This is a genomic window from Eggerthella sp. BIOML-A4 (assembly GCF_009875575.1).
GTDB classification, from domain to species: domain Bacteria; phylum Actinomycetota; class Coriobacteriia; order Coriobacteriales; family Eggerthellaceae; genus Eggerthella; species Eggerthella lenta.
Window position 1 is genome coordinate 170,380 of sequence record NZ_WWRX01000002.1, and the last position, 57,671, is coordinate 228,050.

The following is a 57,671-nucleotide window of genomic DNA, read 5'->3' on the forward strand; positions in this document are numbered from 1 at the left end:
CGCAAAGGAAACAAGGGCTGCTATGCGGTCAGCTGGCTGTTCTTGCTGGCGCTCGTAGCCCTTGCTCTTTTCAGCCTCAAATCATGCGGCGCGTTCTAGTCTTTCTTCAAGAGTGGAATGTTTCACGTGAAACATTCCACTCTCCCGTTTATTAGCTGAGGGCATAACCGATAAGCCGCGTACAGAGTTCCGGAAAAGAAATGCCCGCCGCACGCGCGGCATCGGGAAGCAGCGATGTTCCCGTCATGCCGGGAATGGTATTCGTCTCCAGCGTCCAGCACGAACCGTCTTCTTCCAAAATGAAATCAGAGCGCGAAACCCCTTCGCACGACAACGCGCGGTGGGCACGAACCGCAAGCTCTTGCACCATCCGCGTCGTTTCGTCCGACAGCGGCGCGGGACACAAGTGCTGCGAACCACCGGGAGCATATTTCGACTCGAAATCGTAGAAATCGCTTTTAGGAACGATTTCGATTATAGGCAACGCTTCGACTTCTGCGTCGCCAATGACCGCAACCGTCAACTCCTTACCTTTTATATAGCGTTCAACAAGAACCTCTGAATCGATGTCGAACGCCTTCTCGATTGCTTCGCCGATTGCCGCAGCACCTTCGACGATGAACACCCCCAGTGCGCTTCCTTCCGTGCCGGGTTTCACCACACAATGCGTGCCAAGCTTCTCGACGATAGAATCCACGTCGTAAGAACCTCCCTTCTGCAGCGGCACAGAGGGGGGAGTAGGGATGCCGGCTTGTTCGTAGTACAGCTTCGACTTCACTTTATCCATTGCCAAAGCGCTCGACCACACCCCGCTACCGATATAAGGGAGCCCAATCGTTTCCAAAAGACCCTGCACGGTGCCGTCTTCCCCATATTTCCCATGCAAACAGAGAAAAGCAACGTCGAAAGGACCGTCGATCAAACGTTTCAGATCCTCCTTGTCGGCAGGATCGAGCTGCGTAACGGTATATCCGGCTTCTTCAAGGGCCTCTCGCGCGCCTTCGGCCGATGCGAGAGACACCTCGCGTTCCCCGCTCTTTCCTCCGGCGAGCAACGCCACGCGGCATTCAGACATGCATCCTTCTTTCATCATCCTTGATACGTTCGTTGCAGTATAGCAAAGGGATGTTTCACGTGAAACAATGTATAATGGCGGCTATGGATAAATCAATCAAAACCTATTCGCTGCCCGAACTCGCTTCAGTAATGAAAGAACTAGGGCAGCCCGCTTTTCGCACGCAGCAGCTGCAGGAATGGCTCTACCAACGACATGCGTCCAGCTACGACGAGATGACGAATCTCCCTGGTTCTCTGCGAGCAACCCTTGCTGAACGTTTTCCACTCACGATGCCGACTGTCGTCGATCGTCAGATTTCGAAAGACGGGACGCGGAAATACCTTGTTGAGTTCGACGACGGTATCCGCGTAGAGACCGTAGGCATCCCTTCGCGCAACGGCGATCGCTTGACCGTATGCTTCTCCACGCAGGCAGGGTGTCCCATCGCATGCGCGTTCTGCGCGACAGGCCAGGAAGGTTTCGCGCGCAATCTCACACCGGGAGAAATAGTCGACCAAGTACTTATCGTCCAAGAAGACATGGGGAAGCGTGTCACGAACGCCGTAGGAATGGGTCAAGGAGAACCGTTTCTCAATTACGACAACACCATGGCCGCATTGCGCATCCTTAACCACAAGAAAGGTCTTGAGATCGGAGCACGCCATATCAGCGTCTCAACCTGCGGGATTTTGCCTGGTTTGGAACGCTTCTCTGAGGAACCCGAGCAATTTACCCTCGCGGTTTCACTCCATGCAGCGCGTCAACCGATTCGCGACCTCATTATGCCTAATGTTGCTCGCTACGAATTGCCTTCGTTGAAAGAAGCGCTTCAGAACTACGTGGCGAAGACAAACCGCCGGGTTACGCTCGAATACATCATGATCGAAGGCGTGAACGACGCACCTGCCGACCTTAAGGCTCTTCAAAAGTTCTGCTCGAATCTTCTATGCCACGTCAATCTCATCCCTATCAATGCAATAGAAGGTTCGGAATTCCAACCGAGCTCGCCTGAAACGATTAATCTATGGCTTTCCGAAATTTCTAAGAAAGGAACGGAAGCTACGCTGCGCGACTCCCGCGGTTCTGATATCTCCGGCGCCTGTGGCCAACTGAAAAACACCTTCAAGCCTTGCAACTGAAGTGTTTCACGTGAAACACTTCAGTTGCCTACCGTTGCAACGGATATACAAGAGAATACGTATACAAAAATAAGAAAGCCCGGAATGTTTCACGTGAAACATTCCGGGCTTTCTTTTGGGAACCTTTCGACCTTTAGGACGCTGCAGCTATGAGCTCCTCGAACAACCTCTCGAGATCTTCCTCATCTTGGAATTCAATCTCAATCTTGTTCTTTCCGTTAGAAGACTTCACCTTTACGGGTGTGTGCAACACATCTTTCAAAGCTTTCGCCACCGTTTTAAACGTCTTAGGCAACGGCTCCTTCTTCGTCGGGGCGTCATTGCGCTTACCCGAGAACAGACGCGCTATAGCCTCTGCTTCTCGAACCGTAAGTTTTTCCGCAACAAGCTTGTCCGTCAGCTTCTGACGCCCTTCTTTCGTGGGAATGGACAGGATTGCGCGTGCATGACCCGCCGATATCTTCTCCTCGAACAATAATTGCTGCGCCTCTTCGGGAAGCTCGAGCAAACGCAACGCATTAGCCACAGTAGAACGGCCTTTTGACATAGCCTGTGCTACTTCGGACTGCGTGAGGTTACGACGCTCCATCATGCGGCGATAACCGTATGCCTCTTCTATAGGGTTAAGGTCGGAACGCTGAATATTCTCCACAAGAGCAAGCTCGAGCGCTTGATCGTCGTCCGCATCCTTAATGCGTACCGGCACGGTTTTCAATCCTACGATTTTACATGCCTGCCAACGACGTTCGCCCGCGATGATCTGATATTCATTGGTTCCAACGGGACGAACGAGAATCGGCTGCAGCAGACCATCCTTCTCGATTGATGCTGCAAGCTCCTCAAGCGCCTCTCTTTTGAAGTTCGTGCGCGGCTGATCGGGGTTCGGGCTGACGGACTCTATCGGAACCTCGTCGGTTCGGCGCTGAACAACGCTTTTGATGGTTACCTGGCTTTCACCATCGACGATCGATTCCTCTTTCATTGGCGTGATTGTTTCACGTGAAACATTCTGACGTTCAACCACGGGTTCGGTATGCATAGGGATCGGCACGACAGTCTCTTCGCGTTGTTGCTCCACCAACACCCGTTTAGGCGTAGATTCGAGAGGGGCTGCTTCCTCAAACGCTCCACCAAGAAGCGAGTTCAAGCCACGACCTAATCCGCTTTTGTTCGCTTTAGCCACGTTGTACCACTTCCTTTGCGAGGTTTACATACGATTGCGCTCCCTTGCCCGATGGATCGTATTGGGTGATAGGCTGGCCGAAGCTCGGTGCTTCAGACAATTTAACCGTACGGGGAATAAGCGTCGTAAAAACCGTTTTACCGAAATAGCTGCGCACCTCTTCAACGACTTGTCGAGAAAGAGTAGTACGACCATCGTACATAGTAAGAAGAACACCGAAGATATCAAGGGTAGGATTCAGACGAGTTTTGACACGTTTCATTGAATCAAGGAGTTTTGTCACACCTTCCAGTGCGTAAAACTCGCATTGAATTGGTATCAACAGCTTGTCCGCAGCAACAAGCGCGTTGACCGTCAATAAGCCGAGAGAAGGAGGGCAATCGATAAATACATAGTCGTACTTGCCTCGAAGGCTTCCTACGGCGTCTTTTAAGCGATTCTCACGGGCCATCTCGGATACAAGCTCTACTTCTGCCCCTGCAAGATTTATCGTGGCTGGTACGAGATCGAGCCCTTCGCCCACATCCGGGATGATGACATCCTCTATTGCAACGTCGTTCAATAAAACGTCGTACACGCAATTGTGCACTTGGCTCTTCTCGATACCTAAACCACTCGAGGAGTTGCCCTGCGGATCAAGATCGACCAACAAAACTTGCTTGCCCAACTCTCCCAATGCGGCGGAAAGGTTGATCGCAGTCGTGGATTTTCCAACGCCGCCCTTCTGATTGATGATGGCCATCACCTTTGTCTGACCGACCACATGTTTGACAGGCGCTTTATCTTTGATCGTCTTGATAGGAGTAGGAGGAACTTCTTGCTCTGCCAAAGGCTTCACAGTCTCTCGTTCAACCACTTCAATATGGTCGATGATCAACTCGTCCTCTACGATCTCTTCTTTTTTATGTTGCTTGACAGTCTCTGCTGCTTTTTTGTCTCGTTTGAGACCATCGAATAGTCCCACAGGGACCCCCTTTCTTGACCGCGAACACAGTATACCTTGTTTAGTGTTTCACGTGAAACACTCGCCCAAAATGTTTCACGTGAAACATCGGGAGCCTGCTAGAACCAAAAGTGTTTCACGTGAAACAAATATAGAAACCGCGTTGGAAAATGAGGTAAACGGCGTGAGATCCGCATAGACCGCACGCTAGAAACCTGCCATATGCACGTAAGACCACATCTGTACAATACTAGATAGGAAAAAGGAGGTTGCTGATGAATACCACGCGGCGCCAATTGCTCGCCCAGCGGGCAGAAAACATGCGTAATCAAATGACCTATCCAGAGCGAAGGCTTTGGTTCTCGTTCTTACGAGAATATCCTACACCGTTCGTAGCTCAAAAAGTGATCGGATCATACATTGTTGATTTCTATTGCAGAAAGGCGCGTCTCAGCATTGAACTGGACGGTGATAGCCATTATACCGAAAGCCAGAAGGAATACGACCGCGTTAGAACAACCTTTCTCGAAATACTCGAGATCAAAGAGCTCAGATTCACTAATAACGAAGTAATGGAAAACCTCGAAGGCGTGTGCGAAGCGATCCACGCTGAAGTCCTCAAGCGTCGTAACGACGTTCACGGAAGCCTATTCCAAAAAATGAAGGACAAACATTAGACTCCGCTGGATCCGAATTCAATTCACTATCTGCGTTGTCAATGCGAGAACGCGGCGTTTGGCGTTTACTCTGGATCCGAGCTAAATGCGCGTAGGCTGCGTGTTAGAACTGAATGGAATCCGCGTAAGGTTAGCGCTAGATTCTAATGCAGAATGTTTCACGTGAAACATTCTGCATTAGAGCGGGCGTTTTTGCGCGAAGCCTGTTTTGCGCGGAAGCTTTACATGCGGGGTACCCGTTTTTTCGAAGCAAATGATGCGGCGGTGATTCTTGCCAAGCTCAACGATACGATCGGATACAAGCTTCATCGCCAAGCGGTTTTGCAACGATAGGGCATGCTCCATCTCTTCATCGGATACATTGGCTTTATAGCAAATCAACCGCCCACCTTCCTGCAGCAACGGGCTGGCGAATTCCATGAGTATCGACAGCTGAGCAAGCGCCCGAGCGGTCACCGCAGCGAACGAGGCAGGTTCTTCACGAGCAAGGTCTTCGATTCGGCCGGTATACACATCAACGTTATCAAGACCTAACGTTTGCACCATCGAAGCGAGGATCGTGGTTTTCTTACCGACGGAATCAGCTAGAAGCGTAGAACGACCGCTCTCTATAGCTAGGGGAATACCCGGATAACCTGCCCCTGATCCAATATCGACCATTCGACCTTCCGGTGCTTCTCTCAATTCAGGCAGACCAACTAAAGAATCCTGCACGTGGAGAAGCATCCCTTCATCCCATGTCGAAATACGCGTGATGTTGGTGGTCTTATTGGCTTCGATAACCAACTCCAGATGGCGTTTCAAAAGATCCTCGCGCATGTTCACTCCTCTATAATCGAATGCCCTCAGTATAGAGGAATGTTTCACGTGAAACATTCAAATCACGACGTTTCAAATGTTTCACGTGAAGCATTTGAGCGAAACGCACCTCAGGTAAGAGTGTTTCACGTGAAACATTCATGACGCGAAACAGACTGAGGTTAGACCATTGTCTATTGTTTCACGTGAAACACTCACGACAATAAACCGAGCTCTTGACCCTTTTCTAATGTTTCACGTGAAACATTTAGCGTAAGGACAAAGGAGAATCAGGTTTAAGGCGATTCGCTTTCGAAACACGAAGGGAGACGGGGGAGCCATCATCGAAAGTCTCGATTGAAAGGAACTTCTAATGTTTCACGTGAAACATTAGAAACAAAAAACCCGCACCTTTCGATGCGGGCTTGCGGCTAAACTGAGACTTACAAGTTTAGCGAGGAAGAATCACCACATGACGGGCGCTGCCTTCGCCTTCAGATGCCGTCTCCACACGGTCGTCGTCGCGAAGGCAGATGTGCACGATACGACGCTCGTACGGCGTCATCGGACGAAGCTTGATGCTGCGGTTCTGGCTAGCTGCGCGGTTCGCGGAAGAACGGGCAATCGATTCCAGCTTCTCGCGCTGACGGCTCTTGTAACCTTCGACGTCCACGATGACCGGGTAGCGGAACCCGATGGTGCGCACGGTAATCGCCGACACGAGGAACTGCAGAGCGTCGAGCGTCTTGCCGTGACGGCCAATCAGCACCGCCAGATCGTCGCCCGTGATGTCGAGGATCAGCTCACCTTCGTCGCCTTCGTACTCGTCGATGGTCACTTCGCCCACCTCGAAGTACTTGAGAATATCTTGGAGCGCTCCAATCGCCGTATCGGCAATGCGATCTAGATCCTCGTCGGTCAGTTCAGCGGGTTCCTCATCAAGAGGCTTCTCATCAACCAATTCTTCAGCCATGACAGACTCCTCAATGTTTCACGTGAAACAATCGCGGTTACTTGCGCTTCGTCGTATCCTTCTTGGTCGGACGGGGCTTCTTCTGCTTGCGGGTCACGTCCACCTCGATAGGCTTCACCTCGATGGTTTCAGCGGCCTCGGCGTCGCGCTTCTTCATGATGCGCATGGAGATCTGCTGCTGCGCGATGCCCATGAGGGAGGACGCGCCCCAGAACAGAAGCACGCCGGCGGGCGAGCTCCAGCTGATCCAGAGCATGAACACGCTCATCACAGCGGCCATGATCATGGTCTGCTTGCGCTGCGGGTTGTCCTTGTTTCCCATCTGCATGAGAACCATGGGCAAAAACGTGGCGCCCGCGAAGATCACCATAAGGATCAAATAGGGAACAAACGTTCCAAAACCAACGGCCAGAGCCTCAGAAGGCCTCATAACCAAGCTGGGAACCAGGTTGTAGAACTCGTAGGTGGTGCCCGATGTGCGCGAACCCATCTCGCTGAGCACTTGAAACAACGCCATGAAGATAGGCATCTGCAGCAGCATGGGCAGACAGCCCGCCAGCGGGTTGAACTTCACCTCGGCGTAGAGCTTCTGCATCTCTTCCTGCAAGCGAGGCTGATCGTCAGCGTACTTGCGCTGCAGCTCCTGCATGAGCGGCTGCACCTTCTGCATCTGAAACGACGATTTCGTCTGCTTGTGCATCAAAGGCGAGATCAGAATACGGAAGATGACCGTCACGATGATGATGGCCAGGCCCCAGTCGCCGCAGAAGTCATAGAAGAAATGGATAATGTCGAATATCCAGTCCTTAAATACGTCCCACATGTTCAGTTGTTCCTTCCTCTATACCAAAGAAGCCCGCGCGACGACCTCAAGGAACAGGATCGTAGCCGTGCGAACCCCCCGGACGACAACGTAGCACACGCTTCACCGTGAGCTTGAAACCCCGGCAGAACCCGTAGCGCTGGAAGGCTATGAGCCCGTATTCGGAGCACGTCGGCGTGAAGCGGCAGCAAGAAGGGAACAGAGGGGAAATGGCAGCCCGGTAGAAGGTGATGAGAAACACCGCCACTTTGCACGGCACCTGTTTCAGAAATGCCTTCATTCCTCTCGTCCCTAACGTAATTCAGCCCGCTTCAACGTCTCGGCACATGCTGTATGCACTTTACTATAAGAACTCCTCATGATACCCGACTTCGCGAGAAATATCACATCGTAGCCCGCCCACGGACCACCCAGTTCGTGACATATGGCTCGCATGCGTCGTTTAGCGCTGTTGCGCCATACCGCATTCCCTGACTTTTTACCCGCAATAAAAGCAACACGACCTTGCTGGCCGTGCTGCTTCGTGGGTAACACTATGAACGTAAGGTACGGCGTATGCAGACGCTTACCGCATGAGAACAGATCGGAGATATCCCCGCGGGATTTAATGGTCTCCAACCTAAAGCTCTCTTTACACGCAGAGACGCTTGCGCCCCTTGGCGCGACGAGCAGCCAGCACCTTGCGGCCGCCCTTCGTCGACATACGAGCACGGAAACCGTGGCACTTAGCCCGCTTACGAGTGTTAGGTTGATACGTGCGCTTCATATTGATTCCCTTTCATGGTTTTAGAGCAACCTCGAAAGTATAGCTCACGTTACCGGGGAGTCAAGGAAAACTCACAAGAAGGGTTCATGATTTTTTCCAGGTCGCTTCGAATAGAACGAACCCCAGGGAAGGTCTCTTCGCCGTGGAAAACCTCGAAAGTTTGTTCTGAATGCCCTTGACCATGCCCGGGTGGCTATTTTTTCAACCGTTTTCCTCTTTTTCGCGCAGCTCGATTGTGGAAAATGTTGAAAACTCTCGATTCATTCGAGAGCCGTTGTGGAAATCTCTAACGTCATCGGTTTGTCAAGGGATATTTTCTCATTCTTTTACAAGCCTCTCATCAGGCATAAAAGGTGATCGTAGTTATTAACAAAGCTTTGACCTGGTGTTATATATTGCTTGCCGGGTGATTCACCCATGCGACCGGGCAATATGTTACCCAATCTTCACGTAAACGAATTCAAACGGTCACGTCCTGCCGGAGGACGCGTTTCGGCCCAGGAAGCGCCAATCCGCTTGGAGGCTATCAACATTTTTGCACGTTTTTCACCAACGTTCGTACGTTTTCCAGAATATGTTCTTCAACGTTTTCCACATTTTCTGAATAGAAAGTGGAAAACGTTGAAAAGCCCATGTGGAAAGCAATGCAGGATTTAGAAATAGATGAATACATAGTTTTGAATGCTATGAATTCCCCAGGTGGATAGATTCAGAATCGAAAAAACGCTACAATGCCTTTGAATGTTGCTGAAAAATGCTGAATATCGAATCTGAAAACGGAACACCATTGGACAACCAGATTGAAAAAGCAGATCATCAGGATGAAACCGCTGATGAAAACGTGGAGCCTTTCGACTACACGCATGTACACGCCGTAGCGCGCATCGCGCTGTACGACGATCTTCGCAGCGCCCCGCGCGTGACGGAGATACACCCGGCGCCGACGGCTGAATTCATTGAAAGCCTTGCATCGAAAATTTATGAACAGGCTAAAAACGCCGGAGGGACCATTCCGTACACCGTCATCCGCGAAGTATCGGAAAACTTCATCCACGCGCGTTTCGCCGAGGCTACCGTGTCCATCCTGGACGAGGGCAATACCATCCGTTTCGCCGACCAGGGCCCGGGCATACCTTATAAGGATCAAGCGCAGATCCCCGGGTTCACATCCGCCGTGGAGCCGATGAAACACTATATTCGCGGCGTGGGGTCGGGCTTGCCCATCGTGAAAGAGTACCTCGATTTCTCGCACGGCACCATCACCATTGAGGACAACCTGGGAACAGGCGCCGTAGTGACCATCAGCCTACGTGCGGGCGAGGCGACCGATATGCCGCCCGTCGACCAATCGAGCGCGCTTCACCCTGCATCCGCGCAACCATCGGCCATGGAACCCGCTTACCCGATGCACGAGGCGCCGCAGCAGCTGCAGCAGCAGATTCCTCCCCAGCAGCCGATGCAGCAACCCGCCTACCCGGCGCAATACGGATACGCAAACCCACCGTATCCGCAGGAAGCCGCGCCCGCACGACCGCCTTACGGTTACGAGCCCGAACCGCAGTACGCGCCCCCGCGCTATGCGCAGAATCCCTACGCGGCAGGCGCGCCCTACTATCCCCAGCACGGTGCCCCGGCTCATCGCGCTCAGGGCATGGACATGCAAGCCCAGCATGCGATGGCGCCGCTTATCCCCCCGTTGTCGCAACGCGAGCGCGACTTCCTGCCCATCTTCCTGAGCGAAGGAGCCCTGGGAGTAACGGACCTGTCGCGTTTGACCGGCGTGCCGCAATCAAGCACGTACGTGGCGCTGTCGAAATTAGAGGAAGCCGGGCTTATCGAGAAAACGGTCGGACAGAAGCGCATTCTGACCGATCTGGGATACCACGTGGCAAATTCCCTATAATCGGCCTTTACCCGGCTTCGATCTGTTAATACAATCGAAGCGGCGGCGGGTGGCGCCCGCTTGACGCACGAGAGAGATGTTTCACGTGAAACATTCGCGATGCCCCCATCAAGGAAGCAAGCTATGAACAGCGAAAAACTCGAGCAGGTCTGGTCCGAAGTATGCGGCCAGGTGAAAAGCTACAACAATATCGATCCGTCGCAGATCAACGCGTTCTTCTCACGCCTGCATCCGCAGGCTATGAGCGACGGGTTCCTCATGATCACCGCGGACAACGACTTTATAAAGACATGGATCGAGCGTCATTATGTCGAGTTCATCAAACGCGCGCTGAACGACCTGTACCACATGCCGTTCACCGTGATCATCGAAGTGGACATCACAGCCGCCGAACCTCCCGCTCCGGCGCCTGCTCCTCCCGCCGCGCAGGCAGCCCCGGCGGCAACCATGGCGACGGCGGCAGAAACGCCTGCGCCCGTCAGCTCTCCGCAGCCCGCGCCGGCTCCTGCCGCGAATGCCGCAAGTTCGCCGCAAATCGACGCAGGCCGTCCCGAAGCGCATAGAGGGGCGGTAGGGGAAGAGGTCGCCGGCGTCGGCGCGAAACGAGAAATAGCGCTCGACGGCCCCGACAGCCCCGCGTCCACGCTTACGTTCGAGAACTTCGTCATCGGCGATTCGAACCGCATGGCGTACTCCATGGCCGTGGCCGTGGCCGAGATGCCGGGCAAGGCGCACCTCAACCCGCTGTTCATCTACGGCAAGTCGGGTCTGGGGAAAACGCACCTCATGCGCGCCATCCAGAACTACATCAACGAGACGATGCCGCAGCTTTCCACCATCTACGTGGACTCGGCCGAGCTGTTGAGCGACTACATGGAGGCCAGCGCGGCGCACGACAAGCAGAAATCCAGCTACAAGAACTTCAAGACGCGCTACGAGGAAGCCGACGTGCTGCTCATCGACGACGTCCAGTACCTGCAGGGCAAGAAGCAGACGCTCGACATCGTGTTCCAGATATTCAACAAGCTGACCAGCCAGGGCCGCCAAGTGGTGCTGTCGGCCGACCGCGCGCCGAAGAACATCGACATCGACGAGCGCTACCGCAGCCGCTTCAACTCGGGCGGCACGTTCGACATCCAGCCCCCCGAGATCGAGACGAAGCTGGGCATCGTGAAAAGCTTCGTGGACGAGTACCGCGAGTCGGAAGGGTCGCACGACTTCAACATCCCCGACGACATCCAGATGTACATCGCGGAAAGCTCCAGCTCGAACATCCGCGAGCTGAAGAGCGCCGTCACGAAGGTGATCTACCAGATGACGTTCTTCAACCAGCCCGACCTCAAGCTGGACGACGTGCGCACGCTGCTGGAGAACCACTTCACCGGCGGCCCTTCGAAGCGCCTCACCATCGCCGACATTCAAAAGGAAGTGGAGAACTTCTACAAGGTGAGCCACGCCGACCTCGTGGGCAAGAAGCGCACGCGCAACATCATCTACGCGCGCCAGATAGCCATATACCTGTGCCGCCAGATGCTCGACCTGCCGTTCAACGACATCGGCAAGAAGTTCAACCGCGACCACTCCACCGTAATGTACTCGGTGACCAACGTCGAGGAGAAGATGAAGGAGAACCGCGAGCTGCGCGAGGAGCTGGAAGCGCTGCGCGGGCTCATCAACGAGATGTAGCGTACGCGCGTTCGGCGGAAAGATGACTGAAACATGACTGACAAGTTGCCGAAAAGCGGTGCAACCCTATGGAAAGATAATAAAAGCGATAATTGATGTTGAGGGAGGGTGCTCGGTCTGCACGATCGATTCAGGAAGAATTCCAAGGGTTGACATGCGATAACGTAGGTTTTCCACATTTCCACCGCCCTTATTATTACAACTATTAAAACCTTAGATATATTAGAGAAGATCAAGAGCAAAGAGCAAAACCCGAAAACCCGCATTCATACGTCATGCCGATCATGCGCAATGTTTCACGTGAAACATTCGAACCTCTATAATGACGGCAGCGCTCGCTGCTTCTAGAGAAAGGGAACGTCTTGAAATTCAGCATCAACCAATCGGAATTGCAGAACGCGTTGTCCGTGGTGCTCAAGGGCATCGCAACCCGATCGACGCTTCCCATTCTGTCGGGCATCTACCTCGACGCGCACGACGACACCCTTACGCTTCAAGCGACCGACCTCGAGCTGTCCATCCAGTACTCGGTTTCGGCGCTCATCGAGGAGACGGGCAAGGCCGTGGTTCCCGGCAAGCTGTTCTCCGAGATCGTGAAGAACCTGCCCGACGCAGCCGTGCACGTGGCAGCCGAGGACGACTCGGCGGTCATCACGTGCGACACGGCGTCGTTCTCCATCAAGACGCTCGACGCGGAGGACTTCCCCGGATTCCCTCACGTGGACGTGCAGCAGGAAGTGTCCATTCCCTTCACGCAGTTCGCTTCCATGGTGAAGCGCGTGGCGCGCGTGGTGTCGAAGGACGAGAGCCGCGCCATCCTCACGGGCGTGCTGATCACGCTGGAGGACACCACGCTCAAGATGGTGGCCACCGACTCGTATCGCCTCGCCATCACCGAAGCCGAGCTTCCCGAATCCAGCGCCGAGGAGTTCCAGGCGGTCATCGCGGGATCGTTCTTGCAGGAGATATCTTCGCTGCCGCGCTCGGAGGACGACCTCAAGCTGGCGCTGGCTGAGAACCAGATCGTCGTCACGTACCACGACACCGTATTCATCAACCGCCGCCTGGAAGGCAACTTCCCGAACTACCGCCAGCTGCTGCCCGATTCCTACGCCACGCGCGTGAGCATGGACGTGGGGCACCTCGTGGCCGGCGTGAAGCGCACGTCGCTGCTGGGACAGACCAGCTCGCCGGTGCGCTTCGACATCAATATGGCGTCGCAGACCGTGCAGCTGTCCGCCGTGGCGCAGGACGTGGGTTCGGCCCAGGAGACGCTGTCGTGCGAGGGCGAAGGCGAGGACGTGGAGATTGCGTTCAACTACGCCTACGTGCTGGACGGGCTGTCCTCCGTGAACACTGACAACGTGTTCCTCGAAGTGCAGTCATCCATGAAGCCCGGCATCTTCAAGGCGGACGAGGGCGAGAACTTCCTGTACCTCGTCATGCCCGTGCGCATCGCGTAAGGACGCGCGCGGCATATCGTGGATCTGGCCATCGCCCATATCTCGTTTCTGAACTTCCGCAGCTACGAGGCGTTCGATCTCGACGGCATCGGTCCGCTCACGGTGCTCGTGGGACCGAACGCCGCGGGGAAGACGAACGTCGTCGAGGGAATAGGCCTGCTGACGGCGCAATCGTCGTTTCGACATGCGCCCGTCGACCAATTGGTGCGCGCCGGGGCTCCCTTCGCGCGCTTGACGGCCGACGTCACCGACGGCAGCCGTCAGCTTGAGCTGGCGGTACAGATGGCCGAGGGCAAGAAGAAGCACCTGCTGAACGGGAAGCCCAAGCGCACAGCCGACCTGAAGGGCCTCGTACCGTCCGTGACGTTCACGCCCGACGACCTGGAGCTGGCGAAAGGGGCCATGTCGGTGCGCCGCGCCGCGCTGGACGCGCTGGGCTCGCAGCTGTCGGCCAACCACTACCTCATCCGGCGCGATTACGAGAAGGTGCTGCGCCACAAGAACCGCCTGCTGAAGGACGAGGCGCCGGCTGCGCTGGTGGGGGCGATGAACGAGACGCTGGTCACGTGCGGCGCGCAGCTTTCGTGCTACCGCGCCGCGCTGTTCGAGAAGCTGGCGGCTTCGATGGCGTCGTACTACGCTGAGATCACCGACGGGCATGAGCGGCTGGACGCGGGCTTCGTCCCTTCGTGGGAAGAGCACGATCCCCTTTCGTTCGCCACGCGCACGTTCGGGCGCGACGAGGCGCGCGAGGCGCTGGCGGATGCGCTTGCGCGCCGCGGCGGCGAGGAGCGCGTGCGAAAGCGGGCGCTCGTGGGCCCGCATGCCGACCGCATCGAGTTCTTCATCGACGGCAAGAACGCCGCCCTGTTCGGCAGCCAGGGGCAGCAGCGTTCGGTGGTGCTGGCGTTCAAGCTGGCCGAGGCCACGCTGATCCAGGACATTTTGCGCCAAAAGCCGGTGCTGCTGCTGGACGACGTGATGAGCGAGCTGGACGCCGCGCGCCGCCGCGCGCTGGTGGCGTTCATCTCGGGCGACATCCAGACGTTCATCACCACGACGAACCTCGCCTACTTCGACGACGACCTGCTGGGCGGCGCTCGCATCGTAGAGCTGGAGAAACCGCGCAAAACCGGCGAAATGCCTGACGAGGATCGAATGTTTCACGTGAAACATTCGCCGATCGACGCGCAACCGGCGCGCGGGGAGGCCGAAGAGCGCGACGGGCAGCCGTCCGATCCGGCCGAACAACCTTCGGCGCGAATCGAGGGGGACTCATGAGGAAGCTGGGCGAGAGCATCAACGAGCTGATGGCCGCGCTGGCCGCCGGCGACGACGCGTCGCGCAAGGCGCAGCGCGCCGCCGCCGTGAACGTGGCGTGGCGCAACGCGGTGGAGGCCGTGTACAAGGATGCCGCGCAGATGGTGCTCGACCACGTGAACGCCGTGTACATCATGGCCGCCGACGAGGTGGTGAAGGGCGCGACGACGAAGGCGTCGCATACGGGCACGGGCGCGCAGCTGGTGGTGTACGCCGACGACAGCCTCATCCGCTCGGATCTCGATGCGCGCCAAGAGTTCCTCAAGATGAAGTTGAAAGAACAAGGCGAGCACGTGGAGACGTTCAAGATCCTGCCTTCGCGCTTCGAAATGAAGGCTCACCATCCCTTCCGCCGCGCGGAAGAGGACGGTGCCGTCGAGCGCGCTGCGCGCGCGAGTCGCGAGGAAACCCCGCGCACGCCTTTGTCGCCCGAAGAGGAAGCTGCTCTCGAAGCCAGCGTGGGGGCGGTGGAAAGTCCCACGGTCCGCAGGGCGCTCGAGAGGGCGATACGTGCCGATAAAAATCGCATTTAGCGGTTCGATGCGAAAAATAATGATCGAATACGAGATCGCGGCTCGTACGGCTTCTAAAACCCTTCATACTTGATGGATTTTATTGGTATCAAGGCATGGTTATGGTAGAATTTTCAGGTTAGCGCGAATCAGCGCTGCACTCACACATCGCACTATAAAAGGAGCATGTCAGTGGCAAACAAACCTGACCATTACGACGGTTCTGACATTCAGGTCCTCGAGGGCCTGGAGGCGGTCCGCAAGCGTCCGGGCATGTACATCGGCTCGACGGGTCCTCGCGGCCTGCACCACCTGGTGTACGAGGTCGTCGACAACGCCGTCGACGAAGCGCTCGCCGGATACTGCGACGAGATCAAGGTGTGGATCCATCAGGACAACTCGATCTCGGTCGACGACAACGGGCGCGGTATCCCGATCGACAAGCACCCGAAAGAGAAGATCCCCACCGTCGAGGTGGTGCTCACCATCCTGCACGCAGGCGGCAAGTTCGGCGGCGAGGGCTACAAGGTGTCCGGCGGCCTGCACGGCGTGGGCGTCTCCGTCGTGAACGCGCTGTCTTCCCGCGTGGAAGTGCAGGTGCGCAAGGAGGGCAAGGAGTACTTCATCGGCTTCGACCACGGCAAGACGTCCGAGAAGCTGCGCGAAGTTGGCCCCACGAAGCGCGGCAACGGCACGACCGTGTCGTTCTGGCCCGACCCGGAGATCTTCACCGAGACCACCGTGTACGATTTCGACACTCTGGCGAACCGCTTCCGCGAGATGGCGTTCCTCAACAAGGGCCTCAAGATCGTGCTGTACGACGAGCGCGTCACCGATGCCGACGGCAAGCCGCGCACCGAGGTGTTCCAGTACGCCGGCGGCATCGTCGACTTCGTGAAGTTCCTGAACGAGGGCAAGGAAACGCTGAACAAGCCCATCTACTTCGAGGCCGAGAACGACGACGGCACCGTTGAAGTGGCCATGCAGTGGTCCACCTCGTACTCCACGAACTCCGTCATGGCGTTCGCGAACAACATCAACACGCACGAAGGCGGCACGCACCTCGACGGCTTCAAGCAGGCCGTCACGCGCACCATCAACGAGTACGCCCGCTCGAAGGGCATCCTCAAAGAGAAGGATTCCAACCTCTCCGGCGACGACACGCGCGAGGGCTGCGCGGCCATCGTGTCCGTGAAGCTGCACGACCCGCAGTTCGAGGGCCAGACGAAGACGAAGCTGGGCAACACCGAGATCCGTCCGCTGGTGCAGAACGCCGTGACCCAGGGCCTGGCCGAGTACCTCGAGGAGAATCCGACCCCGGCCAAGCGCATCATCGGCAAGGCCACCCAGGCGCTCAAGGCTCGCGAAGCCGCCCGCAAGGCGCGCGAGATGACGCGCCGCAAGGGCGTGCTGGACTCGTTCGCGCTGCCGGGCAAGCTGGCCGACTGCTCGTCCAAGACCCCGGAGAACTCCGAACTGTTCATCGTAGAGGGCGATTCCGCAGGCGGCTCGGCCAAGCAGGCCCGCGACCGCAAGACGCAGGCTATCCTGCCCTTGCGCGGCAAGATCCTCAACGTTGAGCGCGCGGGCTTGCACCGCTCGCTTTCCAGCGACACCATCAGCTCGCTGATCACGGCTATCGGCACGAACATCGGCGACGACTTCGACGCCGACCAGTCGCGCTACCACCGTATCATCATCATGACCGATGCCGACGTCGACGGCGCGCATATCCGCATCCTGCTGTTGACGTTCTTCTACCGCTACATGCCGGAGCTCATCAATCGCGGCTACATCTACATCGCACAGCCGCCCATCTTCGGCCTCAAGAAGAAGAACTCGCGCTCGCCGAAGATCGAGCGCTACATCTACGACGAGAGCTCGCTGGGCTCGGTGCTGGCCGAGTACGACGATCCGAACAAGTTCGACGTGCAGCGCTACAAGGGCCTGGGCGAGATGGACCCGGATCAGCTGTGGGAGACCACGATGGAGCCGGCTACCCGCACGCTTCTGCAGGTGAGCATCGACGACGCCGCCGAGGCCGAGCGCGTGGTGAGCGACCTCATGGGAGACCAGGTGGAGCCGCGCAAGGAGTTCATCCAGAAGCACGCGCGCGACGTCCGATTCCTGGACATCTAGCGTTCTGGTGGTCTGACGACCGCCGGAATACCTCGCTGACTTACTACGCCAACCTGTAAGGTAGGAGATTTATGGCAGACAACAACGATTCTTTCGACGAGTTCTTGAATCGCGCCGAAGAGGATTACGACGCGGGCGACATCGAAGCGGCCGAGGCCGGCGACGAAGACGACGTGCTGAACGACGTCGAGGGCGGTGAGGACGAGTCGCGCCCCGGCGCGTTCGTGTCCGAGGAGAACAAGGCGCGCTCGCTGATCGACATGTCGTCGATCGCGAACCCGCACGGCTCCATCGTCGAAGGCGCCAACGGCGGCGAGGGCACCATCGTGCGCTCCGCCTACCTCGGCAAGGAGATGCAGACGTCGTTCCTGGAATACGCCATGAGCGTCATCGTCTCGCGCGCCCTGCCGGACGTGCGCGACGGCTTGAAGCCGGTTCACCGCCGCATCCTGTACGCCATGAACGAGTCCGGCTACACGCCGAACCGCCCGCACATGAAATCGGCCCGTACGGTCGGCGACGTCATCGGCAAGTACCACCCGCACGGCGACTACGCCGTGTACGACACGATGGTGCGCTTGGCCCAGCCGTTCTCGATGCGCGTGCCGCTGGTGGACGGCCACGGCAACTTCGGCTCCATCGACGGCGACGGCGCGGCGGCCATGCGTTACACCGAGTCCCGTCTGGACAAGGTGGCCATGGAGCTGCTGCGCGACCTGGACAAGGAAACGGTCGACTTCCAGCCCAACTACGACGAGAGCCTCGAAGAGCCCACGGTTCTTCCCGCGCGCTTCCCCAACCTGCTGGTGAACGGCTCGCAGGGCATCGCCGTGGGCATGGCCACGAACATCCCGCCGCACAACCTGGGCGAGACCATCGACGCCACGTGCCTCATGCTGGACAACCCCGACGTCACCACCGAAGAGCTGATGAAGGCGCTGCCCGGCCCGGACTTCCCCACTGGCGGCATAATCATGGGCAAGAAGGGCATCCGCGACGCGTACGAGACGGGCCGCGGCTCGCTGACCGTGCGCGCGAAGTGCAAGGTGGAAGAGGGCAAGAACGGCCGCAGCTCCATCGTGGTCACCGAGATCCCCTACCAGGTGAACCGCCAGCGCCTGCTGGAAAAGCTGGGCGAGCTGGTGCGCGAGAAGAAGCTGCCCGAGATCAGCAACATCCACGACGGCGCCGACCGCCACGGCATCGACATCATCATCGACCTCAAGAAGGACGCCATCCCGCAGGTGGTGCTGAACAAGCTGTACAAGCACACGCAGCTGCAGGTGGGCTTCGGCGTGATCATGCTGTCGCTGGTGGACGGCGCGCCGCGCGTGCTTTCGCTGAAGGAGATGCTGCACTACTACATCGCGCACCAGGAAGAGGTCATCGTCCGCCGTACGCGCTACGAGCTGGCGAAGGCCGAGGAGCGCGCGCATATCCTCGAAGGCTTGATCATCGCGCTGGACAACATCGACGAGATCATCCACATCATCCGCTCGTCGCAGACCGACAAGGAAGCTGCCGAGCGCATGACCGAGCGCTTCGCCTTGACGGACAAGCAGACCGCCGCCATCCTCGAGATGCGCCTGCGCCGCCTCACCGGCTTGGAGCATCAGAAGATCGAGGACGAGCTGAAAGAGCTGCTGGAGAGGATCGCGTACTACAAGCGCGTGCTCTCCGACGACCAGCTGGTGCACGAGATCATCAAGGAAGAGCTGCTCGAGGTGAAGAAGAAGTTCGGCAGCCCGCGCCGCACGCTCTTGTCCGAGGCGGCGAAGGACCTCGACGTCGAGGATCTCATCGCCGAGGAGAGCATGGTCGTCACGATGACGAAGGCCGGCTACGTGAAGCGCCTGCCCGTGGCCACCTACCGCCAGCAGAAGCGCGGCGGCAAGGGCATGTCGGGCGTGAACCTCAAGGACAACGACTACGTGGAGCACCTGTTCGTGGCATCCACGCACTCCTACATGCTGTTCTTCTCCACGAAGGGCAAGGTGTACCGCCTGAAGGTGTACGAGCTTCCCGAGGCGTCGCGCCATGCGCGCGGCACGGCCATCGTGAACCTGCTGCCGCTTGAGAAGGGCGAGACCATCTCGGCCGTCATCGCGACGAAGGACTTCCCGTCCGACGAGTATCTCATGTTCGCCACCGAGCACGGCATGGTGAAGAAGACGTCGATGGACCTGTACGACCGCACGCGCCGCGACGGCCTGATCGCCATCAGCCTGAAGGACAACGACCGCCTCATCTCGGTGAAGCGCGTGGCTCCGGGCGAGAAGGTGCTCATGGTGTCCAGCGCCGGCAAGGCCATCATGTGGGACGAGGGCGAAGTGCGCGCCATGGGCCGCGACACCATGGGCGTGCGCGGCATGAACGTGCCGCCCATCGCCAAGGTGCTGGGCATGGAGATCGCGCAGCCCGACACCGACCTGTTCGTCATCACCGAGAAGGGCTACGGCAAGCGCACCCCCATCGCCGAGTACCCCGAGCACCATCGCGGCGGCCAGGGCGTGTTCACCATCACGATGACCGAGAAGAAGGGCCTGCTGGCCGTCATGAAGATCGTCGCCGAAGACGACGAGATCATGATCATGTCCGAGGAAGGCGTGTGCGTGCGCACCCCGGTGTCGGGCATCTCCGAGCTCGGCCGCTCCACGCAGGGCGTGTGCGTGATGAAGACGGCCGACAAGGACCGCGTGACCGCGGTGGCCATCTCCAGCCGAGGCAAGAAGAAGAAAGCCTCCGGCGCGCAGGTGGAAGGCGAGGAGCTGGACGAGAACGCCATCGACGAGCTTGAAGACGGCGCCGAAGGCACCGCCGAGATCGAGAGCGTCGAAGAAGCAGAGAACGCGGAAGGCGACGAAGAGTAGAAAACAGCCTCCAGCGTAACCTTGAACGCCCCGCCTCGCATCCTGCGAAGCGGGGCGTTCTCTTTTTGGCGCGCCGCGCTGCTACCCAGCGAATGTTTCACGTGAAACATTCGCTCCCGCACTGCACCTGTCACGCGCCCGAATGTTTCATGTGAAACATTCAGCCTCTTTCGCGTTATCGCTTGCGGCTCTCTTCGTTCGCGATGTTTCACGTGAAACATTTTCTTTCCCTCTGCCTCATGAATGCGAAAAACATGAAGGAACCCGCAGCCCCCTGGCGGGTTGTTGACGTGCCGTATACTGCACGCCTCATGACTGTTATCGACGGCCGCCAACGCGGCCGTTCATGCGAAAGGAGGACGGAAACCCATGTATCGAGCAGCTGCCGCGCAAGCGGCGCGCCTGTCGTCGAAAGCGCGCGGAGCCGCGAAGCGCGCGCAAACGACGCGCCGCGAACGCGCCCTGCGTTCTCCGGCGGAGAAAACCACAGCCGGCGACGTGTTCGTGCTTTCCGTCCCGCTGTTCGTGGAACTGTTCATGCAAATTATGATCGGGAACATCAACCAATTTATGCTGGCGCCGCTGGGAACCGAGCCGGCCGCCGCGGTGGGAAACGCGCTGCAGATCCTCAACATCGTGACCATCGCGCTGTCGGCCATGGGCACGGCTTCCACCGTGCTCGTGACCCGCGTGCTGGGGAAATCGTCGGCGACCAGCAAGGTGTCGGAGATCGCCACTGTGGCCCTCGTGGTGAACGTAGCGCTCGCGGCGGCCATGACCGCGGTGCTGTTCCTCTTTTGGCCGCAGTTCTTCTCCTGGCTGCACATCGACGGGTCCATCACGGGAATGGCGTCGTCGTTCCTGCTGATCGTCGGCTCCACCACGGTGGTGCAAGGCGCGTTCTTCGCGTTCACGGCTTTGCTGCGCAGCTACGCGCGCGGCGCCGACGTGATGCGCGCCAGCCTGGCGATGAACGCGGTGAACATCGCAGCCAGCGCCGTGCTCATCGGCGGCGTCGCGTTCGTCCCGGCGTTCGGGGTGGAAGGCGCGGCGGTAGCGAACGTGGTGGCGCGCGTCGCAGGCCTCGCGGTGGCATGCCGCCTCGTGCTGCGCCATACCGATGTGCGCATGCGCCTGGCGTACCTGCGCCCGTTCCCCTGGAAGACGCTTCGGCGCATGCTGGGCGTGGGCATCCCCTCGTCGGGCGAGCAGATGAACTACGACCTCGCACAGATCGTCATCCTGTCGTTCATCAACGTGCTGGGCACCACGGTGGTCACCGTGAAGGTGTACTGCTCGATGATCGCGGGCATCGCCTACCTGTATTCCATCGCGTTGTCGCAGGCGACGCAGATCGTGCTGGGGTATCTGTTCGGCGCGGGCAAGTTCGATGCGGTCGCGCGGCGCGTGTGGGTGGCCGATCTCATCGCCGTGGCGCTGACCACCTGCGTGTCCACGCTCATCTGGATCAACGCCGACGCGGTGTTCGGCCTGTTCACCGCCGATCCGATGGTGCACGAGCTGGGTCGCCAGGTGCTGCTTGTGGAGATATTCCTGGGTATCGGGCGTGCGCTCAACATCGTGATGGTAAAGGCGCTCATCGCGGTGGGCGACGTGAAGACCCCGGTGACGGTGAACGTCATCTCGTCGTGGATATTCGCGGTGGCAGGCGGCTATGCGCTGGGAATCGGCTTAGGCTGGGGCATCGTGGGCATGTGGGTGGCCATGTGCGTGGACGAGTGGCTGCGCGCCGGGTTCCTGCTGGTAACGTTCGCACGCGGAGGATGGCGGCGGCGCGCTCAGGAGCGGCGGCCCGAGCCTCGGCTCGAAACGCCTCCGGATGCCGTGGAGACTCCGGCCGTGTCGTACGCGAAGCCGTCGATGTTCGTGTTGAAGAAGCCCAGCGCAACGGGCCGTCCGAAAGAACCGGGCGCCGTCAGCCTGTCGGCGATTATGGGGCTGGCGCTGGCCGACGACGGGGGCTTGACGCATGGGATCGTTCAGGCCGTCATCGATGCCTTGACGGCACTGTGGTAGGCGGCGGAAAGCTTTCCGCCGGCTGAATCGGTCAGCCCTCGAAATCTTCCGGGGCGAGACCTTCGAGAAACTTTTTGAACTCGGACAGTTCGGCTTCGCTCGCTTCCGGTTCCGTCCGCCTCAGCACATAGGGGAACGAAGCACGCTCCAGCACATCCTCCTCGATATAGATGGGAGCTTTCTGCCGCACGGCCAGCGCCAACGCGTCGCTCGGGCGCGCGTCGAGGTCGATGAGGCGGTCGTGCTGGCGCAGCGTGAGCCGCGCGAAGAACGTCGCACCCTGCACGTCGTTGATGACCACGTGGTCGATCTGCGCGTCGAGGTTCGTCAGCGCGTCGAGGAACAGGTCGTGCGTCATCGGCCGCGAGAACCGCGCTTTTTCCAGCGCGATGCCCATTTGCGTCGCTTCGTTCACGCCCACCCAGATGGGGATGATGCGCGACTTTCCTTCTTGGACGATCTCCTCTACCGGTTGCAGCACGATGATGGACGGCGACGGCGCCGCCGAGACGATCAGCGTTTGAACGGTAACGGGAATCATCGGCACTCCTCCTCGGGTTTCTTGCGTCGCGTCGCGCGCGGCCGGCCTACCGATTATAGCGCTTCGGCAGGGTCGCCGGTCGCATCGCCGTGGCGTTTCGGTTTCAAGATACGGACGGTCGTGTTTTCACGCGAGCCTTCAGCAGCTGCTCCATGCTTCGGTACGCGGGCGATTTTGCTCCTTGAGCGTGATGAGGCAAAGAGGGATTGCCTTCGCATCTTCGCTTGCGAGGGGAACCATCCGGCTGCGGGGAAGCGTCTCGCCAAGCGGGGCGATGTTCACCATGAAGCACACCGCGTGCTTGACGTAGAACTGGCGCGGCGCGTCAAACGCGAGCGGTTCGACAATCGGCGATTTCAGCCCGTCTTCGCGGTACATGACCAAGATGGATTCGTTGAAATGGTCGAACGTGCGCGAAGATATCACGCGGTAGGGCTCCAGCTGTTCGAGGGATACGGCGTTTTGGCGGGCCAGAGGGTGATTCGCAGCCATGCAGATTCCTGCGGGAACTGTTCCCATGGGGAAGCAATCGAAGCCGGGGCGGTCGAGCGGCCCTATGGTGATGAGCGCATCGCATGACCCCGCGCGAAGGGCGTCAAGGCCGGCTTCTCCTGTTCCGATGGATGTTTCGGTTCGGGCGTTCAGGTGCTTGTCGAAGAACGCAGCCATATTAGCGCGGGCTTTCGCGTTGTTGCAGAACGCCGGTGCGACGAGGAACAGCCGGAGTTTGACGGGTTTTTCGTCACAGGACTCGCTTATCAGCTCCAACTCTCGAAACGACGAATCGACTTCGGCGGCCTTTTCCAGGAACGCCTCGCCGAGGGGCGTGAGTTCGATGCCTTGATGGCTGCGATCGAACAAGTTCTCTCCGAATTCGAATTCGAGGTCTGCCATCGACTTCGACACTGCCTGCACGGAAATGCCGTGCTCGCGAGCGGCCGAGGACAGGCTGCCGCGATTCGCGACGCTGACGAAGTACTTGATCTGTTTGATGTTCAATGAAGCGTTCCTCTTCCGATGCCAAGCTCGGTGCTTGGTCTTAGCGTACCATGCATCGGAATGCGCACCCGAGTGCACGGCTCTCGAGTTGGAAAAAACGCTGCCGTTACCGGATATTCAAAAACTGGTAAGAAATATTCAAAAAGTGCTTGACCGAACTTAGTGATTCGACGTATAGTGATCAGGCACTTTTTTTGGGCCCGTAGCTCAGTTGGTTAGAGCGCACGCCTGATAAGCGTGAGGTCGCTGGTTCAAATCCATTCGGGCCCACCATTTTTTGCAATAAACGCTCCACCGTGAGCCGAGTTAGCCGGTGGAGCGTTTATTAATTTCTAGACGCGGTTTTATGCAGTTCGCGACTAGCCAAAGAATGTGCAACTTGGGGCATTAGCTCAGCTGGGAGAGCGCGGGCTTTGCAAGCCTGAGGTCAGGGGTTCGATCCCCCTATGCTCCACCATACGTTATTCATCCGAACCCCCGCCGAGAGGCAGGGGTTCGTTGCTTCTGGTCATGATCGGTTGAGAGCCCTGCCGCGCGCGTTCAACTCTCAGATAACACTGTGCGTACCCGGTCGGAGAACTCCGTCGCCCGGTTCCGACTCGCGAACTTATGAGCTCGCTGTCGAAGGGACTTCTCTTTACCGAAGATGTTTCACGTGAAACATTTGTTCGTTTATCATGAGTCATTGTGACAAGTGTTTCACGTGAAACACAGCCTCCCGCGGTTTCGCGCTGCGCTCTTTTCCCACGTGCATTCTGTGAGCGCAAGCCGGAAACATCGCGATCGTGCAGGTGGCATGGTAGAATCCTGCTTCGGATACCAACCGCGAAACCGGCACATGGGGAGCTATGAATCGAACGGAAGCACTGCGCATTTTAGGACTGGACGATGATGCCACGCCCGAAGATGTGAAAACCGCCTACAAGGAAACGGTGCAGATCCTGCATCCCGACCGGTTCGCCAGCAACAAGAAGCTCCAAGATCGCGCGACTGAGCAGTTCAAGAACCTCCAAGAAGCATACGACTACCTGACCAGCGGAAAAGGCTCGCGCACCTCCGCTCGCGATCCGCGCGCCGCTGCCGAGCGCGCCCGCAGCTACACGTCGTCCAACCAGGTTGAGGCGCGCATGGCCGGCGTAGCCGCCGCACGCACGCAGCTGGTTAAGCAGCGCGATGTGGCGCTTGACGAGCGTCGTAACGGCATTGCCATGACCGCTATCGGCGGCATCGTGGCGCTGATAGCCGGCCGCCGGCCGTTCGGCCTGTTCGGTATCGTTGCCGCCATTGCAAGTGCCGCCGCTGTGTGGGGCATCGTGCAGGTCGTGTCGTCCCAGAGAACCATCGCCACGCTCAACGAACATATCGCCGAGCTCAACAAGGAAGAGCGCCGCCTCGCCGAGGAGTTGGACGACGTGTAGCCGCCGTACTTCGCCGGCGGTCGTCTCTCCTTATCGTCCCGATCGCCCGGCAGCGCCTGCCTTGTCGCCCGAAACGTGCGGAATTCAAGCGGAAAACGCACCTTTCGGGCGACAATCGTCCTCTGCGGGAGCGGTACCCGCCGCAGGCCCCATCGCAAGGATCATCGCCGCGCCGATTTAGGCATGGCTTGAATAGAAAGAAGAAGAAAGGCATGAAGCAAGAGAACATCCGCAACGTCGCCATTATCGCGCACGTTGACCACGGCAAGACCACCATCGTCGACCGCCTGCTGTACGCCAGCGGCGTGTTCCGCGAGAACCAGCAGGTTGACGAGCGCGTGCTGGACAGCAACGACCAGGAGCGCGAGCGCGGCATTACCATCCTGTCCAAGAACATCTCGGTCGTGTACAACGACGTGAAGATCAACGTCATCGACACGCCGGGCCACGCCGACTTCGGCGGCGAGGTGGAGCGCGTGCTGAACATGGCCGACGGCGCCCTGCTCATCGTGGACGCGTTCGAAGGCCCCATGCCGCAGACCCGTTTCGTGCTGCGCCACGCGCTTGAACAGGGCCTGCGCATCATCCTAGTGGTGAACAAGATCGACCGTCCGGGCGCGCGCCCCAACGAAGTGGTGGACGAGGTGTTCGACCTCATGGTGGAGCTCGAAGCATCCGACGCGCAGCTGGACTTCCCCGTCGTCTACGCCAGTGCCATGAACGGCTACGCCCGTTTCGCGCCCGACGACGACAACATGGACATGATCCCGCTGCTGGAAACCATCCTCAAGGAGATCCCGGCTCCCGACTGCGAGCCGAACGGCCCGGTGGCGCTGCAGATCTGCACCGTCGACCATTCCAGCTTCGTCGGCCGCATCGGCGTGGGGCGCCTGTTCTCCGGCACCATCCATAAAGGCGAGCCCTCGCTGGTCATCAAGAACGACGGCACGCGCTACAACACCAACATCAAGCAGGTGTTCACGTTCGAGGCGCTGGGCAAGAAGGAGCAGCAGGAGGTGCACGCCGGCGACATCGTGGCCGTGGTGGGCGTGGAAGACGCTGACATCGGCGACATGGTGACCAGTCGCGAGAACCCCGTGCGCTTCGATCCCATCCAAGTGGAAGAGCCCACGATGGCCATCGTGTTCGAGGCATCGTCCAGCCCGCTCGTCGGCCGCGAGGGCGACATCGTGGGAGCGCGCCAGCTCAAGGAGCGCCTGATGCGCGAGAAGGAGAGCAACATCTCCATGCGCATCGAGGAGCTTGAGGACAAGTCGGGCGTTGAGGTTGCCGGCCGCGGCCTGCTGCACCTGTCGGTTCTCATGGAGACGATGCGCCGCGAAGGATTCGAGTTCCAGGTAGGTCGCCCGCGCGTGCTCATCAAGAAGGACGAGTCCGGCCGCAAGCTGGAACCCATCGAGGAGGCCACGGTGGACGTGCCCAGCGAGTACGCAGGCAAGGCCATCGAGGTGTTCGGCAGCGCCGGCGGCGAGATGTCCGACATGTACCAGCGCGGCGACCAGACGCACCTCGTGTTCAAGATTCCGTCGCGCGGCACGATGGGATTGCGCACCCGTCTGCTGAACGTCACGCGTGGCGAAGCCACGATGTTCCATCATTTCTCCGAGTACGGCCCGTATCGCGGCGAGATGAACGGGCGCAAGAACGGCTCGATGATCTCCATGTCCACCGAGAAGAGCGTCGCGTACGCTCTGGATGCGCTGCAGGAGCGCGGCCGCCTGTTCGTGGGTCCCGGCCAGGAATGCTACGAAGGCATGATCGTGGGCGAGTCGTCGAAGGAAGGCGACATGGTGGTCAACATCGCCAAGTCGAAGCAGTTGGGCAACCAGCGTTCGTCGGGCGCCGACAAGGCTATCTCGCTCACGCCGCCCATCACGTTCACGCTGGAAGAGGCGTTGGAGTACATCGAGGATGACGAGCTGGTGGAAGTCACCCCGCAGAACATCCGCCTACGCAAGCGGATGCTGTCGGCCACCGATCGCAAGAAGGCTGCCAAGAAATAATCTATCACTATGTAAGAATGCGCCCTGATCAGGGCGCATTCTTACAAGAGGGAAATAAGGCTTCAGCTCGCGCGAACAGGCGGGTATATCCCTAAACCTGGCGTGGGGACTGTGAATCGATAATGGGTATATTGTGCAACGCAAGAACCCGTTTTATCGCGTGTGCGAGAATACAGCGCAGTACTTATCTCATGGGCGATCCAGTAGGCGGTGCGATGGCGAAGCCCATGTTCGAGGGAAGGGTCATATGAAGAAAACGTACATCATGAAGACCGTGTGCGCGGTCGGTTTGACGGCGGCATGCGCATGGGGTCTGGCCGGATGCTCGAGCGATGACAACGCTTCGTCGGGCACCGGCGGTGTGGCGGGCACGGTCAACGGTGTGGAAATCGCCGAAGACACCATCACCAACTACATCCAGGGCGTGCGCGAGCAGCTGGGTGCTGACGATGAAGATTCGTGGGGCACATGGCTTTCTCAGAACGATTACACCCCTGCTTCCGTGCGTGAAGAAGTGTTCAATTCCTACGCCCAGCGTGAGTTGCTGAAGGAAGGCGTCGAGGAGAAGGGCATCACCGTCGAGAGCTCCGAGATTGACGAGCAGATCGACAAGGTGAAGGCGAACTACGACACCGACGAGAAGTGGCAGGCCGCGCTCGATCAGGCGGGAATGACCGAAGATAGCTATCGCGCTGAAATAGAGCAGAAGCTCAAGGAGAACAAGCTGTACGCATCGTTCGCCTCCGACGAAGATCCCAGCGACGCTGACATGCTGCAGTACGCCCAGATGTACGCGACCGCGTACGACGGTTCCAAGCGTTCCTCTCATATCCTGTTCAATTCCGATGATGAAGCAACTGCTCAGGAAGTGCTCGACAAGCTCAACTCCGGCGAGCTTGACTTCGTCGATGCGGTGAAGGAATACTCGCAGGATCCGGGTTCTGTCGAGCGCGATGGCGATGTGGGTTGGAACAACCCCAGCAACCTGGCGAAAGAGTACAAGGACGGCCTCGAGCCGCTTGAGAAAGGCCAGTTGAGCGGTCTCGTTACCACACAGTTCGGCATCCATATCATCAAGTGCACCGATGTGTACAAGGCTCCTGAAGAAGTGACGAGCCTCGATCAGATCCCGGAAGAGTGGATATCCGTCATCGCTTCGTCGCTGAAGTCCACGAAGCAGCAGGAAGCCTACAAGAAGTGGCTTGACGAAACCACCGAGGCTGCCGACATCAAGATCAACGACATGCCTCAGGGTCTTCCCTATGATGTCGATATGTCCAAGTATCCTGCGCCGAACGCCGATAGCGGCGCAACCGACGGAACTCAGGAAGGTTCGAAGGACGGTGCCGAAGGCGGTGAGGCTGCCGACGGTGCTTCTGCCGACGGTACCGACGCTCCCGCTTCCGAGGATCAGGCCGCGACCGATGGCGCCGATTCCTCCGAGGGCAATGCCGATGCCGCCGCGGGCGACAACGCCTCCGAGCAGCCTGCGGAAGCCGCCTAAGCTTCGGGAAGGTTGGTTCATCTGAGTTCGACACGGCGGGCGTCCTTCGGGACCCCGCCGTTTCGTTTCTGGCGTGGCTGCGAGTTTGTTTGTTTGACGGCTCACCGGGTTGCTTGCCAGCCTCGGTTGCTTGTGGATCGCCCGTCCCGACCGGATGTTTCACGTGAAACATCCGCGGCCCCTTAGGAGAACCATGGATATCCAAACGCCTCCCTTCCTCGAACTGCACAACGCGGTCGTGCAGCGTGCGGGCGCGCCTATTCTGACGGTCGACTCGTTTCGACTGGAGGAAGGCGAGCATCTTGCGTTGCTGGGTCCGAACGGGTCGGGAAAATCTACGTTTGTAAAGCTGATCACGCGCGAGATGCTTCCCTTGCACCGGGAAGTGCCGCCGGTTCGGTTTCGCGGCAGCGAGCGTGCGACCCTTGCGGACGTGAAGCGGAGCTTGGGCGTCGTCTCGTCGACGATGCAGGATCAGATTTCCGTACATCTGCCTACGGTGGACGTGGTGGCCGGAGGGTTGTACGGAATGCTGGGCGTCCCGGCGCGGGTCGACGCCCAGCACTTGCACGAAGCCCGTGAGCGAGCTCGTGAGGTTATGGAGCTGCTGGGTGTTGACGAGTTGGCGGCACGCGACATCATGACGCTGTCCACCGGCCAGGCGCGACGAGTGCTCATAGCTCGTGCGCTCGTGCACGACCCCGAAGTTCTTGTGTTCGACGAGCCGTGCACCGGACTTGATCCCGAAGGTATGTATTACGTTCGGTCGAGTATGCGCACGCTTGCGAAAGCGGGAAAGGGAATCGTGCTGGTCACGCACTATCCCGAGGATATTATCCCCGAGATCAAGCGCGTCGTGCTATTGAAAAACGGTACGGTGTTCGCCGACGGGTCGAAAGGCCGGCTCTTGACGGATGGCGTGATGAGCGAGCTGTTCGACGTTCCTTTGCACGTGCAGCGCATGATCGCCGGACGTTCCACGGAGCCGGCCACGCATACTTCTCATTCCGCCGCATCCCCCACGACGTCTCCGCGATCAGCCGTACCGCATAGCACGCTTCCGCGATCCGTTGTTGACGCTGCGTCGACATCTTCTATACCCTGCGCGTCGAGTGCGAAATCCGCCTCGCCCTGTGTGCAAGCAGACGAAAATTTCGATGATGCTCGTGAAGAGGAATATTTCTCGCTTGTGAGTGCGTATTAGCTGTTGTATACTACGTAGCTGCTGCATGACCGCGCAACGCGCGAGCATGCTCGACCAATAAGCGGAGAGATGACCGAGCTGGCCGAAGGTGCACGATTGGAAATCGTGTGTGCTCCAAAAGAGTACCTAGGGTTCGAATCCCTATCTCTCCGCCAGATTACTCCCGCGCCCCCGAGGCGCGTTTCATACGGGGTTTTGCCCCGATCATACGCGGAAGGGTGGCAGAGCGGCTGAATGCGGCGGTCTCGAAAACCGTTTCACCGGCGACCCCGGTGACCAGGGTTCAAATCCCTGCCCTTCCGCCAGTTTCATCAAACAAGCGCCTTCGGGCGCTTTTTTGTTTGATAGGGGCGCCTTGATGGTAAACCGACTGAGTATTATTCTCGAATAATGCAAATAAGGTCATTCAACTGGAAAGATAATTATTCAGTGAATATTTGTGGGTAATCGACCTCTGGCGTGCGGCGAGTTCTATAGTTGCCCGAGAGAGACAGAAATAAGAGAGAAGGACCCTCCATGAACCAGGCATCCCAGACCCTCGCGCAGCTCAAGAAGGCCAGCAAGCTCGTCCGCCTCGCCTTTCACAAGAACGGCCCGAAAAGCTACAAGCGCGGCCAGGGCGCGCTGCTGAACGCGCTCGTCGACAACGACGGCACCACTCAGCGCGAGCTGGTGAAGATTCTCGGTCTCAACCGCAGCGAGCTCAAGGATATCGTGAAGAAGGCCGAGCGCAACGGCTACGTCACCATCGAGGACGCCGAAGGCGAGCGTACCTACGCCGTGAAGCTCACCGACGAGGGTCGCGAGGTCGCTCAAAAGCGCGTCGCCGCGAACGACAAGACGGCTGACGACATCATCGGATGCCTGTCTGAGGAGGAGATCGCCCAGCTGAACGCCATCACCGAGAAGCTCATCCTCTCGATGAAGGACAAGGGCATCAATGGCAAGAAGAAGGGTCGCAAAGCCCACGAGTGCTGCTGCCGCTAAATATCGCAGACGGGTTTAATCGCCGCGCATATGCGCCATCGTCCGAGCCCCCGGCTTCTCCCGAAGCCGGGGGCTCGTCCATGCAAGCCGCCCCAGCCTGCGAAGTCCACGCCTTCCGCAGCGCCCGCGCGGTTCTGACGGTCGGTAGCCGTCGCGCCGACATCGGCGCGGCTCAGCTCAGAGCTCGGCGGGGAGCGGTCGTGTCGGTTGCGGTTCAACGGCGGATCCCATCCCCCTGCGTTCCGTTCTGTCCGATGTTTCACGTGAAACATTTGTGCTGGCGAGCCGAACGCTACGGTCGAGAAGGTTTGGCACGGGTAGCAGCAATCGAAAGTCGCGTCAGCAGCAAATAGGGCGGCCCGTGCAAGTTTTTCGACTTCGTGGCATAAGCCATCATTCACGACCAGGGGTTTTGTCCTCGACGCTTCGCAACGCCCAGTCGCTCCTTCCCGATGCCGACGCAAAACGCCTGGTGAGAAAACCGGTGCTTGCAAACGGTTTGCCACGAAGTCGAAAAACTTGCAGAACCAGCCCGAAAACCAGCGCTGGCGAAACGTTTGCAGCCGCGTGACGCTCGATCTCGGCGCCGACGAAGTTGAGCGGACGCGCCTCTTGCGTCCCGCGTGCGCATCGTGCTTGCAGGTTCGCGCGGCCAAATTCTGCAGATACGCCGAAATAGCTTGGGGCGCGAGGCGAAGCTGCGGCTGCAAGCTCTACACTGGTTGGCAACGAAGTACCTCTTTTGAAAGGACAAGGCTATGGCCGATCGCGAAGTTGAGAGCTCTGACGTGGAAGTTCCCGAGATCCCCGAGATTCTGGAGAAAGTGCTCCTGTTCTCGCTCGATGAAGCCAAGGAAAAGATGACGCAGGGTTCCGACGTTGTGCCGTTCACGGCACTGGTGGTGAAGGAGAACCTGTTCATCGAGAACCATCCTGCCGACTCGGCCGAGGAATGCTTCAACCTGGCTCGTCATACGGTGGAGCATGCTCGCGGCGCCGCGGCGTACGCGCTGTGCTACGACGGCTACATCGAAATCGACGACGGCGTGAAGGACGCGCTCATCGCCGAGGGCGGCGTACCGGGCGAAGATACCGGCTACGCGGTGAGCTACCTCTACGAAATGGACGAAGAGGGCAACGTGACGTTCGAGGAAGAGCCTGCCTATGTGGGCGAGGCGCCGAACTTCATGATCGCGCTGAACGACGCCGATTCGTACGCCGAAGAGGATATCGACGAGAAGTACCTCGAAGAGGATGCGGTGGACGACGAGGAGTAGCCTCGCCCATCCGAACGAATGTTTCACGTGAAACATTCGCACAAACGCAAGTTTCTCCGAATCGGCCGCATCCTGCAAAGGTGCGGCCGATTCGCATGTGCGGCTTCTTCGGCCGCCAGGGACGCCGCCTCAGCTTTCGGGGACGCCGCCTCAGCTTTCGGGGACGCCGCTTCAGCTGTCGGGGGCGCTACCTCACCTGGCGGGGATGCTACCTCACCTGGTGGGGGCGCTGTCTCGGGTGTCGGGAGACCGCCGGCGTTTCGCGTCCGCGAAGCGCCAAATGGTTTCCACTGCGGCGAAAGCGCCGCCCGCTGCAGCTGCGCGTGCAGCTGCAGCGGGGTTTTCCACAACCCGCGACCATCCCATCGTCGCTTGTGTCGCAAGCTCCCCACCTGCGTCGTTGGTCTTCACCGCGCTGATTCAGATCGTCGACTCTCCCGCAGCGTTGGATTCGCGCTGGAAAAGATGGCAAACGGCGGGTAATCCGCGTTGGAAAACGTGGCAAGAAACGTGGAATCCGCGTGAGATCGGTGTGAGAAACGGGCAAGGTTGAGGAGGCTGCGCGCTGGATCTGCGCCATATAAACGTGAGATGAGCTTGGTATCATGTATGCAAGATGTTCGGCACGTTGCTGGAACATGGTAAGTATGGCGAAACCATGCTGAAACGATGATCGGGAAGATTGTGTTGGTCGTTTCGGCCCCTGTTTGCTAGAATAGTCGGGCTAATCCTGCCCCGGCAATCTTGCCTTCTCAGCACCGGGGCCGTAAAGACCAAAGGAGGTGAGCTGATGAAGGCTTATGAATTGCTGTTTTTTGTCGCTCCGTCTATCGACGAGGAAACCCGCGCAGCCGTTATGAAGCGTATCGACACCACGATCGCTGAGGGCAAAGGCACGGTTGACAACGTCGACAACTGGGGCAAGCGTAAACTCGCTTACGAGATCAACGGATTGACCGATGGTGACTACACTCTCATCGATTTCCACGCCGATCCCGCTGACGTTGCCGAACTCGATCGTGTTCTGCGCATCACCGACGCTGTGGAGCGCCACATGATCGTCAAGCGCACGGACCGCGACTAGGAGACGAGCGGGGACCTGGGCACCACCCAGCGTCCGGCATGAGAAGAGGTAGACACACATGAGCATCAACCGAGTTATCATCAGCGGAAACCTTACTCGCGATCCCGAGCTTCGCTCCACCGCGAGCGGGCTTCCCGTGCTGGGCTTCGGCGTGGCGGTCAACGACCGCCGCAAGAACCAGCAGACGGGCGAGTGGGAGGATTATCCGAACTTCATCGACTGCACGATGTTCGGCGCGCGCGCCGAAAGCCTCTCGCGCTACCTCGGCAAGGGCACCAAAGTGGCCATCGAGGGCAAGCTCCGCTGGAGCCAGTGGGAGCGCGAAGGCCAGAAGCGCAGCAAGATCGAAGTGATCGTCGACGAGCTTGAATTCATGTCGAGCCGTAACAGCGATTCGTCGTCGTACGGTGGCGGTATGGGCGGCGGTTATTCCGCTCCCGCAGCAGCCCCCGTGGTTGCCGCGCCGGTGGTTGATGCCTCTTCTTCGGTTTATGACGAAGATATCCCGTTTTAAGCGAAACGAAAGAGGTTAGAAATGTCCGATTACGCGAAGCAGCCGCGTCGCAAGTTCTGCCAGTTCTGCAAAGAGGACACGCAGTACATCGACTACAAAGACACGCAAATGCTGCGCAAGTACGTTACCGATCGCGGAAAGATCAAGCCGCGCCGCGTGACGGGTGCCTGCACCCAGCATCAGCGCGACATCGCGAACGCCGTGAAGCGCGCCCGCGAGATGGCTTTGATGCCCTACGCGGTGCCCGCCATCAGCGGTCGCGGCGACCGTCGCAGCCGCTAGGCGCAAGGAGGAACCATGAAAGTCATCCTGCTCCAAGAATTGAAGGGCAAGGGCGGTGAAGGCGACGTCGTGGACGTGGCCCCCGGTTTTGCCAACAACTACCTGCTCCCGCAGAAGGTTGCCATCCTCGCTACGAAGGGCAACCTGAAGCAGCTCGAGCAGCGCAAGCACAACATCGCCAAGCGCGAAGAGAACCGCCTTGCCGACGCCGGCAAGATCAAGGAAACGCTCGACGGCGCGCTCGTCAAGGTCGAAGCCAAGGTGGGCGAAGAGGGTCAGCTGTTCGGTTCCGTTACCGCTCAGATGATCGCCGATGCCATCAAGGCCGCGACGGACGTCGACGTCGATCGTCGCCGCATCGAGCTGGGCCACGCCATCAAGACGGCCGGCCAGCACGAGGTGACCATCTCGCTGTACCGCGACATCAAGACGACGGTGAAGCTGTTCGTCGGCGGCGCGGACGACGAGGTCGCTCCTGCCGAGGCCGAGGTTGTCGAGGAGACGATCGAGGAAGTCGTCGAGGCTCCCGCCGAGGAGACCGCCGAGGCCGCTGAATAGCAGCTCGGGAGGTATCCGAAGCATTTCGCGGCAGCGGCCGAACGGTCGCAGCCGTAGCGAGACCCCCTTCGCCCTTTACGGCGCGCGAAGGGGGTCTCTTCGTTTCGCAAGGACGGCACTGTTCTTTCCGGGATGTTTCATGTGAAACATCCCTCCGTGCGGCGGCGAACCGCCGAGGCTGTTGCGCGTGGAGCGTCGGTTGCTCTTCGATACGCGGCCGAGGCTTCCGGTAACAGTGGCCGACCCCGCGCGACAAGTGTTGTATCATAGGGACTCACGCTATTCGAGAGGGAGTTCGAGCATGTCTTCACCCGCGCCGTACAGCGCCGACTTCGCACCGGAAGAAACCACCGTATCGGATCGGCGAAAGATCGATCCGCAGAACATCGAGGCGGAGAAATCCGTCCTGGCCGCCTGCATGCTCAACCAGGAAGCTATCGAGGAAGTGGCTCCGAAGCTGGTCAAGGAGAACTTCTACCGCATCGCCCACCAGCGCATCTACGAGTCCATGATGGACCTGTACGTGCGCCACATCCCCATCGACCACATCTCGCTGGCCGACAACCTGAAGGCCATGGGTCAGCTGGAGGCCGTGGGCGGCAAAGCGTACCTCATCGAGCTGGCAGACAACACGTTCGCCCTCACCAACTGGCAGAACCACCTGGAAATCGTCAAGCGCACCTCCATCCTGCGCGACCTCATCCGCGCGTCGGGCGAGATCGAGGCGCTGGCCTATGACGCCCCCGACGATTTGGGCGTGGTGGTGGAAGAGGCCGAGAAAACACTGTTCCACGTCACCGAGAAGCGCGTGTCCTCGGCGTTCAAGCGCATGGACGTGCTGCTAACCGAGGCGTTCGAGGAGCTGACGAAGCTGGCCGAGCAGAAGGACGCCATGGCCGGCATCCCCAGCGGGTTCAAGGACGTGGACGACCTGTTCCACGGCTTCCGTGGCGGCGACCTGGTGATCCTCGCGGCCCGACCCGGCGTGGGCAAGACGTCGTTCGCACTGAACCTGGCCACGAACGCGGCCAAGGCTGGGGCAACCGTCACCTTTCTCTCGTTGGAGATGAGCGCGGCGCAGCTGGTGCAGCGTATCCTGTGCGCCGAAGCCCGCGTGAACCTGTCGCGCCTGCGCGCCGGCCAGGTGCAGGAGTCGGACTGGGGCGCCATTGCCGACGCGTCTAACACGCTGAGCAAGCTGGACATGTTCATCGACGACACGCCGTCGCTGTCCATCTTGGAGCTGCGCGCCAAGGCCCGCCGCGAGCTGCGCTCCGCCGAGAAGGGCATCATCATCGTCGACTACCTGCAGCTCATGTCGCCGCCGCAGTCGCGCAAAGACGGCAACCGCGCCGTCGAGGTCGGCGAGATCTCGCGAGGCCTGAAGGTGCTGGCGAAGGAGATGGACATGCCCGTCATCGCGCTGTCGCAGCTGTCCCGTGCGGTGGAGATGCGCGGCAAGAAGCGCCCGATGCTGTCCGACCTTCGCGAATCGGGCTCCATCGAGCAGGACGCCGACATCGTCATGTTCATCGACCGAAGCATGGACGAGATCGAGGCCGAGAGCGAAGACCGCCCCGACCTGGGCTCGGCCGAGCTGATCGTCGCGAAGCACCGTAACGGCCCCACGCGCGACATCCCGCTGGCCTTCAACGCCGAGTACACCCGCTTCATGGATTTCATCGACGATTCGCGCGTGGGCGGCTATATGTAAAGCCCCTGTTGAGCCGTTTCGCGGTACACTGGGCTCATGTCGAAACGCGTCACATTCATCCATGCATCGGACCTCCATCTGGGGGCGCCGTTCCGCGGGTTGCGCGCGCTTTCGTCCAAATGGGCGAACCGCCTGCTCAGCGCCATCCCGGAATCGTACGACCGCATGGTCGACGCGGCCATTGCCCGCGACGTGGACTTCGTGGTGGTGTCGGGCGACATATTCGACTCCGCGCGCCCCTCGTACGGCGACTATCTGCACTTCTTCGAAGGGTTGGAACGCCTAGGCGAGGCGGGCATTCCGGTGTACCTGATCACGGGCAACCACGATCCGTACACCTCGTGGCAGCACGACTTCTTCTCGCTGCCGCCCAACGCCACCATGCTGCCGGGCGACCGACCCGGCTTCGCGCTGGTGGAGCGCGACGGCCAACCGCTGTGCCTGATCGGCGGCCGCGGCTACTACAACCAAACGTGGCCGATGGACGAGTGCATCGCCGAAGGCGTCACGCGCGAAGCGGCCGAGCAGGCGCTAGCCGTCCAGCATCCGCACGCTGCGGAAGCCCCGTTCGCAGTGGGCCTGCTGCACACCGGCCTCAACCTCGATCCGGTGAAAGCCCCGGTAGACCCCGCCGTCCTCATGCACGCGGGCATGGACTACTGGGCGCTTGGGCACATCCACATGAAGTACGCCTACCCCTCTTTCGACGACCCGCGCCTCGTGTTCTCCGGCTGCATCCAAGGCCGCGACATCAAGGAGACGGGCGAGCGCGGCGTGTTCTGCGTCACGCTGCGGGAAGGCGCGAAAAACGAGCTGGAGTTCATCCCCACGGCAAGCGTCGTGTGGCAGCGGATGCACGTGGACGTGTCCGATTGCGCGAACCTGCCCGACATCACCGACAAGATCATGCGCGAGCTGTTCCGCGAGAACGGCAAGGCGCATTGCGAGGAGATGGTGGTGCGCATTGCGCTGGAGGGCGCGACCCCGATGCACGCCATGCTCGACCGCGCCGATGTGATCGCCGGCCTGCGCAAACACGTGAACGATGCGTATTCGGCATTCTTCTGCGACGCGTTGACGAACCTCACGGTGCCGCCGCGCGACAAGGAGGCGCTGCGCCGCGAAGGGCTGTTCCCTGCGGTGTTCCTGCAGGTGGCGGACGCGCAGCGGCGCAATCCCGACGAGGCCATCGCGTTTTTGCAGGATGAGTTCATCAAGAAGAACATCCAGCTGCCCAGCGCCTACACGCGCAATATCGATGCATTCGCCGAGGCGGCCGAGAACCTCGTGCTCGATTTGCTGGCCCAAGGGGACGAGCAATGAAGCGGTCCTATCTCGAGCATATCAAGATCGTCAGCTTCGGCGCGTTCTCAAACAAAGCGGTGGGTCCGTTCGCCCCGCACCTCAACGTGGTGTACGGGCCGAACGAAGCCGGCAAGACCACGCTCGCGTCGTTCGTGGGCGGCGTGCTGTTCGGCTGGGAAGAAGCGCGCGGCAGCCGCAACACCTACAAGCCTGCGAATGCGGAGCGATCTGGATCGCTGTTCTTCGCCCAGCGCGACGCGTCCTCCGGCGTTTCGTCCGCGCCGTCGGATGCGCCCGCCCTCGCCGCCCCGGACGGGCGCGTCGCCGCCGTCGAAGCCGACGGTTCCCTCGCGGCGTCAGCTGCGCCGCTTCCCACGCCTGAACCCTCTCGCGCGCCCGAGCTCGAGCTCTCGCGCGTGCGCAACAGCGACGGCTTGCAAGGCGACGCATCCCTCGTGGCCGACATCGACAAAGAGACATTTCAGACGATGTTCTCCCTGACCAGCGACGAGCTGCGGACGCTGCGCAACACCACCGACGTTACGGCTAAGCTGCTCACCGCCGGTTCGGGAACGGGCGCTTCGCCCGCTCACGCGCTGGCCACCGTGCAGGAAAAGCTGGCTGAGTACACTTCGCGCGCCGCCGGCGTCGAGCACTCCATCGCCAACCTCACGACGCAGGAGAACGAGCTGCGCGCCAAGATGACGGCCGCCGCCGAGGAGGCCGAGCGCTTCAAGCGGCAGGATAAGGAGTTCCGCGAGCTGGAACCCCAGCGCAACGAGCTTCTGGCGCGCCTCGATGCTCTGAACACGTCTATCGAGACGCTGACCGTCCAACGCTCGAACATCGAGAAGCTGGATCACGAGATAGACTCGCTGACCGACCAGGTAGCGTCGCTGTGCGACGAGGAGGACGTGCTGGTCACAACCCATTGCGCCGCCGACCGCAGCGTGTCTGAGCTGGTTGAGCTGCCAGCGTCGGAAGAGCGCGCCCTGCGCGACCAGATCGACTCGCTGGCGGTCGACGAGGCGAAATGCGAGCACGCCGTCGATCTGGCGCAGGACAACTTCGCAACGTCGAAGGCCGCTTACGAGGCGCTGCTGGAAACCGACGACGAACGCGCCCAACGCGAACGCGCTCGCCGCCAGCGCAGCGTGCAGGTGGGGCTGTCCATCGCGCTGCCGCTCATGTTCGTGTGCACGGGCTTGCCCCTGTTCATTCACGGCCGCGAGATCACCAGCTTGTCGTTCACGGCGCTCGGCATCGGTCTGGTGGTGTTCGCCATCATGCTGGCGCTGGCCGCGATGGTGATGCTGTTTCGCCCCAACAAGGAAGAGGACGCGAAGGAAGCGCGCAAGCAGGACGCCCAGTGGGTGATGCTGCAAGACAAGAAGAAGCTGGAAGCGTGCCTGGAAAGCCAGGCAGCGTTCAGGAACCGCGCCCGTGCCCAGCTGGACGCCGCGGGCTTGGCCGAGGCGCAGGGATCGCTGCGCCGATCGCGTACGCTGCTGGACGAGGCGAAGGACGCGCGCGCCGAGAACAACCTGTTCCAGCAGCGGTTGCAGGCGCTCGTGTCGCGCCGCAGCGCGCTGGAGGAGAGCCTGGCCAGCGCGAAGCGCCAACGCCGCCGCCTGTACGAGCGAATCGACCTGCGCGCCGAGCGCACCCTCGACGCCGTCGACGAGGCTATCGCGCAGAAGTCGCAGCAGCGCATGGGGCTCATGGAGGCCAGCGAAGGCCTCAACCGCCGTTACGGCGAGCTCAAGCAGGAGCTTTCCCATGCCCAGCACCTGCGCGACTTCGACGAGTACAAGCTGCTGTACCAGCAGATCCGCACGCGCCAGGACGAGAGCGCGCAGGACTACGCGCGCCTGCTGCTGGCGCGCCGCATGCTGGAAAGCGCCATCGCCACTTGGGAGAGCAAGAGCCAGCCGGAGGTGTATCGTCAGGCCAGCCGCCTGTTGTCGTTGATGACGGACGGCCGCTGGACGAAGGTGAGCCTCACCGCCGAGGGCCGCTTGCAGGTGACCGACGCGGTGAAGACCACGCGCGATCCCGGCCATCTGTCGCTGGGCACGTGCCAGCAGCTGTACCTCGCGCTGCGCATCGCCCTGCTGATGACCGCCGACAACGTGGGTCGCGCCGTGCCCATCCTGGCCGACGACATCCTCGTGAACTTCGACACGTCCCGACGTGCGGGCGCCGCCCGCGCGTTGGCCGAGCTCGCCCGTATGCGCCAGGTGATCCTGTTCACCTGCCATGAGGAAGTGGTGGAGGCGTTGCGGGAGGCGGACCCGACCTTGAACGAGGTCGAACTGTAGTCTGCACGCGCCTGGATTGCGTTCTCCTTGCGCGCAACCTGTTCTCGCCTGGATTCTTCTCTCGTTGCTTCCTGTTCTCTTCCCCGTCCGACTCGAGCGCTTTTCAATTTGTCGAGAGTTCACTCCCGGCGCAGCCGCTATTGTCGCGCCCGTCGAGATGTTTCACGTGAAACATCCCGGGCGCTTTGGGATGCGGGGGGGGGTCGGCTTTTCCAATTTGCCGTGTTTGCAGAGCTTCGCGCAAAACGACTCGGAGTTTTCGCTGTTCTTCGAGCACCGTAGGAGGGGCGCGGAAACTCGCCGGTTGCGTTAGTCGGTTTTGCTGGAAGTCCCGTCTCTCTTCTCCGCTTCCTCAGCTTGTGCGATGAGCTCGCTCAATGGGACGCCCAGCCCTTCGGATATGCGATACATGACATCCAAGGTCGGATTTGCGTCTCCGGATTCGATCCTCCTCAGCGTGAGTCGGTTGATGCCCACCATAAGGGACAGGCGTTCTTTCGTGAGGTTGCACACCGCGCGCTGCATCCTCACCGCTTCGCCGAATCCTGATTTGTACTTCTCATTCATGAGGACAGGGTATTGCGATCTCTTTCCCAAAACGGTTACTATAGTTATCGTTTTGGATACTTTTATAACCATTTTGGTTAGAAAAGTAAGGAAACGCTGAGCGGCTGACGTTTTCGCCGTCGGCTGGCGCATGGGGGGGGGTGCCGTCTTCGTCGCCGGAAAGGGGGACGGGTGAATCTGAGATCGTTCTGCTCGCGTGCAGGTCTGGGTTATCAAGAGTTGATCGTTGACGACTCCTTGATCAACAAAGTGTACGAGATAACGTTTTCGCCAGCAGCGCGGTCCTCCACGTTGGGTATACCCGACGGCTGTGTCGACGTGCAATTCTTGGGAAGCGGTGCGCAAGAGGAGTGTTTCGTTGCAGGAAGCCTTCTCAAAGGCCATAGAAGCGATTCTTCTTGTTATGAGCGTTGTTTTGGTATTAAGTTCATGCCGGGACCCAAATGTTGTTTCTCTAAGCTCGATGCACAGGCGCTATTTAATCGAAGAATCGAAGCGTCGGCGTATGTGGATATCGATGTTCTAAGGGATATCGTTCATCTCTCGCTGCCTTTTGAGGAGCGCGCTCGGTTGGCGGCGTCTCATTTCGCCGCAAGCAGTCACTCGGAGCTTTTCTGCGAGTCGGACTCACTGGTATCTTTTATAACGAAGGTCATCTTGGACAGGGTTGGGGTGGTGCGTGTGGAAGACGTGGTCGAGCGCACGGGTTACAGTCATACCTATGTTTCCAAGAGGTTCAAAGAAGCGGTTGGCTGCACCATGAAGACGTACGCCAGCATCATTCGCACTCAGAATGCCATCAGGTTTCTCTCTGACAGTCGATATAGGGGTGTGACCGGACTCGATATCGGGACCGGTTTGGGGTATTACGATCAATCGCATTTCGATCGGGAATTTAAAAAGTACACGACGCTCGTCCCTGGCGATATTCGTGCCGGCCGCTCGACGGTTTTGTTTCATTGACCTTCGACAGCTTTTTAATGGCGAGTGTGAAAATATACAAGCTTTCGGTTGCCGATTTGTAAAGAATGAGTGCGCACGCGAACCGAATCCGCGTTTCCGATCCCGAGGGGCCCTGATCGGGGAGGCGAGGCGGTTCGTGTTCCGCATCGTCTTTATAAGGAGGTTTTCATGACACCGGAAATGTGGGGGATTTTCCTGCAGATCGTCATCCTGCTCGCGTTCGGTTACTTTTTCACGAAGAAGAAGATTCTCACGTCGGACATCAAGAACGGTCTTTCCACTCTGTTGTTGAAATTGGTTCTACCCATCAGCATCTTGGGTTCGTCACAGATCGCCTATGATGCCTCTACCCTCAGCGGTTTCGGTATCACTCTGGTCATATCGTTCGTATTCTACTTTGTGTTCCTGTTTATTTTGCGTATGGTGGCAAAGAGGCTTCCTTTGAAGGACAACGCCGACCGTGTTTTCCCGTTGCTGTGTGTGTTCGGAAACGTTGGTTTCATCGGGATTCCCTTGTCCACGCAATTCTTCGGGCCTACAGGTTTGATGTACGCCTTCTCGCTTAATGCGGCTTTTAACATCGCCCTGTTTAGCTACGGTTTGATGATCCTGTCGGGCGAGAGCAAGGTAAGCGTGAAGTCGGTCCTAACCGACCCGTGCTTGATCTGCACGGTGGTCATGCTGGCGTTGTACGTCGCTCCCTTCCGTTTTCCTTCCTTCGTCGGCACCGCTTTTACTATGACCGGCAACATGATGACTCCGCTGGCTATGCTCATTATTGGTCACGAGATCGCCAACATGAAGGTGCTTGATTTGATAAAAGACGGCTGGGCGTACGTCGTCTCCCTCCTGCGTTTGCTGGTAATTCCTACTATCGTGTGCGTTATCTTCATGTTCCTGCCTGTGGATCACGAGGTTTTGAAGGTTCTCGTTTTTCTTTTGGCTATGCCGTGCGGAACTTTGAACGTGATCCTGTCGCAGCAGTATGGAACTAACCCCCAGTTCGCTTCGCGTGCCACAACGCAGACCATGATCCTGTTCTTGATTACCGTTCCCATCATGCTCGTCATCATCAATACCTTGTTGTAAGCGTGCACCGTCCAGTTCGACAGCGCATGAAAACGAAGCTAGGATAGGAGTTGAGCTATGAAGATCGATCGCGTGTATTACAACGGCGTCATTCGAACCATGGTGTCCGAAGGTGATACAGTGGAGGCGCTGGCCGTTCATAACGGAACCATTGTGGCCGCCGGTACGAGCAAGGAGATGCGTGCAATTGACGCGTGCGAGTACGTTGACCTGCAGGGAAGAAGCGTGCTTCCCGGTTTCGCTGACACCCATATGCACCTATTCCATGATTGCATGGGCCGTATTACGCCGAACCTAAGCGGGTGCCATAGCATTCCAGAAATCTTGAGCCTTCTCGAACAGCGAAAGGAAAGCATCAAACCTGGTCAGTGGCTTACTGCCGAGAACATGCACCTCGAGTTCTTGAAAGAGGGGCGTTTTCCGAACTGTGATGAGCTCGACAGCGTTTCTTCTGAAATTCCTATTTGCATCGGCAGTTTCTGCCACCATGTTCATGTGTTGAACTCTGCGGCACTGGCGCTAGCGGGTATCGATGCGTCTTTTCAGCCGATGGTGGCTGATCATGTGGGCCGATTCGATGACGGTCGTCCGGACGGCGTCGTACGCGAAGTGGTGTATCCCGAGCATGTTGATCCTGTCATACCCCGCATGAGCTTGCAGGAATGCGTCGATGCGGTTCACGAGCATTTGCAGTATTGCTCTTCACTTGGACTTACCCAGCTCGAGGTGAATCAGGAGGACGGACCCTTCGGTGCCCGTCTTTATACCGAGATGCGTCGTCAGAAGGGGCTGCCTTGCCACCTTACGCTGAATTGGTATCCCGAGTATCCCAATGTCCGCGGTTTGGTGACGGGATTCGGAGATGATGATTTGAAACTAGGCGCCATCAAGATGCTTACCGACGGCGGCATCGGATCGGCCGGTGCGCTCATGCTCGAGGATTACGAGAATCCGGTAGGGACTCGAGGCGAGTGCAACTACACGCAGGAAGAGTTGGACGAGCTGGTGAAAACCGCCTACGACGCTGGTCATGACGTTTCGATTCATGCTATCGGCGACGCGGCGAACGATATGGTGCTCACTGCGTTCGAGCGCGCCTACGATCCTGCAGTGGGCGACGCGCGCCGCTTCTACTTCGTTCATGCCACGTTGGTGTCCAACACTTTCATCGAGCGTGCGGCCAAGATTCCCTGTGTAATAGCCATCCAGCCGGTGTGGCTTGAGAACTTCGTGAATTTCGGCGAGCTGCGCTTGGGTAAGGAACGCGCGAACCGTCTGTTCCAGATCAAGGACATGATGGATGCCGGACTCATCGTGGCTGGCGGAACCGATGCGCCGGTGTGCACAGTGAATCCCTTCTACGGCGTCGAATGTGCGGTCACCCGCCAGGCCGTCGGTCGCGACGACGTGACTCTCGGTGCTGATCAGGCGATCTCTGTGTACCAGGCGGTGGAGATGGTGACGAAGAACGCCGCCTACTGGTGCAGCGAGGAGCATCGCAAGGGCACGCTTGAGGTGGGCAAGCTGGCCGACTTTATCGTGCTCGATCGCGACATCTTCGCTATCGATCCGAAACTGATCCATGAGACGCAGGTGCAGTTGACCGTGTTGAACGGCGACGTGGTGTTCGAGCGCGCGTAGCGCAATCTATTCGAGGGTGCGGAAGGAGCGGAGAAGATGAGACGGCCGAGGGCGGTGCGGCATCATGAGATGCCGAGCCTTGCGACGATCGACGGAGGGGGCGTGACCTCCGCCCTCGGCTTCACGGCTTCGGGCGTGCGTGCGGGCTTCTACGAGGGTGACGACCGCCTCGATTGCGCGCTGGTGTCAGCTGACATACCTTGCCCCTGCGCGGCGCTGTTCACGCACAACGCGTTCAGCGCCGCGCCCGTGGACGTGTCGCGGGACCATCTTCGCCGCGTTTCGTTCGGCTTCGTGCGCGCCGTGCTGATCAATTCGGGCAACGCCAACGCGCTGACCGGCGAGAACGGCCTCGAGGTGGCGCGGCGCTCGGCAAGCCTCGCGGCGGGCGAGCTGGGCTGCCGGGAGGACGAGGTGCTGGTGGCTTCCACGGGAATCATGGGCTCGCGCCCTCCCGTCGAGCCGTTCGAGCGCGGCGTTCCGCTTGCGTGCAGGCGGGCGTCGCGCGACGGCGCACGCGCGAATCGACGGCGCGATGGAAGGTGATTTCGATGACGGTCGAAATGGTGGAGATTTTCCTTCAGATTCTGATCCTATTGGCGTTCGGCTTCTTGTTCTCCAAGCGCGACATCATCACGGACTCGATGAAGAACGGCTTGTCGACCCTGCTCTTGAAGGCCGTGTTGCCGTTGGTCATCCTGTCGTCATCCCAGGTTGCTTTCGATGGATCGGTGCTGCAGGGGTTCGTGGTCACCATGGCGGTGTCGTTGGTCTTCTACGTGGTGGTTGTCGGCGGCCTGGGGCTTGTCCGGAAGCGCATTCCCATCCCCGACGGCGGCAACCGCATCTTCGTGCTTTTGTGCGCATACGGCAACGACGGGTTCATCGGCATTCCGTTGGCCATGCAGTTTTTCGGCTCGGCCGGCATGTTGTACGCCATCGCGGCGAACATCGTGTTCAACATCACCCTTTTCAGCTTCGGCATCGCGGTTTTGCAGGACAAGGCGAAGCCCGATATCAAGGGCATTCTGCTGAACCCTTGTCTGATCTGCACCGTCGTCGCGCTCGTGCTGTACGCGCTTCCGTTCAGGTTCCCGACCCCCATCACGGACGCGTTCAATATGGCCGGTTCTATGATGACGCCGCTGGCCATGTTCATAATCGGCTACGAAATGTCGCGCATGAAGCTGTCGGATGTGGTGAGAGACAAATGGGCTTACATCGTTTCCTTTATGCGCCTCCTGGCCTTGCCCGCTCTGGCTGCGGTCGTCCTCTCGTTCGTGCCCGGGATCGACCCGCTGGTGGCTTCGGTCAGCGTCTTCCTGCTTGCTATGCCGTGCGGCACGCTCAACGTCATTCTGTCCCAGCAATACGGCGCGAACCCGAAGTTCGCCGCCCGGGCCACGACGCAAAGCATGTTCCTGTTCCTGCTCACCGTGCCGCTTATCCTGATCCTGGTGAAGGTGCTGTTCTGACTGATGGGGCGGCTCTTCCCGCGCGCCGAGCCTTCTATCGGCTCGAATTGTTTCACGTGAAACATTCGAGGCCCGACGCGGATTGTTTCCCGTGACACAATCCGGGCGCGACACGAGATGCTCTTCGTGGGACATTCGAGGTTGCGATGTGGGATGTTTCATGTGAAAAATCCCGGATGCCGCGCAGGCTCTTTCTGCGATGGGCGCAGCATGCGATGCCCTGGGCGAGCCGTGCCGATACCGGTTTTCCGACCGCTTGCGACCGCGTTGCCCGATCCCTTCCTCTGCCTGCCGCGATCGGTGGGCCCTCTGCGTGAACGCCTCACCCGTTGCCGTTGTGCGCCTTTGGCGTCGGCACCCTCCCCGCCGTTCGGCGATCGAACCCCCCGGAACTCATGTGGAGACCTCGAAAAGAACATGTGCAAACTCCATTTGCCTTCCAGATTGATATACTGTAATTCTGTGGTTCGAACACCGAAAGGAAAAACAGACATGCCGAGCACGGTTCTGATTGGCGCCCAGTGGGGCGACGAAGGCAAGGGCAAAGTCACCGACCTGATCGCGCGCGAATACGATTACGTGGTTCGCTACCAGGGCGGCAACAACGCGGGTCACACGGTCATCCACGGCGACAAGAAGCTCGCGCTGCACCTCATGCCCTCCGGCGTCATGTACGAGCATGCGGTTCCGGTCATCGGCAACGGCGTGGTCGTTGATCCCGGCGTGCTCATCAAGGAGATGGCCATGCTGGAAGCCGAAGGCATCTCCTGCAAGAACCTCAAGATCTCGTGCGACGCGCATGTGATCATGCCGTACCACAAGGATTTCGACGGCGCCGACGAGAAGCGCCTGGGCGAGAACAAGATCGGCACCACGAAGCGCGGCATCGGCCCCTGCTACCAGGACAAAGTGGCCCGAAAGGGCATTCGCATCCAGGACCTGCTGGACGAGAAGATCTTCCGTCTCAAGTTGGAAGCGGTGCTTTCGCAGAAGAACCCCATCCTCGAGAAGATCTACGGCCTGCACACCTACACGGTGGAGGAGATCTGCGAGGAGTACCTGCCCTATGCGCGCATCCTCAAGCCGTACATGGCCGAAACGGCCCAGCTGCTGAACGAGGCCGTGCGCGCCGGTAAGTCCATCCTGTTCGAGGGCGCGCAGGGCACGCTGCTCGACATCGACCACGGCACGTACCCCTACGTCACGTCCTCGTCGTGCTGCGCCGGCGGCGCCGCCACGGGCACGGGCGTGGGCCCCACGGTCATCGATCGCGTACTGGGCATCCAGAAGGCCTACGTCACGCGCGTGGGCGAAGGCCCCTTCCCCACGGAGCAGCGCTTCCCCGAGGATGGCGGCGAAGGCGAGGAGGCCGAGGTCGGAGAGCTGCTGTGCAAGGTGGGCCACGAGTTCGGCGTGACCACGGGGCGCAAGCGCCGCTGCGGCTGGTTCGACGCGGTCATCGCGCGCTACGCGGCCGAGGTCAACGGCCTCACCGACGTGGCTCTGACGAAGCTCGACGTGCTGTCGGCCTTCGACACCATCAAGGTGTGCACGGCCTACGAGTGCGAGGGCAAGGTGTACGATTACTTCCCCATGCAGCAGAGCGTGCTGTTCCACGCGAAGCCCGTGTACGAGGAGCTTCCCGGTTGGAAGGGCGTTGACATCACCGAGTGCCGCACGTTCGAGGAGCTTCCCGAGAACGCCCAGCGTTACGTGGAGTACCTGGAGAAGATCACCGGCGTGCCGGTCAGCATCATCGCTGTCGGCCCCGATCGCGACCAGACCATCATGCGAGGCTGGGATCGGTAATGTTCCGCCGTTCTGTCGAACGGCGGAACGACTCGACGCTGCGAAGCGCCGATGCCCCCGATCTCGCGGCGATGCCGACGGCTCGCGTACCGAAGTATCCCCTACGGGGACTTCCTTCGGGGCGCGCTTCGCCCTCGCCATCCCCACGATCTCGGGCACCTCGGCGCTTTTCGCTGACGTATGAGTTCGACCTATAAAGCGACGAAACGTTTCACGTGAAACACTTCGTCGCAATGACGTGCGACATGGGAACAAATGTTTCACGTGAAACAGTGGCAACACCAGCAGCACTGAAGCGCTTTTGCACGACGTAAGTAGTTTGAGGGTTTGAAAGGACCTGACATGAACATCTTGGTATTGGGTGGCGGCGGTCGCGAACATGCCATCGCGTGGGCGCTGGCGAAATCCCCGCGTACCGACAGCCTGTACGTGGCGCCGGGCAACGGCGGCACGGACGGCATCGCCCAAAACGTACCCGACCTGAACCCCGAGGACGGCCAGGCCGTGCTGGCGTTCGTTCGCGAGAACGCCATCGACTTCGTGGTCATCGGACCCGAGGCTCCGTTGGTTGCGGGTGTTGCCGACGTGCTGCGCGCCGCGGGGGTTCCCACGTTCGGACCGGACGCCCAGGGTGCCCAGCTGGAAGGCAGCAAGACGTTCAGCAAGAAATTCATGGACGCCAACGACATCCCCACCGCTCGCTACGCCAGCTTCACCGACCTCGAGCCTGCGCTTGCCTACGTGCGCGAGCTGGGCGCGCCCATCGTGGTGAAGGCCGACGGCCTGGCCGCTGGCAAGGGCGTCGTGGTAGCCGACGAACTTGAGGACGCGGAAGACGCCGTGCGCTCCTGCTTCGACGGCGCATTCGGCGACTCGGGCAAAACCGTGCTCATCGAGGAGTGCCTGACCGGCCCCGAGTGCTCAATGCTGGCGTTCGTCAGCGACGGCAAGGCGCACTGTATGGCCACCGCCCAGGACCACAAGCGCGCGTTCGACGGCGATCGCGGTCCGAACACGGGCGGCATGGGCGCGTACTCGCCGGTGCCCATCGTGACGCCGGACGAGCTGGCGGCCATGCACGACATCATGGAGCGCGCAGCGGTTGCCACCGCGCGCGAGTTCGACAACGATTACCGCGGCGTGCTGTACGGCGGCTTCATGCTGACGCCCGAAGGTCCGAAGATCATCGAGTTCAACGCTCGCTTCGGCGACCCTGAGACGCAGGTGGTACTGCCGCGTCTCGAGTCCGACCTGGCGGATATCATGCTGGCCGTGGCCGAAGGACGCCCCGACGACATCGACCTGCGCTGGTCCGAGCAGTGGGCCGTGTGCGTGGTGCTGGCCAGCGAAGGCTATCCCGGATCGTACGAGAAGGGCAAGGTCATCCTCGGAATCGACGAGGCCGAGCAGATCGAGGGCGTCACGGTGTTCCATGCCGGCACCGCCAAGAATTTCGACGACGAGCTGGTCACTGCGGGCGGCCGCGTGCTGAACGTGGTGGCGCTGGGCGACTCGTTCGACGACGCGCGCGAGAAGGCGTACGAAGCGTGCGATCTTATCAACTTCGAAGGCAAGCAGTACCGCAGCGACATCGGCAAACGCGCTGCGGCCGGTCGTGCCGCTTGGGAGAACTAAATGCTTTCAGAACGCTTGCTCACGTCCGTTGTTCGCGAATGCACGAAGAATTACCTGCGCCTCGAACCGACGCAAGAGCGACGCGTGCCCGGGCCGAAGCCCGGCCAGAAGTACATGCTGTACATGCACGTGCCGTTCTGCGAGCGGCTGTGCCCCTATTGCTCGTTCAACCGCTTCCCGTTCGCGGAGGATCGCGCGCGGCCCTACTTCGCCAACATGCGCAAGGAAATGCTCATGTTGAAGGACCTCGGCTACGACTTCGAAAGTCTGTACGTGGGCGGCGGCACGCCCACCATCATGATCGACGAGCTGTGCGACACCATCGATCTGGCGCGCGAGACGTTCAGCATCGGCGAGGTGTCCAGCGAGACGAACCCGAACCACCTGATTCCCAGCTACCTGGACAAGCTGCAGGGTCGCGTGCAGCGTTTGAGCGTTGGCGTGCAGAGCTTCGACAACGACCTGCTGAAGCAGATGGATCGCTACGACAAGTACGGCAGCGGCGAGGAGATCCTCGAGCGCATCGGCGAGGCCAGCCCCTACTTCACGTCGCTCAACGTGGACATGATCTTCAACTTCCCGGCGCAGACCGAGGACGTGCTGTTCAGCGACATCGAGCGCGTGGTGGAAAGCGGCACGAGCCAGACCACGTTCTACCCGCTGATGGCCAGCCCCAGCGTGGCGCGCTCGCTGGCGCGCACCGTGGGCAAGGTTGATTACGCGCGCGAGCAGCGCTTCTACGAGATCATCTCCGAAGTGCTGGCCGGCGGCGAGAACCCGCTGTTCGAGCACGGCAGCGCCTGGACGTTCAACAAGCGCGGCACGGGCGCGGCGGGCGAGGACGCGATGATCGACGAGTACGTGGTGGATTACGAGGAATACCCCGCCATCGGCAGCGGCGGCATCACGTATTTGGGCAACAACCTGTACGTGAACACGTTCTCGGTGAACGACTACAACGACGCCATCGAGCACGACCGCATGTCGTTGATGGGCAAGGCCACGTTCAGCAAGCACGACCAGATGCGCTACCGCTTCATGATGCAGCTGTTCGGATTGCGCCTGGACAAGCGCCAGTTCAAGAAGGACTTCGGCGTGTCTGTGGAGCGCGGTCTGCCGGTGGAGATGGCGTTCATGAAGGCCTCGGGCGCGTTCGACCGCGACAACGCCGACGAGCTGACGCTTACGCCGAAGGGCCGCTACCTCATGGTGGTGATGATGCGCCAGTTCTTCATCGGCGTGAACAACCTGCGCGATCAGGCGCGCGCCGCCCTGGTGGGTGAGGAACGCGAGCTTATCTTCGGCGACGGCAAATAACCGTCTGTCCGCATCCGCTCGAACACCGAAACGCCCGCGCATCTGCCGCGGGCGTTTTTCGTGTGTGCCGAGCCGCGTCCGGCAACGTGTTCCGGCTCGACTGCAGGTTCGGGTGTCCGACTGTTTCACGTGGAACGCGCTTGTTTCCGTGTTCTGCGGAGTATCCAACGTAGACGTTTTCATTGGCGGGCGCGCGTTTCGGCATTCCTCGGCAATGTACGTGCTATGATACAAAACCACAACGAGGGACGTTCTATTGCCTGATAGGAGGAGGAAACGGCATAGACATGGCCAAGAGGGGACGGCATACGGAGGGCTTTACGCTCGCCGAACTTCTGATGAGCGTTGCCATCGTACTCATTCTTGCTGCTATCGCCTTTCCTTCCATCGTGTCGGCGCAGAACAACATGCGCATGTTGGAGCTGAACAACGCCGCCCAATCCATCGCGAACGCCGCCCAAGCCCAGATGACGGCCAAGAAAGTATCGGGCACGTGGGTGGATGCCGTGAAGGACGGCGATTCGTATCGCGCCTGCTTCCCCGCCGCGCGCTCGGCGGATGTTTCACGTGAAACATTCGAGGGCTCGTCCCGCTCACAGGGCGAAACGGAACATGTTTCACGTGAAACACTCGGGTCCGACGAGGTTGCTCCTCCCTCCGCTTCTGCTGCGGAGTCTTCCAAACGTTACATGACGGCGGACACCGCCCGCGAGCAGGGTATCGTCCCGGCGCTCGCCGTGGAGGAGGCTGTGCGCGACGCCGACTATATCATCGAGTTCGATGCCGACACGGCGCAGGTGACCGGCGTGTTCTACGCCGACGGAAGGTCCGGCTTCTTCGGATCGACCCCTGCCTCCACGAACGCCGCGAAGACGTATTACGAAACCGAGGACGCCTCCACCGATCAGGCGGCGCGCATGGGCCACGACCCCATGATCGGCTACTATGGCGGCACCCCTGCCGGCGCCACGCCCGAGAAAGCGCTCGCGAATCCGGTGATCTGGGTGGACGAAGCAACGGGCTGTCTGATGGTGCAGGACCCCAACATTGCCGCGGACGGAAGCGCGGGCTCCACCACCTCCACGGTGGCTATCGAGAACACCGGCAAGAACGTGGCGTTCTCGATCTCCGGCTTGAGCAACGGAACGACCATGGTGTCGTTGTCCACGGCCGATGACGGTTCGGAGTCGGTTGGCTTCACCAACTTCGCCGCAGCCATCAAGCAGCAGACGCGCGACAACGCGAACGTGAAGGGCAATGTGTGGGCCATCGACCTCAACGCACTTTCGCAGCTGGTGGCGAAGGGGAATGACGGCAAGCCGACGGCGGATGACTCGCAGAAAGCGAAGCTCAAGCAGGTGTTCGACGCGTGTGTGGCGGGCGACGCCCTGACCGTGTCGGTGGAGACGAAGGACGCCTCGCGCAGCTGCGTGCCGGGCACGGCTGCCGCCCATGTGGAGTGGCCGAGCCCTGCGGGCAAGCTGACGATGCTGATAACCAACCCGTACTCCGCCGTCGTGGCCGGCGAGAAGAACGAAGCTTACATCGAGCCGCAGGTGCGGTCGGCGGTCGCGGACAGCGCGCATCCTTCCATTGGGGCGGGCTCCGGCAACGGCGACGGCGTGGTGAAGGACGGGCTGACGGTCACTCCCTTCTTCGAGGACAAGGAGAACCACTTCCGTACTTCCCCCGTGAACGCGCAGCTGAAGGGCGAGAACGAGCAGGCCGGCTATCAGTCGTACGCGGGCGGTTGGGTGGCGTCGTCGTCCGTGCGCGACGACGCCACGTACCGGCTCGAGGGAACTGTGGGCGCGTACAACAATCATGCGTACCAGATTTGGGAGCTGTGGATCAAGCGAGCCGACACCGGTGAATGCATGCGCGTGGGCTACTTGAACGATGGCAAGTGGGAATGGGGCGTGTTCAACCAGAAGGGGGTCAACTACGACTACCGTTTTCTGAACGACTGCTTCACCTGGTACGGAACGAATGAAACGGGCGATGCTTCGGGTACCCTTGCCGGAACCGATACCGATGCGAACAACGTCATATCCCTGCGCCTCGATGTGCGGAAGTTCTACGCCGAGGCCGAGAACCATAAGAACCACGGCTTGGCCGACGAGGACGGCAATGCAACGGTGTACGTGCGCACGGCTCCGAAGGCATCCGAAGTCCAGGCGTACTTCAACAAGCTGGCGGTTCCTGAACCGGCTTCGGTTGAGAATCCGTTGAAGGCTGCCTATCTGAGCGGCAGCGCCCAGGAGACCGGCTCGCGCACCGCGGATACCCCGTCGATCACGGCACGCGCCGCGTTCGAAGGCGAGTTCGGCGCCTCGTCGTCCGACGTGTCATGGGCGGTGTCCAAAACCACGGTCGCCGGGTTTTCCCAAGGTAACGAATACCTGAGCGCCGCCGGCACCGTGCCGGTGCGGGTGTACTACTCCATTGCCCCCGGGGTTGGTTTCGCGAACATCAGATCTTACGATAACGGCAACGGCAGCGGGTACCTAAGCGGCGTGCTCAGCACGCGCTTGACCAACGTCTCGCTTTGGCTGTACCGCGGTCCCTCTATCAACGATCTTGCCGTTATGCCGTCCGCCCTTCTGAAGAACTACAACGGGTTGGAGTTCTCGTGCCGCCAAGGAAGTACGTACGACTTCAAGATAACCACCCAAGAAGACTACCGCTTCTACCGGGCACTGCTCTACTACACCGAGCAAGGTGTTGGAAAACCCGATTATGCGGTTCAGCATGTTCCGTATTCGTCGATCGAGTCGGAAGTTGTTCTGGGTGAGGTCGACCCTCCTGCGAAACCCGAGACAGACGAGTTCACCTATCGTTTCGTGGGTTGGGAAACGGTTGATGTTCGCGATGCCGGATCGGGGTCGATCGTCTGCGTGCCGGGCGATACGGTCGGAAAGTACGACGGCCAGCTGGCATTCAAGGGAACGACGTTCGTGGCCAAGTTCGATGAGATACGCAAACCGAAGGTGAGCCTCGGTTTGGCGTATATCGAGCTTGATGCCAACGGTGCTGCGACCAGCTGGTACGGTTATTACGGAACCGACGAAGGCTCGTTCGTTAATGAGCTTCGCACAGACAACGCCATCGACGACTGGGGGTACTTCATCCTCGTTGGGGAGGGCACTGAGAAGTCAGCCATCACACAAGGCAAAGGTAGCCAGTACAAAATCAAGGATGAAGAAGCTATAACGGTTTCTTTGTCTGGGACGACGTATTCTGCATATCGCATCGTTGCGTCGGGAGATGTTGCGCTGAAGAATCAATCTACACCGGTGGAAGTGTTCGTGAACAAGTCCCAGCCGAACGAGTTGACCGCAACCTACCAGGTCAACTTCAATTTCGCCCGCGCCGTGACGCTTGATGGCGATGTTGCGAAAACCTGGGGAGAAGATGCTTCGCCCTGGAGCGTGCGCCATGCTATGCAGTTTCCTGGTTCATTGAAATGGTTTAACAATGTCAACGGCGTACAGTATGCGTACATGGGAGATGCCTTTATTCAAGAACATGATCTCGATATGAAGAACATCGTTGACGGGTACAAGTTCAACAACATATTCACAGGGGCTTACGATGGCGGAAGCTACCGTATCTTCAATTTCGGACGAGCGACGTATGCCAGCCTTGGCGATACTAGCGGCTTTTCCGTGCTGAACTCAGCGAAAGAGTACGAGGGTGTTGGGCAGGGGCAGGGTCTCTTCCCTTGGGTTCTCAGTGATGGAACTTCGTCTGCGGTTATAAAGAACGTGAGGCTTGTCGTTGACGGCAATTCGTATGCTGCCGTCGGTACGAACTCGAACTCGAACTTCGGTTTTCTGGTGGGCAATGCTGCGAAGTCCAAGATTGTGAACTGTACGCTTGAGGGTGCTAGCGAGAACGCGACTGCTGTCGTGGACAGGCTTTCCTACGGAACCCATGCGGTGTCACCGCTCATAGGGTATGCGGAAGAGTGCGACATCGAAAAGTGCAAGGTTTTCGATGTCGATGTCCGAGTCTCTTGGAGGGATACCGGGACGGTCGATGGATTGTCGGCGGGTTTGATCGTTGCTCGAACAAGCCAGGTGAACCTATCATCATGTTCGGTGACCGACGTCGTCTTCAACATTGAAAACAAAGTGAAGCCCTCCTCGGTCGTTTGCTTGGGCGGCGTTGTCGGTAGTGCCGGGTGGTCTCTCGACGAGAGTTACTGCACGGTGAAAACGGTGTCGTTCTCGTTTCCGGAGAACCAGCAGGTGCTTACCCGGCTTTCCGCCGGTTCGGTGATCGGCGGTCAAAGCGGTGCGTGTTCGGCGCACTACAACACGGTCACGCAGCCTGTTCAGTACTCTTTGGGTGGCAGCGCATGGGTTCCCATCGAGGCGGAAGTTGGTGGTTCCCTATGAAGCGCGTGAGGATCCTTCGTGACACTTCCGGGGCTTCTATTGTCATTGCGCTGGTGTTCTTCCTTATTTGCGGCATCGTCGGGTCGGTGGTGATGACGGCTGCCTCGGTGCAGGCCAAGGCAGCGCAGACGCATGTGGACTTGCAGCAGAAAGAGTACGCGATGCAGTCGGCGGCGAAGCTGATGGCCCAGCAGCTGGGCGGCGAGGATGCTGTCTGGGAGGAGAAATCGGTAGTCGTTAAAATCGCCTACGATACCGCAGGTGAGGCGAGTGTCGATACGAATAGCTTGCGTTCGATGATCGGCCAGAATTTCTGGACCGAACAGCGCACGAAGGACATCCTCGCCGCCCGCGCGGAGGGGAAGGATTACGTGCTGGGCGGCTCCGCATCCAATCGGTTGCTCATCGACCCTCCAAGCGAAGCGGGGGGTCTCGCCCCGGTGTACGGCTGTATCACGGTGGATCCCGACCTCAACATCACCGTGGAGTTGTCGCTCGATTCCGCTTTCGCGGCGGATTCCCCCTACAACACCACCATCTCCGTCCAATGCACGCCCACGTTCGATAACCAAGGCCGCGTGACGGTGATCGAGTACGGCGACAACACCGTCGTGAAGAAGACGGAGGCGGCGTGATGATCGGCAAAACGACGCGCGTGCTGCGTGAGAAACTGCAAGATTGCCACGGCGACACGATGGTGGAGGTGCTGGCGGCAGTGTTCATTGCGGCGTTGGGCGCCACAATGCTCGCCACGATGGTGACGGTGTCGGCATCTGCCTCGGCCCGAAGCCAGCAGGTGCTGAACGCCTCGTATGCCTCGGAGAATTCTTTATACGATTCGTCTTCCTACGGGCCTGTCGTGTCTGTAACGCTCCCGGACTCTTCGACCGCAGTTCCCATCAAAGTGAGCGTATACCAGTCGGGCGGCTATGCATACTACGAGGAGGGTTGGTAGCATGACACCCCTTCTCGACAAAGCGTCGCTTCGATCCCGCCTGCGCGACACGCGGGGGTTCATGATCGCGGAGCAGCTGACCAGCATAGTGTTCATCGGGCTTCTTTGCGTTGCGGTGGGCGTCGGGCTGCAGGTGGCCATGAACTCGTACGCCTCCATCACCCGGCAGGCGCAGGCCGACGCGCTGCTGCAACAGGCGGTGGAGGTAGTGAGCGACGAGCTGACGTACGCGCGCGACGTGGAGGGCGAGGGAACGCAGGCGCCCGATAACCCGCTGTACTTCACCAGCCCCACGCGTCACGAGACGTCGGTGCTGCAATCGAGCGAGACTGGCGAAGACGGCATCTGGCTAAACGCGGCTGGAGAGCAGTCGCAAATCGTGCCGGCACGCGACGGCCTCGCGCCCAAGCTGGCAGAGCTTTCATACAACGCGGACAACGAGACCTGGAGTTTCCGCATCACCATCGCATCAGGTGAGGACGTGGCGGCCGAAGCCGCCATGACCGTGAAGAGGATAGGATCGTAAATGGCGTACAAACGGTTGGGAGACGTGCTGATAGACGCGGGCCTCATCACCGAGGACCAGCTGGGACACGCGCTCAAACAGCAGAAAGAGACGAAACGCCGCCTGGGCGACGAGCTTATCGCCGAAGGCGTCATCACGGAGGCGGGCCTCATCGAGGCGCTGCAGATGCAGCTGGGCGTGGAGTTCGTCGACCTTTCGGCGATCGACCTCGACCCCGAGCTAAGCCGCGTGATCAGCAAGAACGTCGCACGCCAGTACAACGTGGTGCCCGTGCGCACTTCGCCCGACGAGGTGTGCCTGGCCATGAGCGATCCACTGAACTTCATGGCCATCGAAGCGGTGAAGAACGCCACTCGGAAGCGCGTCATCCCTATGGTGACCACGCATGATTCGCTGATGCGCGCCATCATGACGCTGTACGGCAACGAGGGTGCCGCCCGCGCCATCGAGGAGATGAAGCGCGACGCCCGCACGACAGGCGCTGACGACGCCTCGACCGGATCGTTCCAAACCTCCACGCTGGGCGACGACGCCGACGCGCAATCGGCTCCCACGGTGCGTCTTGTGAACAGCATCATCGAGCGAGCCGCCACCGAGCGCGCCAGCGATATCCACCTGGAGCCGCGCGAGATCGACCTGCATGTGCGCATGCGCATCGACGGCGTGCTGCGCACGATACTCACGGTGCCGAAGGAGCTGCAGGCTTCGGTCATCTCGCGTTTGAAGATCATGGGCGGTATGAACACCTCGGAGCGCCGCGTGCCTCAGGACGGCCGCGCAAACATCCGCTTGAAGAAGCAGGACATCGACCTGCGCATCAACACGCTGCCCACCATCCACGGCGAGACGGTGGTCATCCGCCTGCTGGACAAGAGCGAGGCGCTGTTCGACCCTGCGGGCATCGGCCTGGAGGGCGACAACCTGGAGAAGTACCAGCGGCTCATCGGCTCGAACAACGGCATGGTGCTGATCGTGGGCCCCACCGGCTCGGGCAAAAGCTCCACCATGTACACGATGATCCGCCAGCTGAACACCGATTCGGTGAACCTCGTCACGCTGGAAGACCCCGTGGAGTACAACATCGACGGCGTGAACCAGGTGCAGATCAACGAGAAGACGGGCATGACCTTCGCCAGCGGCCTGCGCGCCATCCTGCGCCAGGACCCCGACATCGTGGCGGTGGGCGAGATTCGCGACGGCGAGACGGCCGAGATCGCCATGCGCGCCGCCATCACCGGCCACCTGGTGCTGTCCACCGTGCACACCTACG

The 57,671-nt window shown here is 59.7% G+C and carries 49 protein-coding genes and 4 tRNA genes (2 of these 53 only partly in view); 41 read left to right on the forward strand and 12 right to left on the reverse strand.

The window, feature by feature from the left end:
• Positions 1 to 99: the 3' end of a hypothetical protein gene (locus GT613_RS02510; protein WP_021410630.1), read on the forward strand. 546 nt of this gene lie to the left of the window's left edge; the window shows 99 of its 645 coding nt (coding positions 547-645); its start codon lies beyond the left edge, outside the window; it ends in the stop codon at positions 97 to 99.
• A 52-nt stretch (positions 100 to 151) separates the two neighbouring features.
• On the opposite strand, the gene GT613_RS02515 is transcribed toward GT613_RS02510, so the two are convergent.
• Positions 152 to 1,093, reverse strand: coding sequence for a D-alanine--D-alanine ligase (locus tag GT613_RS02515; protein WP_057385269.1), 942 nt, complete (start codon positions 1,091 to 1,093; stop codon positions 152 to 154).
• Between the two features lie 41 nt (positions 1,094 to 1,134).
• Here GT613_RS02515 and rlmN point away from each other — a divergent pair, with 41 nt between their 5' ends.
• Positions 1,135 to 2,196 (forward strand): 23S rRNA (adenine(2503)-C(2))-methyltransferase RlmN, encoded by a 1,062-nt coding sequence (gene rlmN / locus GT613_RS02520; RefSeq protein ID WP_009305571.1) that lies wholly within the window; start codon positions 1,135 to 1,137, stop codon positions 2,194 to 2,196.
• 133 nt (positions 2,197 to 2,329) lie between these two features.
• On the opposite strand, the gene GT613_RS02525 is transcribed toward rlmN, so the two are convergent.
• Together GT613_RS02525 and GT613_RS02530 are read right to left on the reverse strand one after the other, a co-directional pair.
• Positions 2,330 to 3,379: a ParB/RepB/Spo0J family partition protein gene (locus GT613_RS02525; RefSeq protein WP_021410621.1), complete on the reverse strand. Its 1,050-nt coding sequence runs from the start codon at positions 3,377 to 3,379 to the stop codon at positions 2,330 to 2,332.
• Complete coding sequence (locus GT613_RS02530) at positions 3,372 to 4,256, reverse strand: ParA family protein (RefSeq protein ID WP_009305573.1); 885 nt, start codon at positions 4,254 to 4,256, stop codon at positions 3,372 to 3,374. Before GT613_RS02530 ends, GT613_RS02525 begins: the two co-directional genes overlap by 8 nt.
• Before the next feature lie 341 nt (positions 4,257 to 4,597).
• Between GT613_RS02530 and GT613_RS02535 the strand changes: the two genes are divergently transcribed.
• Positions 4,598 to 4,999, forward strand: a complete 402-nt coding sequence (locus GT613_RS02535; protein ID WP_009608929.1) for an endonuclease domain-containing protein — start codon at positions 4,598 to 4,600, stop codon at positions 4,997 to 4,999.
• 177 nt (positions 5,000 to 5,176) lie between these two features.
• Here GT613_RS02535 and rsmG read toward each other — a convergent pair whose 3' ends face one another.
• The 6 genes from rsmG to rpmH all read right to left on the reverse strand — a co-directional run bounded on the left by rsmG (position 5,177) and on the right by rpmH (position 8,359).
• Positions 5,177 to 5,818, reverse strand: a complete 642-nt coding sequence (rsmG, locus tag GT613_RS02540) for a 16S rRNA (guanine(527)-N(7))-methyltransferase RsmG (RefSeq protein WP_009305576.1) — start codon at positions 5,816 to 5,818, stop codon at positions 5,177 to 5,179.
• Positions 5,819 to 6,248: 430 nt separating this feature from the next.
• On the reverse strand, positions 6,249 to 6,770 hold the full coding sequence (locus tag GT613_RS02545; RefSeq protein WP_009305578.1) for a R3H domain-containing nucleic acid-binding protein: 522 nt from the start codon (positions 6,768 to 6,770) through the stop codon (positions 6,249 to 6,251).
• A gap of 37 nt (positions 6,771 to 6,807) precedes the next feature.
• A complete protein-coding gene (locus tag GT613_RS02550) occupies positions 6,808 to 7,593 on the reverse strand; it encodes a YidC/Oxa1 family membrane protein insertase (protein WP_009305580.1) in 786 nt (261 codons plus the stop codon).
• 46 nt (positions 7,594 to 7,639) lie between these two features.
• On the reverse strand, positions 7,640 to 7,873 hold the full coding sequence (yidD, locus tag GT613_RS02555; RefSeq protein ID WP_009305581.1) for a membrane protein insertion efficiency factor YidD: 234 nt from the start codon (positions 7,871 to 7,873) through the stop codon (positions 7,640 to 7,642).
• A gap of 11 nt (positions 7,874 to 7,884) precedes the next feature.
• Complete coding sequence (rnpA, locus tag GT613_RS02560) at positions 7,885 to 8,211, reverse strand: ribonuclease P protein component (protein WP_009305583.1); 327 nt, start codon at positions 8,209 to 8,211, stop codon at positions 7,885 to 7,887.
• 13 nt (positions 8,212 to 8,224) lie between these two features.
• Positions 8,225 to 8,359 (reverse strand): 50S ribosomal protein L34, encoded by a 135-nt coding sequence (gene rpmH, locus GT613_RS02565; RefSeq protein ID WP_013981168.1) that lies wholly within the window; start codon positions 8,357 to 8,359, stop codon positions 8,225 to 8,227.
• A gap of 754 nt (positions 8,360 to 9,113) precedes the next feature.
• On the opposite strand from rpmH, the gene GT613_RS02570 reads away from it, so the two are divergent.
• The 8 genes from GT613_RS02570 (at position 9,114) to GT613_RS02605 (ending at position 22,289) form a co-directional block, all read left to right on the forward strand.
• Entirely contained in the window at positions 9,114 to 10,262 is a 1,149-nt protein-coding gene (locus GT613_RS02570; RefSeq protein ID WP_009305585.1) for an ATP-binding protein, read from the forward strand.
• A 123-nt stretch (positions 10,263 to 10,385) separates the two neighbouring features.
• Complete coding sequence (dnaA, locus tag GT613_RS02575) at positions 10,386 to 11,948, forward strand: chromosomal replication initiator protein DnaA (protein WP_009305586.1); 1,563 nt, start codon at positions 10,386 to 10,388, stop codon at positions 11,946 to 11,948.
• 362 nt (positions 11,949 to 12,310) lie between these two features.
• Entirely contained in the window at positions 12,311 to 13,411 is a 1,101-nt protein-coding gene (gene dnaN / locus GT613_RS02580; protein ID WP_009305587.1) for a DNA polymerase III subunit beta, read from the forward strand.
• A gap of 18 nt (positions 13,412 to 13,429) precedes the next feature.
• A complete protein-coding gene (locus GT613_RS02585; protein WP_009305588.1) occupies positions 13,430 to 14,692 on the forward strand; it encodes a DNA replication/repair protein RecF in 1,263 nt (420 codons plus the stop codon).
• The gene (locus tag GT613_RS02590; protein WP_009305589.1) at positions 14,689 to 15,264 is read left to right on the forward strand and encodes a hypothetical protein; all 576 of its coding nucleotides are present in this window, start codon (positions 14,689 to 14,691) and stop codon (positions 15,262 to 15,264) included. The genes GT613_RS02585 and GT613_RS02590 overlap by 4 nt, the downstream gene beginning before the upstream one ends.
• Positions 15,265 to 15,429: 165 nt before the next feature.
• Entirely contained in the window at positions 15,430 to 17,382 is a 1,953-nt protein-coding gene (gene gyrB, locus GT613_RS02595; protein ID WP_157011223.1) for a DNA topoisomerase (ATP-hydrolyzing) subunit B, read from the forward strand.
• A 71-nt stretch (positions 17,383 to 17,453) separates the two neighbouring features.
• Positions 17,454 to 20,252 (forward strand): DNA gyrase subunit A, encoded by a 2,799-nt coding sequence (gene gyrA, locus GT613_RS02600; protein ID WP_161172495.1) that lies wholly within the window; start codon positions 17,454 to 17,456, stop codon positions 20,250 to 20,252.
• Positions 20,253 to 20,621: 369 nt separating this feature from the next.
• Positions 20,622 to 22,289 carry an MATE family efflux transporter gene (locus GT613_RS02605; protein WP_009305592.1) on the forward strand — a complete coding sequence of 556 codons (1,668 nt, stop codon included), beginning with the start codon at positions 20,622 to 20,624 and terminating at the stop codon, positions 22,287 to 22,289.
• 31 nt (positions 22,290 to 22,320) lie between these two features.
• Here the strand turns inward: GT613_RS02605 and GT613_RS02610 are convergent, their stop codons facing one another.
• Positions 22,321 to 22,830: a bifunctional nuclease family protein gene (locus GT613_RS02610; RefSeq protein WP_009608949.1), complete on the reverse strand. Its 510-nt coding sequence runs from the start codon at positions 22,828 to 22,830 to the stop codon at positions 22,321 to 22,323.
• A gap of 138 nt (positions 22,831 to 22,968) precedes the next feature.
• Positions 22,969 to 23,829: a LysR family transcriptional regulator gene (locus GT613_RS02615; protein ID WP_009608933.1), complete on the reverse strand. Its 861-nt coding sequence runs from the start codon at positions 23,827 to 23,829 to the stop codon at positions 22,969 to 22,971.
• A 196-nt stretch (positions 23,830 to 24,025) separates the two neighbouring features.
• On the opposite strand from GT613_RS02615, the gene GT613_RS02620 reads away from it, so the two are divergent.
• The 17 genes from GT613_RS02620 (at position 24,026) to GT613_RS02700 (ending at position 40,021) form a co-directional block, all read left to right on the forward strand.
• A tRNA-Ile gene (locus GT613_RS02620) sits at positions 24,026 to 24,102 on the forward strand.
• Between the two features lie 108 nt (positions 24,103 to 24,210).
• A tRNA-Ala gene (locus GT613_RS02625) sits at positions 24,211 to 24,286 on the forward strand.
• A 391-nt stretch (positions 24,287 to 24,677) separates the two neighbouring features.
• A complete protein-coding gene (locus GT613_RS02630; protein ID WP_009305595.1) occupies positions 24,678 to 25,247 on the forward strand; it encodes a J domain-containing protein in 570 nt (189 codons plus the stop codon).
• Between the two features lie 212 nt (positions 25,248 to 25,459).
• On the forward strand, positions 25,460 to 27,271 hold the full coding sequence (typA, locus tag GT613_RS02635) for a translational GTPase TypA (protein ID WP_009305596.1): 1,812 nt from the start codon (positions 25,460 to 25,462) through the stop codon (positions 27,269 to 27,271).
• 247 nt (positions 27,272 to 27,518) lie between these two features.
• On the forward strand, positions 27,519 to 28,775 hold the full coding sequence (locus tag GT613_RS02640) for a peptidylprolyl isomerase (protein WP_009305597.1): 1,257 nt from the start codon (positions 27,519 to 27,521) through the stop codon (positions 28,773 to 28,775).
• Positions 28,776 to 28,968: 193 nt separating this feature from the next.
• Positions 28,969 to 29,979 (forward strand): ABC transporter ATP-binding protein, encoded by a 1,011-nt coding sequence (locus GT613_RS02645; protein ID WP_009305598.1) that lies wholly within the window; start codon positions 28,969 to 28,971, stop codon positions 29,977 to 29,979.
• Between the two features lie 63 nt (positions 29,980 to 30,042).
• A tRNA-Ser gene (locus GT613_RS02650) sits at positions 30,043 to 30,134 on the forward strand.
• A 57-nt stretch (positions 30,135 to 30,191) separates the two neighbouring features.
• Positions 30,192 to 30,284, forward strand: a tRNA-Ser gene (locus tag GT613_RS02655).
• Between the two features lie 211 nt (positions 30,285 to 30,495).
• Complete coding sequence (locus GT613_RS02660) at positions 30,496 to 30,966, forward strand: MarR family winged helix-turn-helix transcriptional regulator (RefSeq protein WP_009305599.1); 471 nt, start codon at positions 30,496 to 30,498, stop codon at positions 30,964 to 30,966.
• 758 nt (positions 30,967 to 31,724) lie between these two features.
• Complete coding sequence (locus tag GT613_RS02665) at positions 31,725 to 32,243, forward strand: hypothetical protein (RefSeq protein WP_009305600.1); 519 nt, start codon at positions 31,725 to 31,727, stop codon at positions 32,241 to 32,243.
• A 790-nt stretch (positions 32,244 to 33,033) separates the two neighbouring features.
• Positions 33,034 to 33,327, forward strand: a complete 294-nt coding sequence (gene rpsF / locus GT613_RS02670) for a 30S ribosomal protein S6 (protein ID WP_009305601.1) — start codon at positions 33,034 to 33,036, stop codon at positions 33,325 to 33,327.
• Positions 33,328 to 33,385: 58 nt separating this feature from the next.
• Positions 33,386 to 33,841 (forward strand): single-stranded DNA-binding protein, encoded by a 456-nt coding sequence (locus GT613_RS02675; protein ID WP_009305602.1) that lies wholly within the window; start codon positions 33,386 to 33,388, stop codon positions 33,839 to 33,841.
• 21 nt (positions 33,842 to 33,862) lie between these two features.
• Positions 33,863 to 34,123 carry a 30S ribosomal protein S18 gene (gene rpsR, locus GT613_RS02680; RefSeq protein ID WP_009305603.1) on the forward strand — a complete coding sequence of 87 codons (261 nt, stop codon included), beginning with the start codon at positions 33,863 to 33,865 and terminating at the stop codon, positions 34,121 to 34,123.
• 15 nt (positions 34,124 to 34,138) lie between these two features.
• Positions 34,139 to 34,681, forward strand: a complete 543-nt coding sequence (gene rplI / locus GT613_RS02685) for a 50S ribosomal protein L9 (protein WP_009305604.1) — start codon at positions 34,139 to 34,141, stop codon at positions 34,679 to 34,681.
• A gap of 301 nt (positions 34,682 to 34,982) precedes the next feature.
• Positions 34,983 to 36,395, forward strand: coding sequence for a replicative DNA helicase (gene dnaB / locus GT613_RS02690; RefSeq protein ID WP_009305605.1), 1,413 nt, complete (start codon positions 34,983 to 34,985; stop codon positions 36,393 to 36,395).
• Between the two features lie 36 nt (positions 36,396 to 36,431).
• A complete protein-coding gene (locus GT613_RS02695) occupies positions 36,432 to 37,718 on the forward strand; it encodes a DNA repair exonuclease (RefSeq protein WP_009305606.1) in 1,287 nt (428 codons plus the stop codon).
• The gene (locus GT613_RS02700; protein WP_009305607.1) at positions 37,715 to 40,021 is read left to right on the forward strand and encodes an AAA family ATPase; all 2,307 of its coding nucleotides are present in this window, start codon (positions 37,715 to 37,717) and stop codon (positions 40,019 to 40,021) included. The genes GT613_RS02695 and GT613_RS02700 overlap by 4 nt, the downstream gene beginning before the upstream one ends.
• Positions 40,022 to 40,330: 309 nt before the next feature.
• Here the strand turns inward: GT613_RS02700 and GT613_RS02705 are convergent, their stop codons facing one another.
• The gene (locus GT613_RS02705) at positions 40,331 to 40,588 is read right to left on the reverse strand and encodes a helix-turn-helix domain-containing protein (RefSeq protein ID WP_009305608.1); all 258 of its coding nucleotides are present in this window, start codon (positions 40,586 to 40,588) and stop codon (positions 40,331 to 40,333) included.
• 171 nt (positions 40,589 to 40,759) lie between these two features.
• On the opposite strand from GT613_RS02705, the gene GT613_RS02710 reads away from it, so the two are divergent.
• The 13 genes from GT613_RS02710 to GT613_RS02775 form a co-directional block, all read left to right on the forward strand.
• The gene (locus GT613_RS02710; protein ID WP_009608913.1) at positions 40,760 to 41,551 is read left to right on the forward strand and encodes an AraC family transcriptional regulator; all 792 of its coding nucleotides are present in this window, start codon (positions 40,760 to 40,762) and stop codon (positions 41,549 to 41,551) included.
• 168 nt (positions 41,552 to 41,719) lie between these two features.
• Positions 41,720 to 42,640, forward strand: a complete 921-nt coding sequence (locus GT613_RS02715) for an AEC family transporter (RefSeq protein ID WP_161172496.1) — start codon at positions 41,720 to 41,722, stop codon at positions 42,638 to 42,640.
• 57 nt (positions 42,641 to 42,697) lie between these two features.
• A complete protein-coding gene (locus GT613_RS02720; RefSeq protein WP_009305611.1) occupies positions 42,698 to 44,281 on the forward strand; it encodes an amidohydrolase in 1,584 nt (527 codons plus the stop codon).
• A 36-nt stretch (positions 44,282 to 44,317) separates the two neighbouring features.
• Positions 44,318 to 44,827 (forward strand): bifunctional ornithine acetyltransferase/N-acetylglutamate synthase, encoded by a 510-nt coding sequence (locus GT613_RS02725; protein ID WP_009305612.1) that lies wholly within the window; start codon positions 44,318 to 44,320, stop codon positions 44,825 to 44,827.
• A gap of 5 nt (positions 44,828 to 44,832) precedes the next feature.
• Positions 44,833 to 45,756 (forward strand): AEC family transporter, encoded by a 924-nt coding sequence (locus GT613_RS02730; protein WP_009305613.1) that lies wholly within the window; start codon positions 44,833 to 44,835, stop codon positions 45,754 to 45,756.
• 492 nt (positions 45,757 to 46,248) lie between these two features.
• The gene (locus GT613_RS02735; RefSeq protein WP_009305614.1) at positions 46,249 to 47,565 is read left to right on the forward strand and encodes an adenylosuccinate synthase; all 1,317 of its coding nucleotides are present in this window, start codon (positions 46,249 to 46,251) and stop codon (positions 47,563 to 47,565) included.
• Between the two features lie 342 nt (positions 47,566 to 47,907).
• Positions 47,908 to 49,200, forward strand: a complete 1,293-nt coding sequence (purD, locus tag GT613_RS02745; protein ID WP_009305615.1) for a phosphoribosylamine--glycine ligase — start codon at positions 47,908 to 47,910, stop codon at positions 49,198 to 49,200.
• A complete protein-coding gene (locus tag GT613_RS02750) occupies positions 49,201 to 50,517 on the forward strand; it encodes a coproporphyrinogen III oxidase family protein (protein ID WP_009305616.1) in 1,317 nt (438 codons plus the stop codon). It begins immediately after the preceding gene.
• A 287-nt stretch (positions 50,518 to 50,804) separates the two neighbouring features.
• On the forward strand, positions 50,805 to 54,920 hold the full coding sequence (locus GT613_RS02755; protein WP_035577394.1) for a Tfp pilus assembly protein FimT/FimU: 4,116 nt from the start codon (positions 50,805 to 50,807) through the stop codon (positions 54,918 to 54,920).
• A complete protein-coding gene (locus GT613_RS02760; protein WP_009305618.1) occupies positions 54,917 to 55,555 on the forward strand; it encodes a hypothetical protein in 639 nt (212 codons plus the stop codon). The genes GT613_RS02755 and GT613_RS02760 overlap by 4 nt, the downstream gene beginning before the upstream one ends.
• Entirely contained in the window at positions 55,555 to 55,875 is a 321-nt protein-coding gene (locus GT613_RS02765) for a hypothetical protein (RefSeq protein ID WP_009305619.1), read from the forward strand. The genes GT613_RS02760 and GT613_RS02765 overlap by 1 nt, the downstream gene beginning before the upstream one ends.
• Before the next feature lies 1 nt (position 55,876).
• Positions 55,877 to 56,401 (forward strand): hypothetical protein, encoded by a 525-nt coding sequence (locus GT613_RS02770; RefSeq protein ID WP_009305620.1) that lies wholly within the window; start codon positions 55,877 to 55,879, stop codon positions 56,399 to 56,401.
• Positions 56,402 to 57,671: the 5' portion of a GspE/PulE family protein gene (locus tag GT613_RS02775; protein ID WP_009305621.1), read on the forward strand. Its footprint extends 437 nt past the window's final position; only the first 1,270 of its 1,707 coding nucleotides appear in the window; its start codon is at positions 56,402 to 56,404; its stop codon lies beyond the right edge, outside the window.

Bases quoted from the DNA above. Each gene is read 5' to 3' on its own strand.
- GT613_RS02515 (WP_057385269.1), bottom strand. From the start codon at position 1,093: ATGATGAAAGAAGGATGCATGTCTGAATGCCGCGTGGCGTTGCTCGCC.
- GT613_RS02535 (WP_009608929.1), top strand. From the start codon at position 4,598: ATGAATACCACGCGGCGCCAATTGCTCGCCCAGCGGGCAGAAAACATG.
- rsmG (WP_009305576.1), bottom strand. From the start codon at position 5,818: ATGCGCGAGGATCTTTTGAAACGCCATCTGGAGTTGGTTATCGAAGCC.
- GT613_RS02545 (WP_009305578.1), bottom strand. From the start codon at position 6,770: ATGGCTGAAGAATTGGTTGATGAGAAGCCTCTTGATGAGGAACCCGCT.
- GT613_RS02550 (WP_009305580.1), bottom strand. From the start codon at position 7,593: ATGTGGGACGTATTTAAGGACTGGATATTCGACATTATCCATTTCTTC.
- yidD (WP_009305581.1), bottom strand. From the start codon at position 7,873: ATGAAGGCATTTCTGAAACAGGTGCCGTGCAAAGTGGCGGTGTTTCTC.
- rpmH (WP_013981168.1), bottom strand. From the start codon at position 8,359: ATGAAGCGCACGTATCAACCTAACACTCGTAAGCGGGCTAAGTGCCAC.
- GT613_RS02570 (WP_009305585.1), top strand. From the start codon at position 9,114: ATGCTGAATATCGAATCTGAAAACGGAACACCATTGGACAACCAGATT.
- dnaA (WP_009305586.1), top strand. From the start codon at position 10,386: ATGAACAGCGAAAAACTCGAGCAGGTCTGGTCCGAAGTATGCGGCCAG.
- GT613_RS02590 (WP_009305589.1), top strand. From the start codon at position 14,689: ATGAGGAAGCTGGGCGAGAGCATCAACGAGCTGATGGCCGCGCTGGCC.
- gyrB (WP_157011223.1), top strand. From the start codon at position 15,430: ATGTCAGTGGCAAACAAACCTGACCATTACGACGGTTCTGACATTCAG.
- gyrA (WP_161172495.1), top strand. From the start codon at position 17,454: ATGGCAGACAACAACGATTCTTTCGACGAGTTCTTGAATCGCGCCGAA.
- GT613_RS02605 (WP_009305592.1), top strand. From the start codon at position 20,622: ATGTATCGAGCAGCTGCCGCGCAAGCGGCGCGCCTGTCGTCGAAAGCG.
- GT613_RS02610 (WP_009608949.1), bottom strand. From the start codon at position 22,830: ATGATTCCCGTTACCGTTCAAACGCTGATCGTCTCGGCGGCGCCGTCG.
- GT613_RS02630 (WP_009305595.1), top strand. From the start codon at position 24,678: ATGAATCGAACGGAAGCACTGCGCATTTTAGGACTGGACGATGATGCC.
- typA (WP_009305596.1), top strand. From the start codon at position 25,460: ATGAAGCAAGAGAACATCCGCAACGTCGCCATTATCGCGCACGTTGAC.
- GT613_RS02640 (WP_009305597.1), top strand. From the start codon at position 27,519: ATGAAGAAAACGTACATCATGAAGACCGTGTGCGCGGTCGGTTTGACG.
- GT613_RS02645 (WP_009305598.1), top strand. From the start codon at position 28,969: ATGGATATCCAAACGCCTCCCTTCCTCGAACTGCACAACGCGGTCGTG.
- GT613_RS02660 (WP_009305599.1), top strand. From the start codon at position 30,496: ATGAACCAGGCATCCCAGACCCTCGCGCAGCTCAAGAAGGCCAGCAAG.
- GT613_RS02665 (WP_009305600.1), top strand. From the start codon at position 31,725: ATGGCCGATCGCGAAGTTGAGAGCTCTGACGTGGAAGTTCCCGAGATC.
- rpsF (WP_009305601.1), top strand. From the start codon at position 33,034: ATGAAGGCTTATGAATTGCTGTTTTTTGTCGCTCCGTCTATCGACGAG.
- GT613_RS02675 (WP_009305602.1), top strand. From the start codon at position 33,386: ATGAGCATCAACCGAGTTATCATCAGCGGAAACCTTACTCGCGATCCC.
- rpsR (WP_009305603.1), top strand. From the start codon at position 33,863: ATGTCCGATTACGCGAAGCAGCCGCGTCGCAAGTTCTGCCAGTTCTGC.
- rplI (WP_009305604.1), top strand. From the start codon at position 34,139: ATGAAAGTCATCCTGCTCCAAGAATTGAAGGGCAAGGGCGGTGAAGGC.
- dnaB (WP_009305605.1), top strand. From the start codon at position 34,983: ATGTCTTCACCCGCGCCGTACAGCGCCGACTTCGCACCGGAAGAAACC.
- GT613_RS02695 (WP_009305606.1), top strand. From the start codon at position 36,432: ATGTCGAAACGCGTCACATTCATCCATGCATCGGACCTCCATCTGGGG.
- GT613_RS02700 (WP_009305607.1), top strand. From the start codon at position 37,715: ATGAAGCGGTCCTATCTCGAGCATATCAAGATCGTCAGCTTCGGCGCG.
- GT613_RS02705 (WP_009305608.1), bottom strand. From the start codon at position 40,588: ATGAATGAGAAGTACAAATCAGGATTCGGCGAAGCGGTGAGGATGCAG.
- GT613_RS02715 (WP_161172496.1), top strand. From the start codon at position 41,720: ATGACACCGGAAATGTGGGGGATTTTCCTGCAGATCGTCATCCTGCTC.
- GT613_RS02720 (WP_009305611.1), top strand. From the start codon at position 42,698: ATGAAGATCGATCGCGTGTATTACAACGGCGTCATTCGAACCATGGTG.
- GT613_RS02725 (WP_009305612.1), top strand. From the start codon at position 44,318: ATGAGACGGCCGAGGGCGGTGCGGCATCATGAGATGCCGAGCCTTGCG.
- GT613_RS02730 (WP_009305613.1), top strand. From the start codon at position 44,833: ATGACGGTCGAAATGGTGGAGATTTTCCTTCAGATTCTGATCCTATTG.
- GT613_RS02735 (WP_009305614.1), top strand. From the start codon at position 46,249: ATGCCGAGCACGGTTCTGATTGGCGCCCAGTGGGGCGACGAAGGCAAG.
- purD (WP_009305615.1), top strand. From the start codon at position 47,908: ATGAACATCTTGGTATTGGGTGGCGGCGGTCGCGAACATGCCATCGCG.
- GT613_RS02750 (WP_009305616.1), top strand. From the start codon at position 49,201: ATGCTTTCAGAACGCTTGCTCACGTCCGTTGTTCGCGAATGCACGAAG.
- GT613_RS02755 (WP_035577394.1), top strand. From the start codon at position 50,805: ATGGCCAAGAGGGGACGGCATACGGAGGGCTTTACGCTCGCCGAACTT.
- GT613_RS02760 (WP_009305618.1), top strand. From the start codon at position 54,917: ATGAAGCGCGTGAGGATCCTTCGTGACACTTCCGGGGCTTCTATTGTC.
- GT613_RS02765 (WP_009305619.1), top strand. From the start codon at position 55,555: ATGATCGGCAAAACGACGCGCGTGCTGCGTGAGAAACTGCAAGATTGC.
- GT613_RS02770 (WP_009305620.1), top strand. From the start codon at position 55,877: ATGACACCCCTTCTCGACAAAGCGTCGCTTCGATCCCGCCTGCGCGAC.